The sequence below is a fragment of the Floricoccus penangensis genome (assembly GCF_001832885.1).
In the GTDB taxonomy this organism is placed as follows: domain Bacteria; phylum Bacillota; class Bacilli; order Lactobacillales; family Streptococcaceae; genus Floricoccus; species Floricoccus penangensis.
Genome location: NZ_MKIQ01000005.1, coordinates 57,672 through 101,881 on the forward strand (window position 1 = coordinate 57,672; position 44,210 = coordinate 101,881).

At 33.7% G+C, this 44,210-nt stretch carries 37 protein-coding genes and 1 pseudogene (1 of these 38 only partly in view); 6 read left to right on the top strand and 32 right to left on the bottom strand.

The features are described from left to right. A protein-coding gene (locus BG262_RS02550) for a sucrose-6-phosphate hydrolase (protein ID WP_083312875.1) crosses the window boundary here: on the top strand, window positions 1–1,325 show its 3' portion. The gene continues 100 nt to the left of window position 1, outside the view; 1,325 of the gene's 1,425 nt are visible here — the last part of the coding sequence; its start codon lies off the left edge, out of view; the stop codon is at window positions 1,323–1,325. Continuing rightward, window positions 1,325–2,263, top strand: coding sequence for a LacI family DNA-binding transcriptional regulator (locus BG262_RS02555; protein WP_070787334.1), 939 nt, complete (start codon window positions 1,325–1,327; stop codon window positions 2,261–2,263). The genes BG262_RS02550 and BG262_RS02555 overlap by 1 nt, the downstream gene beginning before the upstream one ends. Window positions 2,264–2,293: 30 nt before the next feature. Here BG262_RS02555 and leuD read toward each other — a convergent pair whose 3' ends face one another. Genes leuD through BG262_RS02575 form a run of 4 tightly spaced genes read right to left on the bottom strand, consistent with a single transcriptional unit; the run spans window position 2,294 to window position 6,876 of the window. Beyond that, window positions 2,294–2,896: a 3-isopropylmalate dehydratase small subunit gene (gene leuD, locus BG262_RS02560; protein WP_070787335.1), complete on the bottom strand. Its 603-nt coding sequence runs from the start codon at window positions 2,894–2,896 to the stop codon at window positions 2,294–2,296. Then, entirely contained in the window at window positions 2,896–4,266 is a 1,371-nt protein-coding gene (leuC, locus tag BG262_RS02565; protein ID WP_070787336.1) for a 3-isopropylmalate dehydratase large subunit, read from the bottom strand. Before leuC ends, leuD begins: the two co-directional genes overlap by 1 nt. 16 nt (window positions 4,267–4,282) lie before the next feature. Further along, complete coding sequence (gene leuB / locus BG262_RS02570) at window positions 4,283–5,320, bottom strand: 3-isopropylmalate dehydrogenase (protein WP_070787337.1); 1,038 nt, start codon at window positions 5,318–5,320, stop codon at window positions 4,283–4,285. A gap of 35 nt (window positions 5,321–5,355) precedes the next feature. Continuing rightward, the gene (locus BG262_RS02575; protein ID WP_070787338.1) at window positions 5,356–6,876 is read right to left on the bottom strand and encodes a 2-isopropylmalate synthase; all 1,521 of its coding nucleotides are present in this window, start codon (window positions 6,874–6,876) and stop codon (window positions 5,356–5,358) included. A gap of 376 nt (window positions 6,877–7,252) precedes the next feature. On the opposite strand from BG262_RS02575, the gene lysS reads away from it, so the two are divergent. Continuing rightward, on the top strand, window positions 7,253–8,746 hold the full coding sequence (gene lysS, locus BG262_RS02580; protein WP_267886981.1) for a lysine--tRNA ligase: 1,494 nt from the start codon (window positions 7,253–7,255) through the stop codon (window positions 8,744–8,746). A 140-nt stretch (window positions 8,747–8,886) separates the two neighbouring features. On the opposite strand, the gene pheT is transcribed toward lysS, so the two are convergent. From pheT to BG262_RS02620, 8 genes are all read right to left on the bottom strand, one after another. Beyond that, the gene (gene pheT, locus BG262_RS02585; RefSeq protein WP_070787339.1) at window positions 8,887–11,247 is read right to left on the bottom strand and encodes a phenylalanine--tRNA ligase subunit beta; all 2,361 of its coding nucleotides are present in this window, start codon (window positions 11,245–11,247) and stop codon (window positions 8,887–8,889) included. A 61-nt stretch (window positions 11,248–11,308) separates the two neighbouring features. Next, entirely contained in the window at window positions 11,309–12,346 is a 1,038-nt protein-coding gene (gene pheS / locus BG262_RS02590) for a phenylalanine--tRNA ligase subunit alpha (RefSeq protein WP_070787340.1), read from the bottom strand. A gap of 313 nt (window positions 12,347–12,659) precedes the next feature. Beyond that, window positions 12,660–13,637, bottom strand: a complete 978-nt coding sequence (locus BG262_RS02595; protein WP_070787341.1) for a LacI family DNA-binding transcriptional regulator — start codon at window positions 13,635–13,637, stop codon at window positions 12,660–12,662. A 39-nt stretch (window positions 13,638–13,676) separates the two neighbouring features. Continuing rightward, window positions 13,677–14,339: a beta-phosphoglucomutase gene (pgmB, locus tag BG262_RS02600; protein WP_070787342.1), complete on the bottom strand. Its 663-nt coding sequence runs from the start codon at window positions 14,337–14,339 to the stop codon at window positions 13,677–13,679. A 118-nt stretch (window positions 14,340–14,457) separates the two neighbouring features. Further along, entirely contained in the window at window positions 14,458–16,719 is a 2,262-nt protein-coding gene (locus tag BG262_RS02605; protein WP_070787343.1) for a glycoside hydrolase family 65 protein, read from the bottom strand. A 167-nt stretch (window positions 16,720–16,886) separates the two neighbouring features. Further along, a complete protein-coding gene (locus tag BG262_RS02610; protein WP_070787344.1) occupies window positions 16,887–18,530 on the bottom strand; it encodes a glycoside hydrolase family 13 protein in 1,644 nt (547 codons plus the stop codon). After that, a complete protein-coding gene (locus BG262_RS02615; protein ID WP_070787345.1) occupies window positions 18,514–19,125 on the bottom strand; it encodes a sugar O-acetyltransferase in 612 nt (203 codons plus the stop codon). Before BG262_RS02615 ends, BG262_RS02610 begins: the two co-directional genes overlap by 17 nt. After that, window positions 19,122–20,726 (bottom strand): glycoside hydrolase family 13 protein, encoded by a 1,605-nt coding sequence (locus BG262_RS02620; protein ID WP_070787346.1) that lies wholly within the window; start codon window positions 20,724–20,726, stop codon window positions 19,122–19,124. The genes BG262_RS02615 and BG262_RS02620 overlap by 4 nt, the downstream gene beginning before the upstream one ends. A gap of 227 nt (window positions 20,727–20,953) precedes the next feature. Here BG262_RS02620 and BG262_RS02625 point away from each other — a divergent pair, with 227 nt between their 5' ends. After that, window positions 20,954–21,280 (top strand): hypothetical protein, encoded by a 327-nt coding sequence (locus BG262_RS02625; protein ID WP_070787347.1) that lies wholly within the window; start codon window positions 20,954–20,956, stop codon window positions 21,278–21,280. Between the two features lie 556 nt (window positions 21,281–21,836). Here BG262_RS02625 and BG262_RS02630 read toward each other — a convergent pair. From BG262_RS02630 to BG262_RS02670, 9 genes and pseudogenes are all read right to left on the bottom strand, one after another. Continuing rightward, a complete protein-coding gene (locus tag BG262_RS02630) occupies window positions 21,837–22,388 on the bottom strand; it encodes a transposase (RefSeq protein WP_143602635.1) in 552 nt (183 codons plus the stop codon). A 43-nt stretch (window positions 22,389–22,431) separates the two neighbouring features. Next, a complete protein-coding gene (locus tag BG262_RS02635) occupies window positions 22,432–22,905 on the bottom strand; it encodes a transposase family protein (protein WP_070787349.1) in 474 nt (157 codons plus the stop codon). Between the two features lie 523 nt (window positions 22,906–23,428). Then, window positions 23,429–23,527: pseudogene (locus BG262_RS10340) on the bottom strand (IS200/IS605 family transposase); the annotation flags it as partial. Window positions 23,528–23,837: 310 nt separating this feature from the next. Continuing rightward, window positions 23,838–24,752: an ATP-binding cassette domain-containing protein gene (locus BG262_RS02645; protein ID WP_070787351.1), complete on the bottom strand. Its 915-nt coding sequence runs from the start codon at window positions 24,750–24,752 to the stop codon at window positions 23,838–23,840. After that, window positions 24,752–25,804, bottom strand: coding sequence for an ABC transporter ATP-binding protein (locus BG262_RS02650; protein ID WP_070787352.1), 1,053 nt, complete (start codon window positions 25,802–25,804; stop codon window positions 24,752–24,754). Before BG262_RS02650 ends, BG262_RS02645 begins: the two co-directional genes overlap by 1 nt. Window positions 25,805–25,822: 18 nt before the next feature. Continuing rightward, on the bottom strand, window positions 25,823–26,743 hold the full coding sequence (gene oppC / locus BG262_RS02655) for an oligopeptide ABC transporter permease OppC (RefSeq protein ID WP_070787353.1): 921 nt from the start codon (window positions 26,741–26,743) through the stop codon (window positions 25,823–25,825). Continuing rightward, window positions 26,743–28,242, bottom strand: coding sequence for an ABC transporter permease (locus BG262_RS02660; RefSeq protein WP_070787354.1), 1,500 nt, complete (start codon window positions 28,240–28,242; stop codon window positions 26,743–26,745). The genes oppC and BG262_RS02660 overlap by 1 nt, the downstream gene beginning before the upstream one ends. 105 nt (window positions 28,243–28,347) lie before the next feature. Next, window positions 28,348–30,327, bottom strand: a complete 1,980-nt coding sequence (locus BG262_RS02665; RefSeq protein WP_070787355.1) for a peptide ABC transporter substrate-binding protein — start codon at window positions 30,325–30,327, stop codon at window positions 28,348–28,350. Window positions 30,328–30,688: 361 nt separating this feature from the next. Then, complete coding sequence (locus tag BG262_RS02670; protein ID WP_070787356.1) at window positions 30,689–32,431, bottom strand: glycoside hydrolase family 13 protein; 1,743 nt, start codon at window positions 32,429–32,431, stop codon at window positions 30,689–30,691. A gap of 490 nt (window positions 32,432–32,921) precedes the next feature. Here BG262_RS02670 and BG262_RS02675 point away from each other — a divergent pair, with 490 nt between their 5' ends. Further along, complete coding sequence (locus tag BG262_RS02675) at window positions 32,922–33,221, top strand: YbaB/EbfC family nucleoid-associated protein (RefSeq protein ID WP_070787357.1); 300 nt, start codon at window positions 32,922–32,924, stop codon at window positions 33,219–33,221. Between the two features lie 56 nt (window positions 33,222–33,277). Here BG262_RS02675 and rsmI read toward each other — a convergent pair whose 3' ends face one another. From rsmI to BG262_RS11025, 11 genes are all read right to left on the bottom strand, one after another. Then, window positions 33,278–34,150, bottom strand: a complete 873-nt coding sequence (gene rsmI, locus BG262_RS02680; RefSeq protein WP_070787358.1) for a 16S rRNA (cytidine(1402)-2'-O)-methyltransferase — start codon at window positions 34,148–34,150, stop codon at window positions 33,278–33,280. Between the two features lie 9 nt (window positions 34,151–34,159). Beyond that, on the bottom strand, window positions 34,160–34,474 hold the full coding sequence (yabA, locus tag BG262_RS02685; protein WP_070787359.1) for a DNA replication initiation control protein YabA: 315 nt from the start codon (window positions 34,472–34,474) through the stop codon (window positions 34,160–34,162). Beyond that, a complete protein-coding gene (ricT, locus tag BG262_RS02690) occupies window positions 34,467–35,264 on the bottom strand; it encodes a regulatory iron-sulfur-containing complex subunit RicT (RefSeq protein ID WP_070787360.1) in 798 nt (265 codons plus the stop codon). The genes yabA and ricT overlap by 8 nt, the downstream gene beginning before the upstream one ends. After that, on the bottom strand, window positions 35,261–36,151 hold the full coding sequence (locus BG262_RS02695) for a DNA polymerase III subunit delta' (protein ID WP_070787361.1): 891 nt from the start codon (window positions 36,149–36,151) through the stop codon (window positions 35,261–35,263). Before BG262_RS02695 ends, ricT begins: the two co-directional genes overlap by 4 nt. 30 nt (window positions 36,152–36,181) lie before the next feature. Further along, window positions 36,182–36,826: a dTMP kinase gene (gene tmk, locus BG262_RS02700; protein ID WP_338061280.1), complete on the bottom strand. Its 645-nt coding sequence runs from the start codon at window positions 36,824–36,826 to the stop codon at window positions 36,182–36,184. Window positions 36,827–36,901: 75 nt separating this feature from the next. Continuing rightward, window positions 36,902–37,564: an ABC-2 transporter permease gene (locus BG262_RS02705; RefSeq protein ID WP_070787363.1), complete on the bottom strand. Its 663-nt coding sequence runs from the start codon at window positions 37,562–37,564 to the stop codon at window positions 36,902–36,904. A 10-nt stretch (window positions 37,565–37,574) separates the two neighbouring features. Continuing rightward, entirely contained in the window at window positions 37,575–38,432 is an 858-nt protein-coding gene (locus BG262_RS02710) for an ABC transporter ATP-binding protein (RefSeq protein WP_233278812.1), read from the bottom strand. Beyond that, window positions 38,422–38,808, bottom strand: coding sequence for a GntR family transcriptional regulator (locus BG262_RS02715; protein WP_070787364.1), 387 nt, complete (start codon window positions 38,806–38,808; stop codon window positions 38,422–38,424). Before BG262_RS02715 ends, BG262_RS02710 begins: the two co-directional genes overlap by 11 nt. A 177-nt stretch (window positions 38,809–38,985) precedes the next feature. After that, window positions 38,986–41,361: a DNA translocase FtsK gene (locus BG262_RS02720; RefSeq protein ID WP_070787365.1), complete on the bottom strand. Its 2,376-nt coding sequence runs from the start codon at window positions 41,359–41,361 to the stop codon at window positions 38,986–38,988. A 147-nt stretch (window positions 41,362–41,508) separates the two neighbouring features. Beyond that, window positions 41,509–43,443 carry an acyltransferase family protein gene (locus BG262_RS02725; RefSeq protein ID WP_083312876.1) on the bottom strand — a complete coding sequence of 645 codons (1,935 nt, stop codon included), beginning with the start codon at window positions 43,441–43,443 and terminating at the stop codon, window positions 41,509–41,511. Window positions 43,444–43,669: 226 nt separating this feature from the next. After that, on the bottom strand, window positions 43,670–43,738 hold the full coding sequence (locus tag BG262_RS11025) for a hypothetical protein (protein WP_353511599.1): 69 nt from the start codon (window positions 43,736–43,738) through the stop codon (window positions 43,670–43,672). On the opposite strand from BG262_RS11025, the gene BG262_RS10905 reads away from it, so the two are divergent. Next, a complete protein-coding gene (locus tag BG262_RS10905; protein WP_233278813.1) occupies window positions 43,710–44,210 on the top strand; it encodes a hypothetical protein in 501 nt (166 codons plus the stop codon). The genes BG262_RS11025 and BG262_RS10905 overlap by 29 nt on opposite strands.

Below are 44,210 nucleotides of genomic sequence, written 5' to 3' on the forward strand. Positions count from 1 at the left end.
ATAGTTTTCATATTGAACCCAAGTCTGGACTTTTAAATGATCCAAACGGATTTTCTTATTTCAATAGTAAATGGCATCTGTTTTATCAACATTTTCCATATGGTGCTTCTCATGGATTAAAATCTTGGTCACACGTAACATCTGACGACCTTATTAATTGGCAACTTGATGATATACAGGTTTTACCGGATACAAAATTTGATAGTCATGGTGCGTATTCAGGAAGTGCATATGAAATAGATGGTAAACTTTTTCTATTCTATACTGGAAATCATCGCGATCAAAATTGGACTCGTCATCCCTACCAAGTAGGGGCATTAATGGATTCTAATTGTGATATCAAAAAATTCGATCAACCACTTATAAATCCTGATGATAATTACACTGATCATTTTCGCGATCCAATGATTTTTGAATACGAAGACAAGCTCTACATGATCCTTGGTGCTCAAAGAAAAAATAAAACTGGCGCAGTTGTTCTTTATGAAGCTATCGATAATAACATTGAAAATTGGAAGAAAGTAGATGAATTAAAATTTACGAATCTCGACCTTGGCTACATGGTAGAATGTCCAAATCTCGTTTTTGTTGATGACAAACCAGTTCTCCTACTTTGTCCGCAAGGTATGGATAAGATAGATAGTAAAAATATTTATCCACAAACATATGTGATTGGCGAAACTTTCAATCCACAAACTGCTGAAATAATTAATTCACAAGATATGAAAATTCTTGATTATGGTTTTGATATTTATGCCAGCCAAGCATTCAATGCTCCAAATGGTATGGCACTTATGACATCATGGTTAGGATTGCCAGACATTAGCTATCCAACAGATGAATTAGGGCATCAAGGTGCTATGAGTCTAGTCAAAGAGTTAACTATTAAGGATGGTAATTTATATCAATATCCAGTTAAATCTGTGGAATCATTAAGAAAAAATACTTTTCAAGCTGAGAAATTTAAATTTGAAAAGAATGCCTATGAAACTGAAATTATCGTAGAAGCCCATTCAAATGCTGAAATCACTTTCTACGGTTCAGATGATAATAAACAAGGGTTAAAGCTGATTCTTGAAGATGGAAAAGCTATTCTTGATAGGTCTAAATGTGGTATTCAGTTTGCCCTTGAATATGATAATGTAAGAACATTCGAATATGATAATAGTAAAGACCTTAAAATTAATGCCTTCGTTGATGCAAGCGTTATTGAAATTTTCTTCAACGATGGTCAATATGCATCTTCAAGTCGTGTTTATCCAGAAGCTGGCAATACAATATTCCAAGCGAAAGGTACTGCTCCTGCAGTCTTACATGAATTCTAATGGCCAAACTAACTGATGTTGCAAAGCTTGCAGGCGTTAGTCCGACTACTGTCAGTCGGGTTATCAACAACTATGGATATCTGAGCCAAAAAACGATTGATAAGGTCCATGCTGCAATGCAAGAGCTCAATTACCAACCAAATAATCTTGCCAGAAGTCTACAAGGAAAGAAAACTCAATTAATTGGCTTAATCTTTCCCTCTCTAAAAAATCCATTTTATGCTGAGTTAATCGAATACCTCGAAAAAAAATTATTTGATAGAGAATACAAGGTTATCTTTTGTAATAGTGAAAATAATCCTGAGAAGGAAAAATATTACCTTCAAATGCTTGCTGCTAATCAGGTGGATGGAATTATCTCTAGTAGTCATAACTTGGGTATAGAGGAATATGAAAGACTGAATTTGCCAATCGTAAGTTTTGACAGATTGCTAAGCCCTAAAATCACTACTGTATCAAGCGACAACCTAGCAGGTGGTAAGTTATCAGCCCATGCTCTAATTGAACGTGGAGCAAAAAACTTAGCCATCATCTCCGGTGCTAGTCAGTCAGGTAGTCCCTCTGATTTTAGGACCCAAGGATTTATGGATGTGGCAACTGCTTATGACCTTCCTTGTAAACACTTAGAGATTCCATCTGGTACAATTATTAGTATCAAAAAAAATAAAATTAAGAAATTTATTGAAGAAAATGATTTTGATGGCATAGCCTGTACTGATGATTTAACAGCAATCTACTGTGAAGAATATACAGATTGCCCAATCATTGGTTATGACGGGACAGAATTAATTCAAGCTCTACATCCTGAACTTCTAACCATCGTTCAGCCGATTGAGGAGCTTGCACAAGTCCTAGTCGATGTTATTATTGATAAGATTAACGGTAAAGAAACTGAACTTGAAATAATATTACCCATTAAGCTTCAACAAAATATCTAAGAAAAAACAAGCCAATCGGCTTGTTTTTTCTTAGATTCCTACTTCTCTTAAGTAGCTTGGACGATTTCCCTCGTATCTACTAATTGAATCATCAAATTCCATTGTAAGTCCAATGTCATCTAGTCCATTAACTAACTTCCTTTTCCACTCTGCATCTATATCAAATGAATATGATTTTTCTGGTGTTTCAATAGTTTGATTTGGAAGATTTACAATGATTTCTTGCTCTGGTAAAAGATTAGTCAGTTCCTCACGACTATCCTCAGCAAGAACGATTGGCAAGAGACCATTTTTAAGAGCATTATTATAGAAAATATCTGAATAAGATCCTGCAATGATTACCTTAAATCCATAATCTTTGATAGCCCAAGCAGCATGTTCACGACTTGAACCCGATCCAAAGTTATCACCACTGATTAAGATAGTTGCACCACGGTACTGAGGCTTGTTAAGTACAAAATCAGGGTTTTCTTCCTTGCCATTTTCTAAATAGCGCCATTCAAAAAACATATTTTTCCCAAAACCAATTTTATCTGTGGCCTTTAAAAATTGCTTAGGGATAATTTGGTCAGTATCAATATTATCATTCATTAAAGGTACGGTTGTGCCTTCATAAACTGTAAACTTTTCCATTAGACTACCTCTCTTGCATCAACAAATTTTCCATTTATAGCAGCAAGTGCTGCCATAGCTGGACTACATAGATGTGTTCTTGCACCATGTCCTTGGCGCCCTTCAAAATTGCGATTACTTGTAGATGCACAGTGAACACCTTCTGGAACATGGTCTGGATTCATACCAAGACACATTGAGCAACCCGGTTCACGCCATTCAAATCCAGCATCAATAAATATTTTATCCAAACCCATTTTTTCTGCCGCTTTCTTAACAGGCCTACTTCCAGGAACAACAATTGCTGTTAGAGAAGGAGCAATTTTCTTTCCCTTTACAATATCTGCTGCAAGAATAAGATCAGAAAGGCGAGCATTAGTACAAGATCCGATAAACACATAACCTAGGTCAATATCACTCACCTTTTGACCTGGTTTTAGATCCATATATGAATAGGCTCTTTCATCATTGAAATCTTCAATCTGAGGAAATTCTTCTGTGAACTCAACTCCCATTTCTGGATTAGTTCCCCAAGTGACCATAGGTGCAAGTTTATCGACTTCAATCGTAATTATCTTATCGTACTGAGCATCCTCATCGCTTACAAGTGTTCCCCAGTCAGCAATAGCTGCTTCCATGTCACTTGGTGCCTTTTCGCGTCCACGAACATACTCATAGGTTTTACTATCCGGATTCATCAGTCCGATTTTTGCACCAAACTCAATAGCCATGTTACAAATACTCATACGCTCTTCCATTTCAAGCGCGTCAATAGCCTCTCCTGCAAATTCAACTGCATATCCAACTCCTGCATCAACTCCGTACTTAGAAATCAATGCAAGAATATAATCTTTGGCATAAATACCTTGAGGGGCAACACCTGTAAAATCAATCTTCATTTTTTTAGGTTTAACTTGCCAGATGGTTTGTGTAGCAAAAACATGTTCTACTTCACTTGTCCCAATACCAAATGCAATCGCCCCAAAAGCACCATGAGTCGCAGTATGCGAATCTCCACAGACAATAAGTTTGCCTGGTTGACTTCTTCCTGTCTCTGGTCCCACCATGTGGACAATTCCTTGCTTATCACTTCCATGAACTGCCGCATCAATACCAAATTCCTTTACATTAGCTGCAAAAGTTTCAATTTGATTTTTCGAAATCAAGTCTTGAATATTAAAAATATCCACAGTTGGTACATTATGGTCAGTAGTACCAAAAGTCAAATCTGGTCTTCTCACTTTACGTCCTGCTTCCCTAAGTCCTGAAAAAGCCTGTGGACTAGTCACTTCATGTATATAATGTTGATCGACATAAAGAAGCTGCGGCTCACCAATTTCTCCTTCAATCACATGTCTTTCCCAAAGTTTATCAAATATCGCTTGTCCCATGTCTTCTCCTTCTCACCTACAAATTACTAATTATCGCTTGAGTCATTTCCTTTGTCGTAGCTTGTCCACCTAAATCTTTGGTAAAAATACCATTTTCAAAAGTCTTTTCAACTGCATTCTCAATAATCTGAGCAGCTTCTGATAGATTAAATGATTCTTTAAACATCATGGCAACTGATAAAATCATGCTCACAGGATTTGCGATGCCTAAGCCAGCAATATCAGGTGCACTTCCATGAATTGGCTCATACATACTTGGACCAGTTTCTGAATGACTTGCTGAAGGCATTACTCCAAGAGTTCCTGGAAGTACACTTGCCTCATCCGATAAGATATCTCCAAAAAGATTTTCAGTTACTATGACATCAAATCTACTTGGATCAGTAATCATTAACATTGCACATGAATCAACAAGTTGATGTTCCAAAGTCACATCAGGATAGTCTAGTGCTACCTGATCAGCAACTCTTCGCCATAATTTACTTGTAGCTAGAACATTTTGCTTATCAACACTGGTAACCTTTTTCCCTCGTGTACGAGCTGTTTCAAAGGCAATTTTCATAATTCGAGTAATTTCTTCAACATTATAATCATTAACATCACGCGCTTTATCATCATCAAGTGTATGTTCACCAAAGTAAATACCACCGGTCAGTTCACGCACCATTACGAAATCAACTCCTTCAATAATCTCAGGCTTTAATGGTGACAATTTTTTTAACTGATTAAAGATTTTTACAGGACGAATATTGGCAAAAAGTCCTAATTCCTTGCGCAAGCGGAGAAGTCCTTGTTCTGGACGGACTGTTGCTTCATTATATTTCGGATGACCAATAGCTGCTAAGAGAATTGCATCTGAATCTTTAGCAGCATTTAATGTATCTTCTGGTAACGGATTTCCTTCTTTATCAATTGCCACTCCTCCAAAATCCTTTGCATCTATTTCGTATTCAAACCCAATTTTTTCAGCTGTTGTTGCAAGAACCTCAAGTCCTGCCTTCATAATTTCCGGACCAATTCCATCACCAGCCAAAGTAACTATTTTTTTTGCCATATTTATTTCCCTAACGTCCTCTATCTTAATTTATTTTATTTTTCGTTTTCTCTTTTTATAAAAGCATTTGCTCTTAGATAGGCTTGTGCACTTGCCTTTAAAACATCATAATCAATTCCTCGAGCTGAGAAGTGAGTACCTGTTTTTGGATTGGTAACATTAACTTGAACTTCTGCCTGTGCATCAATTCCTGAAGTTATTGCATCAATCTCATATGTTTCAAGTTCTATATCTTGATCAAAGTAATTGTCAATTGCATTGAAGATTGCTTCAACACTTCCTGAACCTTTTGCTTCAATTTCTTTAGATTCTTGAATAGCCTTATTAAATATTGAAACTCTTGCTTCTTGTTCATCGCTAGAGTTATAAGATAATCTTAGGTCTTCTAATGTAATTTCACTGTCAGCTGAGTTATGACCTAGAATCAATGCTCTGACATCTTCATCACTAATTTCTTTTTTCTTGTCGGCTAGCTTTTTAAAGTTAGCAAAATGTTGATTTAGTTCTTCATCCGTAAATTCAAATTCCAGTTCTTTCAGTTTTTCTTTGAAAGCGTGACGACCAGAGAGTTTTCCTAGAGGAAGGGAATTGAATTTTATTCCAACAAGCTCAGGAGTAATAATCTCGTAAGTTTCAGGATTTTTAAGTACACCATCTTGGTGAATACCACTTTCATGAGCAAAAGCATTTCCACCTGTAACTGCCTTATTTTTTGGAATTGATAGACCAGAATATCTTGAAATCATATCAGCAGTTGTTTTAGTTCTATTTAGGACAATATCACTTGTAGCCTGATAATAATCTTTTCGGATATGGAGAGCTACCGCTACCTCTTCAAGGGCTACGTTTCCTGCTCTTTCACCGATACCATTGACTGTTCCTTCCACACGACCGGCACCATTTTTAATTGCCGCAAGTGTATTAGCTGTAGCCATTCCAAGATCATCATGACAATGAGGGCTAAATATTATTTCACGATCCGTCTTAACATTTTCTATCAATAATTTAAAAATTTGACCAAATTCTTCTGGTGTAGTGTAGCCAACTGTATCAGGGATATTAATGTATGTAGCCCCGTTATCTACTGCTGTTTGAACTGCCTTTAAAAGAAAATCTTTATCAGTTCTAGTAGCATCTTCTGGTGAAAATTCTACAATCTCAAAGAGTGTTCTTGCATAGGTAACATGTTCTGCAATACTTGCAAGAACTTCATCAGGTGTCATCTTAAGTTTATACTCCATATGAACTGGACTTGTAGCAATAAATACGTGTACTTGCGGGTGCTTAGCATCTTTTAAAGCAAGAGAGGCCTTATCTATATCACCTTTAACACATCGACAAAGTCCGGTTACTGCTGTAGTAGTCATTACCTTTGCAATTTCTGAAACTGCTAAAAAACTGTCTGGACTTGCTGCTGGAAATCCTGCTTCTATTGCTGAAATTCCCCATTTTTCTAATTGTTTTGCGATATCAATCTTCTCTTGAACAGAGAAGTTTACTCCAGGAGTTTGTTCGCCATCCCTAAGACTTGTATCAAGAAACTCAATTTTTCGCATAAATGCCTCCATTTTTTATTAAAAGAAAAACGCCCACATGGGACGTTTTCTTCGTCCCATTTTGACTTACGCCAAACAGGACTCACAATATGAATACATCTAAGTATTCTGCGAGTCCTTATACAATAATAATAAATTGAATGTTTGGTTTGTCATTGGGAATTCTTCCTTTGTTTTAATTTTTATTAATAATATACCAAATATTTTTTATTGTCAACAATTTTTAGAAAATTATCAAATATTTTTAATTTTCTTCCTTTATTTTTTATTTTACTGAATTAAGGCACATTTAGAGTTCACTTGATTCTTAGACCTTTAAATTTTCTTACTTTCGTGATAAAATATAACGAATAACACTATATTTAGGAGAATTATTTTGGCTGAAAATATTAAAGAAGAATTAAATGACCAAATGCTTGTCCGTCGTGAAAAAATGGAAAATTTACGCGAACAAGGTATTGATCCTTTTGGTCACCGTTTTGACCGTACTCATAATTCTGGTGAACTACATGCAGAATATGATCAATTTACTAAAGAAGAATTAAACGAAAAATATTTAAAAGCTACTATTGCTGGACGTCTTATGACTAAGCGTGGTAAAGGTAAAGTTTCATTTGCCCACCTTCAAGACCGTGAAGGACAAATTCAAATTTATGTTCGTAAAGATGCTGTTGGTGATGAGCCATATGATATTTTCAAACATGCTGACCTTGGAGACTTCTTTGGAGTTACTGGTCAAATTATGAAAACTGACATGGGTGAGCTTTCTATCAAGGCTGAAGAAATCACTCTTCTTTCTAAATCACTTCGTCCTCTTCCTGAAAAGTATCATGGACTTAGCGATACTGAAACAATCTATCGTAAACGCTACTTAGATTTAATTTCTAACAAGGACAGTTTTGATCGTTTCGTAACTCGTAGTAAAATTGTTTCTGCAATTCGTCGTTACATGGATGGTCTAGGATTCCTAGAAGTTGAAACACCAATCCTTCACAATGAAGCTGGTGGAGCTGCTGCTCGTCCATTCGAAACTCACCATAATGCTCAAGATATGGATATGGTATTACGTATTGCAACTGAGCTTCACCTAAAACGTTTAATCGTTGGTGGTATGGAACGTGTTTATGAAATGGGACGTATCTTCCGTAATGAAGGTATGGATGCAACACATAACCCTGAGTTTACAACAATTGAAGCTTATCAAGCGTATGCTGACTTCCAAGATATTATGGACTTAGTTGAAGGTATTATTCAAGATGCTGCTAAAGTAGTAACTGATGAAGATACTATTAACTATCAAGGTCAAGAAATCAAGATTGGTCAACCATTTGCGCGTGTTCACATGATTGATGCGATTAAAGATATTACTGGCGTTGACTTCTGGCAACCAATGTCTTATGAAGATGCTGTTGCTCTTGCTAAAGAACACAATGTACCGTTAGAAAAACACTTCACACTAGGACACATCATTAATGCCTTCTTCGAAGAGTTTGTTGAAGATACTCTTGTTCAACCAACATTTATCTATGGACATCCAGTTGAAGTATCACCACTTGCTAAGAAAAATGCTGACGACCCAAGATTTACTGACCGTTTTGAATTATTCATTATCGGAAAAGAATTTGCAAATGCCTTCACTGAATTAAACGATCCAATTGACCAATTAGAACGTTTTGAAGACCAAGCAAAAGCTAAAGAGCTTGGTGATGATGAAGCTACTGGTATTGACTACGACTTCGTAGAAGCACTTGAATATGGTATGCCTCCTACAGGTGGACTTGGAATCGGTATTGACCGTCTAGTTATGTTATTAACAGATACAACAACTATTCGCGACGTATTACTATTCCCAACAATGAAAAATAACTAAGATAAACACGAAAATCACCTAGTATAAAATTTATACTAGGTGATTTTTTATTAAATCTATGTTATTGTACTTTGAAATAAATTTAAACCCTCACAAGGAATTTAATCCTTATGAGGGTTTTTAAATATGTAGTTGAATTACTATCTAACTTCAAATCCTGCTTCATTAAGTTTTTTAACGATTTTATTCATTGCTGAATTTATTTCTTCGTCAGTTAGTGTTTGTTCTGGGTTTTGGAATGTCAAACTGTAAGCTAATGATTTCTTGTCAGTTGGAACATTTTCACCTGTATAAACATCAAAGATAGAAACATTTTTAAGTAATTTTACTTTGGCAGAGTCAATGATATCAAGGACTTCTTGGTTTTCTGTATCACGATTAACTAGAAGTGCAAGGTCACGTTTAACTGCTGGGAATTTAGGAATTTCAGTAAATACTACTTGTTCTGGTTTATTTTCTAAGATGCCAGTTAGGTCAAGACTTGCTACATATGTTGTAGGAATATCATATGCTTTTGCTACCGCAGGGTGAACCTGACCAACAAAACCAATTTCTTTTCCACTTACAATAACGCGAGCTGTACGGCCTGGATGCATATCTTCAAGTTTAGTTTCTTTTTCAAAACGTAAATCCATGTCTTGCAAGAGAGTTTCAACAACACCTTTAGCTTGGTAAAAGTCTGTATTACCAGTGAAAGCCATAGCAACTTGAGGAAGTTCAGTCGGACGACCATCTTCTTCATTACCGAATTTGATGAATACATTTCCTACTTCATAGATAGCAAGCTCGCTGTTTCCACGTGCCATATTGTAGTTAACAATGTCAAGCATACCTGGAATAATCGAATTTCTTAAAGTTTGTCTTTCTTCACTCATCGGCATAGCAAGACTTACAAGCTCAGTAGAAACTTTCGTGAACTGGCTAGCCTTCTCAGGTGTTGTCAAAGCATAGCTGATAACTTCAGTAAGACCTGCTCCCTCAAGAACTGTGCGCGTGTCACGACGCAATTTTTGCATAGGTGTAAGCTCACCAATCGTGTTACCGGCATTTGGAAGAGTGCTTGGAAGATTATCATAACCATAAATACGGGCTACTTCTTCAACCAAATCAGCCTCAATAGTAATGTCCCAACGACGAGGTGGGATTGTAACCACAAGATTTTCACCATCAACACTTGTTTCAAATCCTAGTTGGTCAAAAATAGCTACCACTTGGTCGATTGTCAAATCAGTTCCCAGTGAAGAATTAATTTTAGTCAAAGTAATTGCTACATCAACACTTTGAGGTTTATAGTCATTACTTTCGACAACACCATTTAAAACTTTACCTCCAGCAAGTTCAGCAATCATAGCTGCCGCTGTGTCTAAAGCAAGAGTTACATCTGCTTCATTGATTCCTTTTTCAAAACGAGCACTTGATTCTGAACGAAGATTGAATTTTTGGCTTGTTTTACGAATTGATGCTCCATCAAATAGTGCTGCTTCGAGAACAACATTTGTTGATTTTTCAGTGATTTCTGTATCTAGTCCACCCATAACTCCTGCAAGAGCAACAGGTTTATCAGCAACAGTAATTACCAAATCATCAGAAGTTAAATCTCGTTCAACATCATCTAAAGTTGTAAGCTTTTCACCATCACGTGCATCACGAACAAGTATTTTTCTTTCTTTAAAAGTATCCAAGTCAAAAGCATGCATTGGTTGTCCAAAATACATAAGAATATAGTTGGTAACATCCACAACATTACTGATTGGACGAACTCCGATATTCATTAATAGATTTTGAAGCCATAGAGGACTTGGTCCTACTTTTACATCTTCAATAATACGAGATTTATATGTTTTAGATTTAGCACTGTCAACTTGAACAGCTATTTCATCACTTGTTTTTTTATCTTCTTCCTTAAGTTCAACACTTGGGAAATTTACTTTTTTATCATAGATAGCTGCTACTTCATGAGCAACTCCACGCATAGATAGAGCATCAGCACGGTTAGGAGTGATTGAAAGTTCAAGAACTTCATCATCCATACCAATGTATTTAAATACATCATCACCTACTTTTGCATCACTTGGCATGATATAGATTCCATCAGCATATTCTTTAGGTACTACTGAATCCGGGAAACCTAATTCTCCAAGAGAACAAATCATACCCAAGCTTTCATAGCCACGCATCTTACCTTTTTTAATTTTATAATTTCCTGCAATACGAGCTCCTGGAAGGGCAACAATTACTTTGATTCCTTCCTTAACGTTTGGTGCACCGCAAACTATTTGACGAGGCTCTGCATCACCAGTATTCACTTGGCAAAGATGTAGATGAGTTTCTGGAATATCCTCACATGATACAACTTCTCCAACTACAATACTTTTTAAACCATCTTGACGAGATTCAACTCCCTCAACTTCGATACCGCTAGTTGACATTTTCTCAGCTAGGTCAGCTGCTGGAACATCAATATCAACGTATTCTTTTAACCATTTATATGAAACTAACATTTGTTACTTACTCCTTTTGTAATGTCTGTCTATCTAAGTGTAGATATTATTATGTTCACTATTATTTGAATTGTTCAGTGAAACGTTGGTCTCCTAGATAGAAACCGCGGATATCATTGATTCCATAACGTAGCATTGCAATTCTTTCTTGTCCAAGACCAAAGGCAAATGCTGAATATTTATTAGAGTCAATACCACTCATTTCAAGTACACGTGGGTGAACCATACCGGCACCTAGAACTTCAATCCAACCTGTCTGTTTACAAACATTACATCCAACACCACCACATTTGAAGCATGATACGTCAACCTCAACAGATGGTTCAGTAAATGGGAAATAACTTGGACGAAGGCGAATTTTTCTATCTTCTCCAAACATTTTCTTGATAAGAGTTTCAAGAGTACCTTTCAAGTCACCCATTGAAATATTTTCATCAACAACAAGTCCTTCAATTTGATGGAATTGGTGTGAGTGAGTCGCATCATCTGTGTCACGACGGTAAACACGTCCAGGACTAATCATTTTAAGAGGTCCTTTAGTAAAATCATGTTTATCCATAGTTCTTGCTTGAACTGGGCTAGTATGAGTACGTAATAAAATTTCAGGAGTGATATAGAATGTATCTTGCATATCACGCGCCGGATGATCTTTTGGAAGATTCATACGTTCGAAGTTATAATAATCAGTTTCTACTTCATATCCATCAACAACTTGATAACCCATTCCTAAGAAAATATCTTCAATTTCTTCGGTTGTCTGAGTTAAGACATGACGCGTACCACGTTTAATTTCAGTACCTGGTAAGGTTACATCAATTTCTTCCTTCTCAAGAGCCACTTGCATTGCAATTTTTTCCAAGGCTTCTTTTCTTAATTCTAAAAGCTCAGTCACCTTATCTCGAAATTCATTAGCTAAAGCTCCTACTTTTGGACGTTCTTCAGCAGATAAGTCCTTCATTCCTTTAAGGATTTCAGTTAGTTCACCTTTTTTACCGAGTATGGCTACTCGAAGGTCATTTAATTCTTTGTCATCTTTAACAGTATCAAGGCTAGCAAGTGTTCTTGCTCTCAACTCTTCAATCTTTGCTTGTAAATTCATGATTCTCCTCTTTATATAAATAAAAAAACGGTCTATTCATCCCTTATACAAGGAACGAAAGACCGTGGTACCATCCTAATTTATGCACTAAAAAGCGCAACTCTTTTTTGATAAGGGAATTCTCCCTGTCTTATAAACTTGGGTGAACTTCATCTAACATCCAAACAGTATGCTTACAGTCGGTGACATACATTCCCTGATATTTTTCCACTAGATTACTCTTCCAAAAGACGATTATTAATTTAATGATAACAAAAAACCTTATAGAATTCAAGAACTATTCCTAAATATACTATAAGGTGTCAGCTCAAGTTTATTTTACACTTTCTCTTTCTTTTAAGTAGAAAGGTACAATTATTTTTTCGCTGAAAATTTTATTTTTTTCATCAGAATTTATTAACTCTGATAGTTTTTCTACTGCAACTTCTCCAAGACGAGCAACGTTTATATCAAAACTTGTGATATAGGGGTGGATAAGGCTTGCAAAAACCGAGTTATTAAAGCTAAGAACACTAATATCTTCAGGTACGTTAAGACCCTGTTTATTGATATTTTGAATTACCATCAATGCTAATGGATCGTCCATAACAATTACTGCACTTTCTCCATCAACCTTAAAATTATTTTCATCGAAATGAAGTAGCTTACCTACTAAGCCACGTTTCACTAACTCTTCATGAAAACCCATATAACGTTCTTCAAAAACAACTCCTTCCTCAGTATCAGTAACGAAGGAAATATGTTTATGCCCTTTATCTGAAAGATAAGTAACTGCTTCCTTACCTAGGAGTTTATTATCATTATCTACATAGGTTATTTCATTTTGCATTTCAATGGGAGTTCCTACAAGAACAAAGGGAATATTTTCATCAATTAAGTATTGGCGTACTGGATCTGATTGTCCAGCATAAAGGACTATGAAACCATCAACTCTTTTTTCAGAGTACATAAGTCTCACTTGTTTCTCTAATTCTTCGATACTGTGACCGGTTGCGATTGCTACCGTTATATCATTATTACGAGCCTCTTCATTAATTGAAGATAGAATCTTCATGAAGAATGGTCGACTTTGTTTATTTTCGATTGGTGGGAATATAACACCAATAGCACCACTTTTTCCACTTGCTAAAATTTTTGCTGCTGCATTTTGAGTATAACCCAAAGTTTCCATTGCTTTGCGAACTTTTATCTTAGTCTTGTCTGAAATTGATGGACTATCTTTTATAACCCTACTAACAGTTGAAGGATTTACTCCTGCAAATGCCGCAACATCTTTGATCGTAACTGCCATACATTTTACCTAAAAGAGCGAATAATCGCTCACTTCCACTTATTTGTTATTCCAAGTATCTTTCAAGAAATCTAATGTTAATTTACTTGTATCAGGAACAATACTAATATCAAATCCTAAATTTTCTGGACTACCCACTCCGATAGGATAGGCTCCAGAAGATTTAATAGCCTCAATTCCTGCCTGCGCATCTTCAATACCAATTGCATCTTCAATAGCTACATCAACACCATCAGCCGCTGCTAAAAAGATATCAGGAGCTGGTTTAGATTGAGCAACTTTTGCAGGGTCAGCAATTGCATCAAAATAGTCAAGAAGATCCATTTTTTCCAGTAAAAATGGACCATTTTTACTAGCAGATGCCAAAGCAATTTTAAAATCGTTATTTTTTAAATCTTTTAAAAGTTCTAAAATTCCTGGATATACGTCTTTTGGACTAACTTTGTCAATCATTTTAACATAATTATCGTTTTTTTGTCTAGCTAGATTTGCAAATTCTTCTGCTGTAAAGTCGTTCTCACGTCCATCTTTTTCAAGAATTCTTGTCAATGAATCCTCTCTTGACACACCTTTTAATTGTTCGTTAAATTCACGATCAATTTCAATTCCCAATTGATCTGCTAATTCTTTCCACGCTAAGTAATGGTACTCGGCTGTATCTGTGATTACTCCATCTAAATCAAATAAAACTGCTTTAAACATCTTATCTCCTTAATCTTCATTATTTCTTATTCTTTAAATATTATTTTTAAAAAAGGTGAACAAATCTAATCAGAGCATTTATAAAATATCTCTTACAAATAATTGTCCACCAATATTTCTATTTTAATTTAGTTGTGTATTCATCAACCAAATTTACTTTTTCGCCATATACTTCAAGATCAATTGGATCACCTTCAAGAAGTGATAGACTTACATTTTCAGCTACATCAACTTTAATTAAGCGTCCACGGTAAGTGATATGGAAAGCATAACCTGACCAGTCGTTTGGTAAGAATGGTGCAAATGAAAGTTTTCCATCCCAAGTCTTCATTTGAGCAAATCCTTGAACAATTGCTAGCCAAGAACCTGTCATTGAAGTAATATGTAGGCCATCTTCAGTATCATTATTGTAGTTATCAAGGTCGAGACGAGCAGTTCTTTGGTACATTTCAACCGCTTTTTCATCCATTCCTAATTCAGCGGCAAGAATTGAGTGAATTGAAGGACTTAGCGAACTTTCATGAACAGTCATTGGTTCATAGAAATCAAAGTTCTTTTGTTTTTGATCAATTGAATATTGATTACCAAAGAAGTAAATTCCTTGAAGAACATCAGCTTGCTTGATGAATGGACTACGAAGAATCTTATCCCATGACCAGTTTTGGTTAAGTGGAAGATCAGATTTATCAAGTGCTGAAACTGGACGAATATCTTTATCTAAGAATCCATCATGTTGAACAAATACATCAAGCTCCGCATCATATGGGTAGTACATATTTTCTACAATATCAGACCATTTAGCAAGTTCTTCTTGGCTCACTTCAAGATCTGGTCGTGGGTATTTAGCTAGGCTTTCTGCCGTGTACTCAAGAACCCAGGCAGCTAATTTATTTGTATACCAGTTATTATTGATATTATTTTCATATTCATTTGGTCCAGTTACACCATGAATCATGTATTTCTCATTGCGTTTAGAATAATGAACACGATCAGCCCAGAATCGAGCAATTTCTACTAAAACTTCAAGTCCTTCATGAGCAAGATAATCTTCATTACCTGTATAGTTAGTATAATTATAAATTGCATAGGCCATTGATCCATTTCTATGGATTTCTTCAAAAGTGATTTCCCACTCATTGTGGCATTCAATACCATTGAAGGTTACCATTGGATAAAGAGCACCTTTAAGTCCTTGTTGGCGTGCATTATGTTTAGCTTCCTCAAGTTGACGACGACGGTATTTAAGAAGATTTAAACTAACACTCTCATCAGTTAATGCTAAGTAAAGTGGAATTGCATATGCTTCTGTATCCCAATATGTAGCACCTCCATATTTTTCTCCAGTAAATCCTTTAGGTCCAATATTTAGACGGTCATCTTCACCGTAATATGTTGAGAAAAGTTGGAATAAGTTAAAACGAATACCTTGTTGAGCTTCATCATTACCAGAAATTACAACATCTGCAAGATCCCAACGTTTTGCCCATTCAGTTACTTGCCCTTTATATAAATCAGCGTAATTTTTTGTTGCAATACTCTTAGCTATCTCTTTATTTGCAGCATGATTTTCATCAAGTGTTGCATAGTCACGGCTAGTTGTAACAATTACACGTTTTTCAAAATATTTAGTTTGATCAGGTACTATGACTGTTTCAAAAATGTCAGTAACAGAAGTTTCATCTTTAGAATGACCTGATTTTTCAAAATCTCCAACATGATGTTGGCTTGCTAGAACTGTAAACTGTTCAACATCAAATGGGTTTTCTTTTGTTTCAGTCGCTACCCAAGAAACTTCTTCTGTATTTTCAGTTCCTAGAATATTCCAGAAATTTTCTTCATAGTTAGAATCTTCATTATGAACATCAGCATCAATAATACTTTCAATTTTAACATCATGATCTTTGCCATCTACATTTTCAAATGAAAAAGCATAGCTTGCAAATTCTTTTACTTCAAGTGAAAGGAAACGTTCTGCTGATACCTTAACTCCACTAGTTGTATATCCGTAAGATAAAATACCTTTTTGCATATCGAGATCAAGTGTAAAATCTGTAATTTCAGCTGTATATAAGTCTACTTCTTTTCCATCAATATAAAGTTTAATTTTACCGAAATTTAAAGCATTAATTGCTTTACCAAAGTATTCAGGATAACCATTTTTCCACCAACCAACGCGAGTTTTGTCAGGGAACCAAACGCCTGCAATGTAAGTACCTTGATGCATATCACCAGAATATGTTTCTGCAAAGTTTCCACGCATACCCATGTAACCATTACCGATAGAAGTTAGACTCTCTTGTAATCTACGATCTTCTTTTTCAATTTTTTTAGAAGTCAGATGCCATGGGCTCACTTCCATAATGCGTTTAATTTTCTTCATGATTTCTCCTATACTCTTATTGTTATCGTTTTCAAATACATTCTACCACGCAATCGTTTGCATTGTCAAGTGCGTTTGAAAACAATTTTAGTATCTTTATGAAATAAAATGTTTATAAAAAAACAAAGCATTCGAATCATATGCTTTGTTATAGCTTTCAATAAATTCTAGTTTTCATTTATATAAACGCGATATTCCCACGGATCTAAAATCATTTTCTCAGTAAGTTTTCTTTGTTTTTTTTGTCCAAGATCTAATTCCTTACATTCTTTAAAGTTTTTTTCCAATGCAAGCTCTTGCTTTTCAGGAGATAAATTCGCAATCACTAGTAATTTATCATCTCCTAGTTTACGACGATAAACAATTGTATTCTCGTCTTTTTCATTTAAGAACTTAACATCTCCGTTTATAATTACTTCATTGTTATGACGTAAATCTATCAATTTTTTATAGAGATTTGTAAGGGATGCTGGATCAGCCAGCATTGCTTCCGTATTACGTTCAAGGTAGCTTGGATTAACAGCAAGCCATGGTTTTCCTTCAGTAAAGCCTGCCTCTTTTTCATCATTCCACTGCATAGGGGTTCTTGAATTATCACGACTTGTTAAACCGGCTTTTTTAATAGCTTCTTCAGGAGTATCTCCTGCTTCAATTAACTTATTGTAAAAATGATGTGTATCTGGTACGTCAATCTGATTTATATCTGTAAATGGAAAATTCCCAATACCAATTTCTTGTCCTTGATAAATGAAAGGAGTTCCTCTTAAAAGCATGTACTGAACTGCTAAAGCTTTTGCTGAATCAATTGTTCCATCACCAAAAGTATCAATTGACCTTGGATTATCATGATTTTCAATGTAAAGAGCATTCCAACCACTTTCAAGCATATCTGTCTGCCAACGGATAATCGTATCCTTGTAGCCTTTAATATCAATTTTATTATTTGGATCATCTGGTATTTTACAGTTATGTTCCAATTCAAAAATCATGTTTATATATCCATTTTCATTAGTCCAATCCGGACCTTGATAGCTCTGAACTCCACTGGCCTCTCCTACTGTAAGAGCTCCATATTCATCAAAAATTGTCTTGATATCAGACATATATTCCTCAATACCAGACACATTCATAAATGGTTCCCATGGATCATTTCCATTCGGACTTTTAATTTCAAAATCCCAATTTTCTTTTTGAATATGGCTAATAGCATCTAATCTAAATCCATCAATTCCTAAATCAAGCCACCAACGAATCATCTTGTAGATATCTTCACGCATTTTAGGATTTTTCCAGTTTAAGTCTGGCTGTTCTTTAGCAAAGCAATGGAAGTAAGCTTGCTCAAGATTTTCATCATAAGTCCACGCACTACCTCCAAAAAATGATTGCCAATTATTAGGCATTTTTTCAGAAGATGCATCTACCCAGTGATAATAATCATGATACAGATTATCTTTTGATTTTTTACTCTCAATAAACCAAGGATGTTTATCAGACGTATGGTTAACAACTAGATCCATAATTAATTTAATATTGTACTCATGAGCCTTTTCGATTAATTTTTTCAAATCATCAAGACTACCAAACATCTCATCAATAGCATAAAAGTCTGAAATATCATATCCCCCATCAACTTGCGGACTCTGATAAACAGGGTTTAACCAAATAAAATCAATCCCCAAATCATTTAGATACGGAAGCTTTTCTATAATACCATTAATATCTCCAACTCCATTACCATCGGTATCCTTAAATGATTTAGGATAAATTTGATATCCTACTAATGATTTAAACTTTTCATCCCTTGTCTTCATAATACCTTCTCTCCTCAGCTTCCCAAAACTTTTTATCTTCTTCATTTAACTCACGCAAAATACGCGCAGGGTTACCTACGGCAATAACATTATCTGGTATATCTTTTACTACCACACTACCAGATCCAATTATTGAATTTCTACCAATTTTCACACCAGGATTAACAGTAACATTTGCCCCGAGCCAAGCACCATCGCCTATTTCAATTGAATAACCTAGTTCTAATCCGCGATTACGTACGCCCTCGTCAAGTGGGTGAGTAGCAGTAACTAAGCTTACACGTGGGCCAAACATTACATTATTCCCAATTCTTATTGGTGCTACATCCAAAAAAATACAATCCATATTTGCATAAAAATTTTCCCCAATATGTGTATTAAATCCATAGTCAACATATAGGGGTGGATTGACATAAATACTTTCTCCAGTTGAGCCAAAGAGCTCTTTCTCCATACTTACAATCGTATCACGTTCCAACAGAGAAACCTGTCCAATTTTTTGTGCAAGAGCACGCCCTGGTCTCGATGCATATTCAGGTTCAATCTTACCTGCGTCATAAAGCTTTCCAGATATCATTTTTTCATATTCTTTCACTCAGATACCTCCACTGCAAAAGCATCCCAAGGTTCTAACTCGAGGTGTTTCAAATCTTCAACAACAATTCCATTATCGATAATTCTTTGGACAATAACCTTGTCGCTTTCAAATATTTGCTTGTCATCAGAGAAATTAACAACCACTAAATATACATGACCATTATACTTTCTGAGGTAAGAAAAGACATTTTCATCTGTTTCAACTAATTCAAATGCTCCATATATAATCCATGGATTATTTTTACGAAGTTCTATCAGTTTTTTGTATGTATAAAAGATAGAATTACTGTCTTCAAGAGCATTTTTAACATTAATTTCCTTATAATTTCTATTTACTTCTATCCAAGGAGTTCCAGTTGTAAAACCTGCGTTTTTAGAATCGTCCCACTGCATAGGAGTACGAGCATTGTCACGACCAATTTTTCTAATGCTGCTCATGATATCTTCTTTGTCATACCCTTTTTCAAGACGTTCACTATACATATTTACACTTTCAATATCCTTAACTTGCTCTATATCTTGAAAATCGAAATTCGTCATTCCAATCTCTTCACCCTCATAAATATAAGGAGTTCCCTTAAGAAGATGTAGGAGAATTGCTAAAGCCTTTGCTGACTTAACACGATACTCTTCATCGTTACCCCAACGACTAACAATTCTAGGTAAATCATGATTATTCCAAAATAAAGAATTCCAGCCGTCATCTCCGAGCTCAACTTGCCATTTTGCAAATACTTCTTTTAAATCAGAGATATTTAATTTTTTAGTATCCCATTTTTCTTTGCCTTCTTGGTAATCAAGTAAAATATGTTCAAATTGGAAAACCATTGATAATTCGCCGCGTTCTACTCCACTGTATAATTTTGCATTTTCAGGATTTGCACCCCATGTTTCCCCTACAGTAAGTAAATCATGTTTTCCGAAAGTAGAACGATTCATTTCTTGTAGGTAATCATGCAATTTTGGACCATTTTCGAATATATCTTGATCTGGTTTTTTACCAATTAAGTCAATAACATCCATACGGAAACCACCAACACCTTTTTCAATCCAGAAATTCATCATATCGTAAACTTTTTCATGAACACGAGGATTTTCCCAATTCAAATCAGGTTGTTTTTTAGAGAAGAGATGCAAATAATATTTTCCTATATTTTCATCGTACTCCCAAGCAGATCCACCAAAGTTAGATCTCACATCAGTTGCTTGATCACGCCAAACGTAAAAATCATGATATGGATTGTGAATAGATTTTTTAGCTTCAATAAACCATCTATGTTCATCAGATGTATGATTGACAACTAAGTCCATGACGATTTTAATTCCACGTTTATCTGCTTCATCAATCAACTGATCCATATCATCCATGGTGCCAAATTCAGTCATTATGTCTTCATAATCGCTGATATCGTAGCCGTTATCGTCATTTGGACTTTTATACACCGGACTAAGCCAAATTGCTGAGATACCCAAATTTTCAAGGTAATCTAATCTACTAATTATTCCTTGTAAATCTCCTACACCATCACCATCAGAATCTTGAAAACTTCTAGGATAAATTTGATAAACTGTAGCCTTATGCCACCATTTTTCTTCCATATTTTCTCCTTACAATATCTATATTTTTATTTCATTTCATCACACTGTAATCGTATTCATTTTATCACGCAATCGTTTGCAATTCAACACTATATTAATTAATTTATTTTGAAATTTTCAGAATTATATTGTATTAAATTATAATAATTGAATATTAATATAATTTGCATACTATTGTTTACGTCATCACTACACTTGTACGTTTTCATTTAGAAAGAGGATTGTGTATGAAAAAAATGTCTCTTGTTTTATTAGCAGTCTTATTTTCAGTATTCTCGTATACTTCAACTGCAAATGCTGACCAAGTAACTCACAAAATGAATTTAAGTACTCCCCTCGCCATGGCGCCATCATCAATCTATTTTGATAATGTATCTAATAGAGGATCGAACGGTCCTGAATTCATTTTTTATCAAGTTAATTGGTATGGCACAAGTTATAGAGGATATCTAGCGAAGAGTATAAGACACAAAGTTAATGGAGTGGCTGGTAATAATACTGTATATGCTGGGTATGTTTATCGTATTGATTTACTATTACCGTTGCCTTATTAAAATTTATTATTAATTTGAAAGGAATCTACTTTATGAAAAAAATATAATTTTATTATTAATTTCTATTTCTTCTTCTATTTCAGTTCCATTTGTAAACGCAAATGAAGCTAGTCCCACAAACAATATTGAAAATCAAAAATCATATAATATAATTTCTCCGCTTGCATCTTCAAAGTATATAAACTACACAGTATACTTTTCTCCAACTACATATGCCCCACCTCAAAATTACTTCTATAACGATGGGACTTATAGGGGAACCTTAAGGATGACACAGCGGAAAGATATGCGTGAACATCCTAACGTTAAAGCACAAATGGTAGTTTATTCAGGATATGTATATATAAGAAGCGTTCCCGTAAATTATTAAAAATCACTAAATACTCTTGATCAATCTATGGGTTCATAAAATATATACTCAGTAAATTATACTTTAGATAGTACGGTAATTCGTGCTATTTTTTTGTTTACAATTTTGGTTCTTTGTCAAATTGTGTGGAGACTATTCCAACTACATTAATTTTTAAGAGTAAGAACTTAAATTCCCTTGCTCTTTTTAGTTGATATTAATTTCTTGGCAAAGCATAACTCTAGCAAATAGGTGTAAATTACGTCTGTATCCAAATACAGTTCTTTTAATCATTTTAATTTTATTATTAGTACCTTCAACACATGCGGAAGATGTCCTAATCTTAGAATAAAAAACATCGTTAGATAAATCATCATAATCTTTAAGTAAAAGTTTCCAAAACCACTTAAGCCTTTTATAGTGATTCTTCTCAATGTCATTATTTCGGTTAAACTTATTCATTCCTTTGACTCTAAGTACATTAAAAGCACGTGTAATCTGTTGCACGACGTGAAAACGATCCGTAATAATTTTAGCATTTGGAAATGCAACTTTAATTAATCTTTCATAGCTAGCATTCATATCCATAACCAAATACTTAACCTTGATTTTTTCACTATGAGGATATTGAAGGAAGTGATTAGTTAAGGAATAAATCCTTCTATCATCAATCAAGTTATGTAGTTGATGAGTAACTCCATCCATAGCTATGAAAGCCATATAGGAATTACAATAATTAGTTGCTTTAAATTCATTCAATTACTAAAACTTGTGTAAGAGGAGGAAGGGCTCTACGTTTGAATTATTTAGCAATTTTATCAAGAATACCATAAACAATACTATAACCCATATTTCTAATCTTGGCTATGTCTTTCATCGTTATTTTCTTCTTAAGATCAAACAATACTTGGTAATATAGTTTACGAGATATACTTTGTCCAAGTAGTAAAAATTTACTAGGTAGTTGAGAAGAAGAAGTTGACAAGCAATGGCGGCACATAAAACGAGGTATTGATAATTTAAGTACTATTTTCAAACCATTAATCTCAGTTAATTGAATTTTTCTTTTATTTGGAGTATTCCTGTGAGCATAAAAATCAGATGAATCTAACCATTCTACACCACAATTTTTACAATGAGAGGGAACTAGTTGGTAGCTTCCAGTGACTACATTACATTTAGCCCCATACTTATCATTTTCATAGGACAACCAGTTATCATTGAATTTTAAAAATTCATCTTGTAAATCTAATAATTCTCGTATAAACATATCCATGTAACAACTCCTTTAACTTGTTGGTTTTGACGCTTATCATTTTAAAGTAGTTGTTATTTTTTTCAAAAAATCATGTGGATTTATTACAATTCCACACGTTTTTTTATAGATCCACAATTTTAAAGGCGCTACATTAATCTCAGTCCAATATTTTAACATTTTTTCCATGCTTTTAATTCTATAGTCACTTAAAAATAGATTAATACATCGTTGATTCATCTCGATGAACGTTAGTTCTATCATCAATCCGTTGCCTTATCTTATTTCTATTTAATCAACTATACTATTGCTGTAAGGAAGCATTATTTAATTTTGAATATCATCGTTAAATCTTCTAAAAGTCCTAATTACAGTTCTAAATCTTGGATCAATATCATTTATCTGTTCCGATATTATCGTCTTCCAAAGATCTACATCACGTCTCTTTATAGCAACCAAAATATCTTGATAGATTTTATAATGCTTATGAAGTTTAGAAAAATTATAAAAACTGTACCTAGAATATGAGATTCAATAGTAAGTCCTTATTATATATTGATTTTCTTCGATATTTAGGTGTAAACACTATATGATATTTACACATCCATTTCGTATGTGATAAACTATAATTGGTTTTTGCCATTCTTATTCCTTTCTATAATTAGCCAGAACAACTTTATTATAGTAGTTTTTTTGAATGGCTAAAAGCCTTTATTTCCACCCACATAGCAGGTGGTTTTTTTGTTTACTACGTAGTAGTAAACAAAAAAAGTAGCACGATACTCGTGCTACTTTAAACTCTAATTAACTAAGCAGATATCTTTTTACACCCATAACAGTTGACAAAGAGCCGTATTATATAAATTAAACAATAGTTATTTTTAATCATCGCTTAATAATACTAAGAGAATTCTTTAATAATATAATAAGATATAGTCAACTAAATTTTTATATTATTTTTTAAGATTTGATTCTTCAGTATCATTACACCATACAAAATGACCAGGTGTAATTTCGCGGAATGAAGGTTTATCATTCTCATAATCATGATTTTGATCATATGTAATTAGTTTTTTCGATCTTTCCATTTGTGGATCTGGTATAGGAACTGCGGAAAGAAGACTCTTAGTATAAGGATGTAATGGGTTATTAAATAGCTCTTCTGTTTCAGCCATTTCAACTATTACACCGTGATGAATAACTGCGACTCTATCAGCTATAAAACGTACAACACTCAAATCATGAGCAATCATAAGATAAGTAAGATTCTTTTCTTTTTGTATTTTCTTCATTAAGTTAAGAACCTGTGCACGAATCGATACATCAAGAGCTGAAATCGGTTCATCTGCTACTACTAATTTTGGTTCCATGATTAGAGCACGTGCTATACCAATACGCTGTCTTTGTCCACCTGAAAATTCATGTGGATACCGAGACAAGTGTTCTGGAAGTAAACCTACTTCTTTAATCATATCTCTTACTTTTTCTTCACGTTCAGCTTCATCTTTATATAAATGAAAATTTTTGATACCTTCAGAAACAATGTAATCAACCGTAGCACGCTCATTTAAGCTTGCCGCTGGATCTTGAAAAATCATTTGAATATTTCTAATTACATTTTCTTCTTCTTGTTTTGAAAGTTTTTTATTAATTTGATTACCTTCAAACAAAATTTTACCAGATTCTACATTATTAAGGCCTAAGATTGCTCGTCCAATTGTTGTCTTACCACTACCAGACTCTCCAACAAGACCAAAAGTTTCGCCTTCATAGATATCAAAATTTGCATTTTTTACTGCGACATTTTTATTTTTACCTTCACCGAAAGAGATAGATAAATCTTTTATTTCTAATAACTTATCAGCCATTAAATTGTCTCCTTCTTATAAATATTTTTCATTTTTTCGTGTAAATTTTGTATTGTTTTTGGTTTATCCAACTTAGGTGCTCTTGGATCAAGTAGCCACGTCTTAGCCCAATGAGTATCACTTACATCGAATTTTGGAGGGGCTTGCTCAAAATCAATAGCCATTGGTTGTGGGTTACGAGGAGCAAAAGCATCACCTTTAATTTCATTATATAGTGATGGTGGTGTCCCTTTAATAGAATATAAATCCTTTGAAGTAGCTAATTGAGGTAAACTAGATAGAAGCGCCCAAGTATATGGATGACAACTATCATAAAATATATCTTCGACAGTTCCATATTCAATAATTTCACCAGAATACATAACAGCTACTTTATCAGCTATACTTGCGACTACACCCAAATCATGAGTAATAAAAATCATAGAAAAACCGTACTCTTCTTTAAGTTCTTTTAACAAATCAATAATCTGTGCTTGAATTGTTACATCAAGTGCAGTTGTCGGCTCATCACAAATCAAAATTTTAGGTTTACTTGCAAGAGCTATTGCAATAACTATACGCTGACGCATACCACCCGAGTATTGAAAAGGGTATTCATCATATCTTTTTTCAGCATCAGGAATCCCTACTCGATCCATTAAATCAATTGCAATTTTACGAGCTTCTTCTTTTGATTCACCTCTATGCTTAATAATAACTTCACTTATTTGGCTACCAATCGTTTTAATAGGGTTAAGACTTGTCATAGGATCTTGAAAGACGGTAGAAATTTGACCTCCACGGATTTTTTCCCAGTCCTTATTATTTTTTATTTGTGTCAAGTCTTGCCCATTATAAATAGCTTGACCTTCACTTATTTGTCCATTACTTTCTAACATGCCTGTAAAAACTTTTGTAAATACACTTTTACCACTACCTGATTCTCCAACTAGTGCCAGTGTTTCACCATCATGAAGATCTACCGAAATGTCCCTGATGGCTTTTAAAGTTCTGTCACGAACTTTAAATTCAATACTAATATTTTTTGCAGAAAGAACTACATCTTTAGTCATAATATTAAAATTTCCTTTCTACATATGTGTTCTAGGATCACTAGCATCTGCCAAAGCCTGTCCTACTATATATAAAGAAATAGTAACTAATCCTAGTATAGTAACTGGAATCCAGAACAGATATGCATGATCCGTAATATTACTTGTATAAAGGGCTATAAGCCTTCCTAATGAAGGGGTATCACTTGATAATCCGACTCCAAGATAACTTAGAAATACTTCATATGAAATAAAGGTTGGAAGACTTTGAGCCATATTTGTAACAATAATTGATACAAGGTAAGGTAGTATATTCTTGCTTATTGTAGTCCAGAGACCAGTACCTAGGGTACGACTTGCAATATTATATTCACGATCACGTAAACCAATTACATTTACCCTTATAAAGTAAGCTGTGCCAATCCAAGTAGTAATTGTCATAGCCAATAATAAATTCCAAAATCCTTGTCCAAAAGCGTATGAAAATACCATTAAAATTAATAGTGTTGGTACGTTAGAAATAACATTATAAACTTCTAACATGAATTTATCAATTTTAGGTGATACTCCCCAAATTGCTCCGACAATAACCCCAATAAAAGTTGTAATCAAAGTCGCAAGTATACTAATAGAAATTGAAGTTCGAGCACCAGCCCATACAGCATCAAAGAGACTTTGACCATTTGAGTCTGTCCCAAACCAATATTTTGCATTTGGATAGTTGTAACGAGCGCCAAAATCATCAATCTTACCAGCATCAATTACTGTGTAACCAGAGAATAGTGGTTGTATAAAACTCATCAAAAGTAAAATAACTAGTATAACCAACATCACCATGGCAGCTTTATTTGAAAAGAATTTTCTTGCTACACTCTTCCAATATGAGTACATTGGTGCTGAAATTTTTTCACTTTCATCACTTCTAGGAGGTACAAATTCAAATAATTCATTTTTATCCATTATTTTCTACCTCCCTTTCCTGAAAGATTAATTCGTGGATCAATTTTTTGCATTAGCAAATCACCAAGTAAGTTAGCTACAACAGCTAAAGTTGTAAAGATAAATGTGAGTCCAATTACCATAGAATTATTATGCGACTTAATTGCATCTGGTAACATTTTACCCATACCAGGTAAAAGGAAAATTGTTTCAGTCATAGTCGCACCAGAAATTGCTAAAATAACAGCTGTCGGTATTGCATTACTTAATGGAATCATAGCATTTTTAAGGATGTGTTTACTATAAATCTCTCTCTCATTAAGCCCTTTAGCACGTGCAAATTTCACATAATCACTTGAGGCTTGATCAAGCATAAAACGTCTAATCCAAAGAATATTATTTGGAATTTGTAGTAAAGCTAAAATTACTGTTGGCAGGATGTATGACTTAATATCCCCTGCTCCATATGTAGTAAAACTATCTGGCAGACCTAATAAGGAACTTCCTAAAAATCTATAAAAATAAATAGTTGCTAGAGAAGGTAATGCAATTAACGCAGTAGTCGCAAATAATCCAAATCTATCAATCCAACGTCCAGCTCTTTGGCTAAGATGAGTTGCAATTGGTATTGCAATTAAGTATCCAAGAATTACCGCAATTGCACCAATCATAAATGAATTTTTTATCATTGATGGGTCTTGATAATTACTTTTAACATCTGTGTAATCATCTTTAAACATTCTCTTAGCACGTTCATCTTGATTCTCTGGGCTTTGATACTCTGCTGTATGAAGGTTATATGATGTCATCATCTTATTTCCATCATCAAGCGTAATTTCTTGTGATTTAGTTTGTCCTTGACCACTAGTAAGAACATCCATAACTTCACGTCCACTAAAGGTTGGATATGAATCACCTAAATATAATTTAATGAAATTTTGATGTATGAAAGGAAATGCCCCATCAAAATAAAACAAATACTTATGTTGAGTTCCACTTCCGACAATAGCAGGTCCCATTCCTTTATTCCATTCAAATTTTATATAACGTTTTAAATTGGGATTTGATTTATCATGAATTTTCCAAGGGTGATCAAATTGAATCAAATTCTTATAAAAGTTTAAAACTCTTTCATAAATTGGAATTTCCCTTGTTGCAAAGATTTCTTTATTATTCTGAAATTGATCAACTTTCCATCCATGGCCTTTATCTTTAGCCCATTCTTGAGCAGCTTCAAGATTTTTTTTAGTTCCCTCAGGAGAAAAAGATTTATCAGTCTTTGAAATTTCATTTGACAGTTGCTTTGAGTTGTAATAGTCAATATATCCTTGTCTACGATATACAGTGTTTTCATAATTTAATTTTTTATCAGGATCACCAGCAACTTTTGAAATATTAGGATCACTTGTAAAAATCTGTCGACGGGGTATTAATGTAAATATAAGAGCGTAAACAATCGTAGTAACTACAATTATCGAAAAAATCGCTCGCAATAATCTTGTTAATATATATTTTTTCATAATTTTCTAACCATTCTATAAAACGCAAATTGAGACTGGAATATTCCAGTCTCTATTCTGATGATATCATTTGATAAAATCATAATTTACGAATAAGAGCTTGTCTTATTTTTGTGCTTCTTTAGCACGTTTTTCAACTTCTTCCTTCCAAGCTTTATCTGCTTTTTCATATTCTTCACTAGTTACGGTATCTTTACCTACTTTTCTAAATTTATAAGAATATGATGATGAACCAACGTTATTTGAATCAATTTCAGTATGTGGAATTGTACGTCTAACTGATGGTGAGCCCAAATCAGAATATAGTGGAACAATTATAGAATTATTCTCTAACCAAGCTTCCGCTTTTGCATAGGCAGTATATCGTTTATCATCATTGTCATTGATTGCAGAAGCATTGTCTAATAATGTTTGATATTCATCAAAGTTCAAAGCTTTCTTAGCTACTGCACCTTTATCTTCACCCTTAAGAGTTACTTGACTATCAAGACCTAGATTACGTAATACATCCCCTGACTTAGGTGAGAAGATATTCAAGTAGCTTGATGGATCTTGGTAGTCTGGTCCCCATCCAGTAACGGCAAAGTCATAATCAGCATCTGCAGCTGTCTTGAATGAGAATGTTGCTTTCGTGTATGGATCATCTGCTAAGGGAATTACATTAAAGATAACTTCTTTATTAAAAGTAGATTCAATTGAATTTTTAATAGAAGCATATACTTTCTTATTAATTTCTGATGTTTCAAGAACTGGAACATCTAAAATAACTGGATTACTTTCTGAAATTTCTACACCTTCTGCTTTAAGTGCTTCTTTTGCAGAATTGAATGCTGTAGTTGCTTTATCTTTATTATAGACACCATTCTTTTGTTGAGAGACATCTAAGTCTTTCCAAACATCAGAACCAGATTCAAGATCTTTTTGAACAGTATCACCAAATGGTTTTCCTTCAATTGTAACAAAGTCAGTAGGTACAATAGTAGATCTAATTATCTTATCTGCTCCTTCTTCACCATTGATTTGAGCAGTAGCTTTACTTTTATCAATTGAGAATGTAACAGCATTACGGAAGTCTTTATTTAAAACTGCCTTTTTAGTAACTTCTTTTTGTTTATCATCTTTTTTAGAATTACTATAGTTTTGACGATTATAGTTGAATGCTCCATAATAAGTTGATGAACCTTGGGCATTCCAAATGACATCTTTACTATCTACTTTAGAGTAGTAAGGCATTGTTGGATATAAACGAGCTAAGTCATATTTATTGTCCTTAAATCCATCGTACAATGAATCGGGTTTTGAACCATCATAATAAGATAGTTTGATTGAATCAATAAATACATTATCTTTATCCCAGTATGTAGGATTAGATTTATAAGTAATTTCAGATTTATTGGTCATACTAGCAAGAATATATGGTCCGTTATAAAGGATAGAATCCGCACTCAGACCACCAAACTTATCTCCTTTAGACTTAAGAAATTCTTCATTTACAGGATTCAATACACCATAAGTAGTTTTAGAGTTCCAGAATGATTCAGGTTGATTCAACTCATAAGTAACTGTTCCTGCCTCATCATCAGCCTTAATACCTACTTTAGAGAAATCTTTATCTTTACCAGAAGCGTAGTCTGATAATCCTTTAACAGAATCAGCTACAATATATAAGGCATCTGATTCAGAATCAGCCGCATGTTTCAAACCAGTTACCCAGTCAGATGGTTTAACTTCTGCATATTCATTACCATCAGAGTCAACCCATTTAACTCCCTTACGAATATGGTAAGTATATGTCTTTCCATCTTTTGATACATCCCATTTTTCGGCAAGTGCAGGAATTAATTGACGATACTGATCATATGATAATAATCCTTCTACAAAGTTTGCTGTATTTTCAGCAGTATATCGTTGCATAGAAGTAGTATAGTCGAGCGTTTCTGGATCCTGAACATAGTAATACTTAAATTCTTTTACTAAATTCTTATCATTAGAAGCTGATTTTTTATCTCCACCACTGCCACAAGCCACAAGCCCAAGTGCAGCAACTGATACGAGACCTATTCCTAAAAGTCTTGATTTGTTCATCCAATAATCTCCTTATATCTTTATAAATCTAGAAATTCTAGTACTTTCTTCTTTTAGTTCAGAATTCTGTTTTAGAAATTTCTGACAATTCAGTTGACTCTCTTAGTATACAATTTTTCAATATAGTTTGTAAAGACCTTTCTTACAAAAAAAGACATTTATTTTAAAAATCAAAATAATTAGATAAATTAAATTTAAGTGAACATTAAAACAAAAAGCACCTCTAAAAAGTGATGCTTTCCTTTATTTATACGCAGTTTTCTGAAACAAATTCAAAAATTTACTATTAAAAAATGAATTATAAATTTATCAATAATTGTAAAAACTATAAATAGTAATAGTAATTTGATATATACATTTTCTACTTCAATTCTATTACAAAACCTTTTGGTTCCACAATATTTTCATTTACAAGATTACTTAACAAAATATTTTTGTCTTTATTAAATTCAACTGCTTTCGCACCTGCATTGAAGAATGCTTTTAGATTTCCACGTTGTAATTCAATAACTCCATTTTCTTGATCAACTAATTCCCAGATTAAATCAGATTCACTAAGTTCCATATCGTTATCACGACGAATTTTGATTAGATTTTTAACAAAGGCATACATATCTTGATCCTGGTCTTCAATTCCCCAAGGCATGCAGCGGCGACAATCGGGATCCATTGAACCTGTAACACTATACTCGTCTCCATAATATAGACATGGTACTCCTGGTTGAATATATGTGAAGGCCATCGTTTGTTTAACTATATCTTTGTCATCTTGAGCTACTGTCAAAATTCTAGGAGTATCATGACTATCTAGGATATTGAACATCATTTGATTAGTCTGTCTACGATACTTCATTAGTTGGCTATTGATAACACTAACCATCTTATCTAATGTAATGTTTTTGTGTACAAAGTACCCGATGATTGCATCAGTATAAGAATAGTTCATTACAGCAGTAAATTCGTCTCCTTGCAACCAGCTTTGAGAACTATGCCATATTTCACCTAATATGTAGAAGTCTTTTTTCAAACGGTCACAACGACGACGGAATCTCTTCCAAAAGTGGTGATCAACTTCATTTGCAACGTCCAATCTCCACGCATCAATGTCAAATTCCTTAATCCAGTATTCAGCAATATTCAATAGAAAATCTTGAACCTCAGGATTAGCGGTGTTTAATTTTGGCATATGAGGGGTGAAGGCAAAAGTATCATATGTAGCATCGTTACTAAATTCGAAATCATTAGTTTCAGTATAACTTACTGGGAACTCATTAATTTGGAACCAATCTGCATAACGAGAATTTTTCCCGTTTTTCAAAACATCTTGCCATTGAGGACTCGTATCACCCATGTGGTTGAAAACAGCATCTAACATTACTTTAATACCACGACTATGACACTCATTCACTAGTTTTTTGAATATTTCTTTATCTCCAAAACTCGGATCGATATGAAGGTAGTCTTCAGTATCATATTTGTGGTTACTATTTGCCTTAAAAATTGGGCAAAAATAAATCCCATTAATCCCTAGGTCTTGTAAATGATCTAAATGGTCAATTACACCCTGTAAATCTCCACCATAAAAATCTTGTCTATCTGGTACTTCATTTGGATTCCAGTCCTTTACACCCTCTGGATCATTTGATTGATCTCCATTGGCGAAACGCTCTGGAAAAATTTGATACCAAACTGTCTGTTTAACCCAGTCTGGCGCCTTAAATCTATCTATCTCGTGAAAATATGGCATTCTGAAATAGTTATTAGGCATTAGGTAATATGTTTCTTCTGCCGGGAAAATCCCTTGATCAGTATAAAGAACTATACTTCCGTCAAAACCCGTAAGTTTAAACATATAGCTTAGTCTCTTATATTTTGCACTTATTTCTATATTATAGTAGTCAAAAAGTTCTGTTTGAAGTTTAAAATCCATTTCATAAGGTTGTTCAAACCAACGTTCAGTGTCTAATAAATACGGATCACCTGCTAATAGTTCAACTTTAGCTACGTCATTTTTTGCTACTTGTAACCTAATATGCATAGTCTCTTTAGTGTATAGATAACCAAATTCACTTTCAGGTCTATGGTAAATTGCACCTGTATTCAATTATAATTCCTCCAAATAAGATAAAATCTGAATAGCACATTTTATCCAACAAACATTAAAGATATCTTAAATTAATATTGCGGAGTTTAGTCTGGCTTTTCTTCAGTAATTTGGTACTGAAAAACAGTACTGAATTAGTTTATCATTTTAGATATTATTTGCAAGCGATTGCTCCAAATAAGTGCATCTTTAATTCATATTTCAAGCTAGTTAGAGCACAAACAAATTAAAACGTTTGCATTAGTGATTTTTGTCAAAAAATAATTATTTAAATTATCGTATTTATAATTTCCAAACAAAATTTTTATTCGTAGTCAAATATGAGTGATTAGTATGATTTAATTATTTTTTCTTGATAAAATCCTTATTCCACTCTATAATTAACTGTAGAATTCATAAGTATCCTATAAGTTAATTTGATTTGTACTGACTTATGCTTATGAACTAATAAAAATCAACATTGGTTGATATATAAGGAGAACAAACTATTATGATGAATATGCAAAAAATGATGAAGGAAGCTCAAAAACTTCAAAAACAAATGCAAGCTTCACAAGAAGAAATTGCTAACACAACTTTCACTGGGAAATCAGCTCAAGACTTAGTTGTTGTAGAATTTTCAGGTGATAAAGTATTGAAAAATATTACTATTAAAGAAGATATAGTTGATCCTGAAGATATCGAAACTCTTCAAGATATGGTAATTGATGCTGTGAACTCAGCACTTACAACTATTGATAAAGAAACAGAAAACAAAATGGGTAAATTCGCTAAGAACCTTCCATTTTAATTAATGTATTGATACCTGTGTTTACAGGTATTTTTTTATTAAAAAAGATTGAAGCTTTAATCTTCAATCTCATGGTATTCTTTATATACATCTTGTCTAGTTAACTGCCTTCTTTTGGCAGTTTTTTTGATGGCTACATTTGTTTTATCACCATCTTCAATATAAGAATCAATCTCTTCTTTTATTGATAGACTATCAAAATCTGATTCGGGCTTTTCTAACCCATCAGAACCTTCGACAATTATTAAACATTCTCCCTTAATAGGAAACTCTTCAATACTTGTCAATACTTCTGAGATAGTACCACGTCGATACTCTTCGTAAATTTTAGTCAATTCACGCACCAAATTAATTTGGCGATCTCCATAAACTTCTAACATATTTTCCAAAGTATCCGCGACCCTGAAAGGAGATTCATAAAAAATCTGGCTCTCTGGATAGTTCATCTTTTCTTGAAAAAAAGCGATTTGCTGATTTTTCTTTCGAGGTAGAAATCCATAAAAAATATGAGGCTGTGGACTAATTCCACTAGCGATTAAGGCTGTGATTCCCGCACTTGCTCCTGGTAATGCGACAACTGGAATACTTTCTTCAATTGCTACTTTTACCAAATCATGACCAGGATCACTAATTGAAGGGAGTCCAGCATCACTTACTTGAGCAATAGAAAGTCCATCGTGCAACTTTTCAATCATACCAGGAATTTTAACAGAAGCGTTATGTTCATGAAAACTTTCCTGTGGCTTATCAATTTCAAAGTAATTCAAGAGTTTCTTAGTATTTCTTGTATCTTCACTAGCAATTAAGTCCACATTTTTCAAGGTATCTACCGCCCTAAAGGTCATATCTTGCATATTTCCAATCGGAGTTGGGACAAGATACAAAGTACCATTTCCACTTGTATCTTTAAAAGATTTTTGTATTTGCATGAGAACCCTCTATCTATAAATTAATTCAGTACAGAAGGCACATGATTCATCTGGTCCACGTCTTTGTCCATAAAACATTGTACAAATATGAAAACCTTCATCATATATTTTTTCAAGATTCAATTGTGATTTTGAAATTGGTGTTTTTTCCTTATTATCAAGCTCTTCTAAGCGATCTCTCAAACGGCTGTTCTCAACTTTAAGGATAGCGTTCTCTTGGATTGTTTCTTGCAATTCTTTTTTAATCGCATTAACATCTGCCAAGGTTACCGATAAAACACGCTCTAAATCATCAAATTTATCGAATAAATCTCCCTTATCCATAAGCTACCTCCACATCTGATAAAGAGAAGTCTTTAATCACATTAATATTTTCGTTTTGAATACGAAGTTTCACAGTGCTATTGATAATATTCATTCCAATAACCTTGCCCTCTCCCTCCTCAGTCATGAGTACATCACCATAATCTGGGAAGTTCTTTTTTGCTTCTCTATAAAATTCATCTTCATAAGAAAGACAACAGAGAAGACGACCACAAAGACCTGACAATTTACTTTGATTAAGTGTTAAAGCCTGATTTTTGGCCATTTTTATTGAAACAACAGGAAAGTCTCCCACGAAATTCGTACAACAAAGCGGACGACCACAAGGTCCTAGACCACCAAAAATTTTGGCTGCGTCCCTTACTCCAATTTGTCTCAGCTCTATTCTGACACGAAACTCATCTGCCAAATCCTTTAGCAACGCTCTGAAATCTACACGATGTTCAGCGACAAAAGAAATAAAAAGCTGTTTACGGTCAAAAGTATAACTTACTTCTACGATTTTCATGCCTAATTCATGTTCAGCAACCATGTGCTTGACAATTTTTTTAGCTCTAAGAGAATCCTCTTCAATATTATCTAACTCATCATAATCAGCATCCGATAAATAGGAAATAATTTGGCCATCAAGAGGCAAATCTTCAATTCCATTTTCCAGTACACGAACAATCTTTCCGACAACTCTATTTGATTTGGTTTTTGCTATAACAAGTTCCTGACAACAATATTCATCATCAGAAGAAAAGAACATGTTTGATTGACCTTGATTGAATTTTAATTCATATATCATTTATTTACCATACCATCTAATATTATAAATTCTAAACTACTTTGAAAATTAACATTACTTGACCACATTCTCTGAGCCTTAAATGTTCTTTCTAAAAAGCTACTTGCTTTTTTATCAGATAGTTTATCTGAAAGGTATATTTGTAAGAGAGAAAAAGCAATTTTTTGTTGGCTCTTCTCCTTAAATCTACCGAGTAAATTAGGAATGAATAGATAAGAATCTGCAGGTTGTTCAAGAATCAACTGACTTAACTTTTTAATCAGTCTACAAGCATCTTCAAACCATGAATCTTGTGCCATATTTAGAGCATCTTCAGGACTTGTGGCTAATTTACTAACAATAGTTGCAACATTTGGTAGTATTCCTTGTCCAACAAGATATTCTTTTAAATATTCACTTTGACGAGGAAAATTAAAAATCTGACTTCGACTTTTTATAGTATCAAGAACTAAATTTTCATTTTCGGTCAAAAGAAAAATATAAATATCACTTTCAGGTTCTTCAATTGATTTTAAAAGAGCATTTGCCGCATTAACATGCATTTTTTCTGCTCCGTTAATAATAACTACCTGTCTAGCTGATTCGAATCCCGATTGGCTGAATGTTGTTTGAAGGGCTCGAATTTGGTCTGTCTTGATTGTTTGACCATCTGGCTCTACTAAATGCATATCAGCAAAATCATTTTCTGCTACCAAGCGGCAGGACCTACATATCCCACAAGGTAAGTTATTACTTGGATTATCGCAAAATAAGGCTTGCGTGAGCCAAATTGCCATTTCCAATGAACCAAATCCGCCTGAAAAAAGGTAAGCATGGCTAAGTTTATTCTTCTGCAAGATTATTTCAAAGCGATGATAAATTTCAGGTTGAATTTCTTTTATGTTCATTATATCTTTCCTTGTTGAACTATTTCAACGTTATTTCGTGAAGTTATCTGGGAAGCGCTCCTTGATAACATCAATTGCTGCTTGAGTTACGTCATCAATTGATTTAGAAGCATCTATCGTTACAAAACGGTCAGAATTTTCTGCTGCTATTTTCAAATAACCTTGGCGAACTTTTTGGTGCATTTCTTCTTTTTCAAGGTCAAGACGATTGATTTCACGATTAGCTCCTGTCATCACGCGCTTAAGACCAGTTTCTGTATCAACATCCAAATATAATGTTAAATCAGGCTTCAATCCATCAGTCGCAAAGTTATTTAACCAATCAACTGATTCAACATCAATACCACGGCCATATCCTTGATAAGCTACTGAAGAATCAATAAAACGGTCAACAAGTACAATATCACCTTGAGCAAGGGCTGGTTTAACTTTTTCATTCAAGTGTTGACGACGTGCCGCAATATAAAGAAGTAACTCAGTTTTACCATCGATAGCAGTATTTTCAGGTGCTAGGATTATTTCACGAATTTCCTCAGCTATCCTGCTTCCTCCTGGCTCACGAGTTGCAATAATATTTCTTTTTCCTTCTTCAAGTACAGGCATTATATTTTTTAAAACTGTTGTTTTTCCAGCTCCATCAGGGCCTTCCAACGAGATAAATATTCCATTCATAATACCTAATTCTACCCTAAATTTAGGCAAATTTCAATTTGAAAAAAGCACTGAATTCAATGCTTTTTAGGTAATTTATTAACTTTTATATACTTTCTTTGAAACAAAATATGATAGAGCAAAAATCGTCAATCCTATAGCCATCATAATCAACCCTGATTGAATTGGATTGTTGTTAATGTAATTCATTAATTCAGGAATCTTTGAAAATAATTTTGTGTTTTCTTGAATGTACGTTAACACTGGAGTCGCAATTGCAAAGATTATAAAAAATGGAGCAACTGTTATGATTTGTGATTTTGCGAAATTAAATTTAAAGTACAACGGTAGTTGAAGACTTAAAATAAATAAGTCTATAAATATACCAATAAATACTAAAAATATGATTTCTTTAGAATTCAAATTCCCCTTAAAAATTGATGCCGTAATTAAGCTCACTATTAATGTTATTAATGCCACAATTAATAGTAATGATAATGCATATATATATTTTCCAAAAATAATGTCTTTTTTCTTTAAAGGAAGAGATGCGTATAATTTATCAAAATTATACTGCTTGATTAGTTGATATGTTGTATCAATTAAAAAAACTGTAAAAGTTAAAATAAGCATAATGATTTGTGGGCTATTTCCAATTACCAAAAATAAGGGTAAGAGTACAAACAAGGCAGCTATAAGTAATTTAAATTGTGATTTCATTGAGTAAAATTCTAGACGCATCACATTTGTTAATTTATTCATTTCTATCCCCCTATTTATTGATATAAATTAATATATCATCGATTGTTGCTTTTTCAGTGATCATATTTGTTTTAAGTGCTGCAATATCTTTTATATTCATCAAGCAAGAAAAGCCTGTTGATGTTTTTCTAAGACCAATTACAAGATTTTCAAACTCTGGATAAATTTCACTAATCTTTCCTTGAACTACAAAGTAAGATTCTACTAAATCATCTTTTGGACCAGTATAAAAAACTTTTCCATCTTTCATTAAAGTAATGTAATCAGCAATTTTTTCAAGGTCATCAGTTATGTGAGTAGAAAATAATACACTTGCTTCTCCCGATTCCATATAATCAAGTAAGATGTCCATCAGCTCATCTCTAGCAACAGGATCAAGGCCACTTGTAGGTTCATCAAGAATTAATAATTTTGCATTATGAGAAAGTGCAACTGCAAGCATCATTTTCATTTTCATACCTTTTGAAAGTTCTTTGACTTTTTTCTTTGAAGAAAGAGAAAACTGTTTTAGGTAACTGTGGAATGTATTTGAATCCCATTTACTATAAAAAGGACCAATTGCTTTTTCTATATCTATAGCTGTCCAATCTGAACTAAAAAATGTATCGTCAAAGACTGTTGCTATCTCATCTTTAAATTCACTTTTTCCTTCAGTATTTTCATCAAAAACATTAATAACACCACTGTCCTTTTTTATAAGGTCAAGAATTAAATTGATGATTGTTGTTTTTCCTGCTCCGTTTTTACCGACAAGTCCCATAATATATCCTACTGGTAAATTAAAAGATACATCATCTAGTTGAAATTCATTAAATTTTTTTGATAGGTTTAATACTTGTAATGCATTCTCATAATTATTATTCATCATTATCTTCCATCTCCATAAACATTTTAAAGTGATTTAACACCTCTTCGTTTGAGAGGTCAACTAAGCGCGCAGCTCGAAGAATTTGAGAGAAATTATCTTCAATCTCTGAATAAATTCGTTCTTCAAGTATGGAATTATCAATGCTATTCACATAACATCCTTTACCTTGAACTATTGTTACATATCCGTCTTTTTCAAGCTCTGTATATGCTCTAGTAGTTGTGATTACGCTGACCTTCAATTCTTTAGAAAGCTTCCTAATTGATGGCAATAAGTCATCTTTTTTCAACTGACCTGATAAAATTTGGTCTTTGATTTGGTTGTACATCTGTTGATAAATTGGTTCATCAGATGAATTTTGTATGATTAGATCCATGGACGTCTCCTGTTTCTAGTGATTATAATATATATGAACAGTATAATCAATTTTCAAAATAATGCAAGCGAAAAACTTAAGTTTTTTTAAAAAATTTTTATTGTGCAATTTGTGAAGTCATAGTTATAAGAGCTTACAAAAAAGAACATCTATTTCTAGATGCTCTTAATTAATATTTTATGCTTCTATATCTTGTCCGTCTTTTCCAACAAGTACTTTCCGCGGTTTTGTACCTTCTGCTGGTCCAATTATACCTGCGGCTTCTAGCTCTTCCATTATCCTTGTTGCTCTGTTAAAGCCTGTAGATAATCTTCTTTGAAGCATTGAAGCGCTAGCCTTTTGCGTCTCTAAAACAAGGGCTTTGGCTTCTTCAAATAATGGATCACCTGACTCAGTTCCTCCACCATAAGATGAACCATTGTCGGTATCGGCTACTTCTCCTGGATCAAATGACTCATCATAATCAACTTCTTCTTGATCTTTTACAAAGTTAACTACTCGTTCAACGTCATCATCACTTAGGAAAGCACCTTGTAAGCGAAGTGGATGGTTCTCATCAATTGGTTTAAAGAGCATATCTCCTCGACCAAGGAGTTTTTCAGCACCGTTTGAATCAATGATTGTTCGTGAGTCAGTACCACTTGATACGGCAAATGCAACTCTCGATGGTACGTTTGCTTTTATCAGACCACTAATAACATCAACAGATGGTCTTTGAGTGGCTAAGATCATATGGATACCAGCTGCACGCGCTTTTTGTCCGAGACGGATGATTGCTTCCTCAACTTCTTTACTTGCTACCATCATAAGGTCAGCAAGTTCATCTACGATAACCACGATTAGAGGTAGAGTTTGATATTTGGTATCTGACTGAGCATTGTATTGTTCAACCTTATTATTATATCCCTCGATATTTCTAACACCAAACTGACTAAATAACTCATAACGGTTTTCCATCTCATCCACGACCTTCTGTAAGGCACGGCTAGCCTTACGTGGATTAGTTACTACTGGGATCAACAGATGGGGAATATCATTATAAACTGAAAGCTCAACCATTTTTGGATCGACCATCAAAAATTTAACTTCTGAGGGTCTTGCCTTCATTAAGATACTAGTAATTATTCCGTTTACTGCTACTGATTTACCAGAACCCGTAGAACCTGCCACAAGTAAATGTGGCATACGAGTCAAATCAAATGTCTTAATTGTTCCATCAACCGCCTTACCAAGAGGTATATCTAGTAATTTGTTAGGATCCGTCTTGCCATTATCCCACATTTCCCTAAATCCAACTGTCGCTACTTGGCTGTTAGGAACTTCAATACCGATAAGTGATTTACCAGGAATTGGAGCTTCAATTCGGACATCTTTAGCAGCAAGTGCGAGAGCCAAATCATCAGACAAATTAGCAATTCTGTTCACTCGAACACCTACAGCTGGTTTAATCTCATATTTGGTAACACTTGGACCAACAACTGCACTCTCTACACTTGCCTGTATTCCAAAACTTTTAAATGTATCTTCTAAAATCTTGATGTTATCACGAACAATCTTCTTCTCATTAGATTGATTTTTAACCGGTATCTTAGCTAATAAGTCAATTGTCGGAAGCTTATAATTATCATTTTTCTTAGGTGCTTCTTGGAAGACCATTTCAACCTCTTCACCATCGTCTTCTACTTCATCGAAAAACTGTGGTTGGTCATCGTAATAATCGTTATCATCATACTGGTAATCAGTTTCTTGATACTGATCCACTTCATATATCTCACCAGTTTCTTGATCAAATATTGGGAGCTGAATTTGCGGTTCAAAACTCTCTTCTTCTTGAACTTCATCATATTCTACTGGATTGGCTGCTTGAATTTTCTCTTCAAGTGTTCTAGCTTCTTCTTCAGCTTGTCGTATTTCACGTTTTTCTTTACGTTCTTGACTTCTATCTTGCATATGATCTTTAATATTGAAAAATAGATTTTCAAACTTAGCACCTATATTAATTATAAAGTTAGGAGCTAAAAGATAAAAAGCAGAAGCTTCAAGAATTGTAGCGATGATATAAACACCGATTTGTGAAAAAAGAAGTTTCGCAGGATCATAGAGCACGGCTCCCATCATCCCACCACCAACAAAGTTAGTAACACGTAACTCTTTAAAATCAGACGACAAAACATTCCAAACATTTGCACTTCCGTAGAGTACATCAAACCTTGCTTGAAAAAGCAGAAGAAGACCTATGAAACCTAAAATAATTCCAAATATTCCTCGTTTAGATGGCTTAATAAATTTTTGTCGTGTCATTGTAACGAACAATCCTAAAAGTATTAATGTCAAAAATAAATATGCTAAAGAACCCACAAAAATTCTTGTCAGATTATACAGCGTAACTCCAACAATTCCTAATTTTAGCATAGCAATGATACTTAAGAATAAGATAATAATAAATATTATCATTTTTCTTGTTGCTTTTCTTTTTGCTACTTCTGCCTTTGTAGGGCTTTTCTTTCTTTTTTTATTCTTATTTGTATTAGTATTTCTTCTCTGAGTTGCCATAATATTCCTACCTATTTATCTAAGTACTAATTATAACATATTAGTCAAATCTTATATTATTAAGTTATATTTCAGTTTTCTCAATATGCTAATTTTAGGAAATGAAAAATCTCACCTTCAGTTTCCTGTTGATGAGATAATTTTAACTTATTCTTTTTTTGCGGGTTTTTCAGCAGCTGCATTAAGGGTTTTTATTAATCCACTTGTATAAACTCGTTTTAGATTTTTCCCATAGATTAAATGAACTCCGTCTTCAAGCTCACTCACGTAGTTTTGAGCATCCGTAGGCCACTCGTACGCTGTTACAAAGTCATATTTTTTAGCTGCATCTCTTATGAATTCTTGCGTGTTCATGAGAGTATCAGTTGGGTTTTTAGCGTTATAAGGAACAATGAATATTAAGCGACTTCCAGCAGGTAACTCCTGAATCATTTTATTGATGTAATCAGCTTCAGCACCGCCCATTGGATTTGTTCCAAGTCCAATAACAACATATTTGCCAAGCTTACCTGTTTTGAGCAAGTTTTCGAAGGTTTCATATCCGGCTTGATAATTACGGCTAACTTTTGCATCAACCACTGCCCCTGGAATAGTATCTGCTAATTCCTGTGCAGCACCCAACATGACAGAGTCTCCTATCAAGGTAACCCCACCTTTTATATCACTGCTAGCAATCGTATAATTCGCATATTTAACATTTTTTTCAACAACTTCTTCGTCAGAAATTAGTCCACTTAATGGATTTTTGAAATCAGAACTAACATAAATACTGTTAAAGATAGTATTCATTTGTATGCCAGCTGTTCCAAGTTCTTTTATTTTATTAGATGTTTGCACTAATTCTCCGTTATAAACAGATGACTCTAAATCGGAAATTGGTTTAGCGGTTACTCCTATGGTAATATCACCAATTAAAAGGATAGCAAGTGCTCCTATCACACCATATCGGACCCTCTTATCCTGCCAATATTGTATTAAACGGTCTAGATTTTTACCATGGAACCATGGTTCAATTCCATAATAAACTACTGCCGAAATAACCGTAGTAAGTATTAAACTTAAAATTCCAGCTACTAGTACATTGTTTATGAAGTAAGAGATTACAATCCAAAGTGGCCAATGCCATAAATACATCGAATAAGATATATCAGCTAGGAATTCTAAAACTCTTGGCTCTTTCGATGTAGTTATGACACTTAAAATACGAGCATTAGCTATCATTACTGCTGTGACTATTGAAGTAGCAATCAAACCAATACGGAATGTTAAGGGATTATCAAATGTAAATAATCTAGCCATTATTACTAAAATAATTGTCAATACAACCATAGTAATAATTGGTATTAGTTTATCTTTTTTTTCAAAAGTTCTTTGTTGTGATTTAGTTAATTTTATACCACATAAAGTTGCCGTCAAGCTTCCAATAAAGAATGGATAAAAATGACTTGATGCACTGTAATAAGTAACACTTGGATTTACAGGATTAAATTTCAATTCAAGAATAACTATGCTTATCAGCGCACCAACTAAAGAAGCAATCATCACAATTAATTTAAATTGATTCTCCCCACTAAGATTATTTTTCCTTCTTTTACTTATGATTTTATAAAGAAGGAAGAAAAATAATCCTCCCAACAAATAAAAAAGAAATTCTAAAGATAGAGTCCAAGTATGTACATAAAAGTGAGGGAAAAACTGGCTTTCGTATGAAGAACCTGATCTTATTTCAAAAAGATTTGTAACAAATCCTAATGCTGCCATTGCTTGATTCCCAATATTTGCACGATAATCGCTAGGCAAGAGCATACTTAATGGTAATGTAAAAAGAACCATTATAAGTAAAGGCGGAAAAATTCTCAAAAATCTTCTCCGATAAAAATCAAGAAGAGAAAAACTATCTTTTTCCCCAATCTCTTTAATCACTAGTGATGTTATTAGGTAACCAGAAAATACAAAAAATATATCTACACCAATAAATCCACCAGGCAATACATTTTTGAAGAAATGATAGATAAGGACTAGTACCAATCCAAGTATCCTAATAAGTGAGAACCACTTTATCTTACTATTATTTTTATTCATATATTTAACCAATATTCTATTTATCTACTACGACTGAAAAGTTATAAATTAATTCTCTATCTTTTCACCTATTATATAAACTATTCAATACAGAATGACTGCATTATGTCTAATTATAGATTTTATAAAATGCCTTGTCAAATTCTCCTAGACAATAAAATAAAAAAGAAAAAGGAGAAAATATTTTAAATTTTCTCCTTTTTTAAGAACGTTTTAACATTAGTTCTTAATTTTTTCTTCTTCTTTCAGCATAGGCAATGCTAATTGTGAAACTTAAAATTACAAAGCCAATCATTATAAAATTATCATTTGATTCACCTGTTTTAGGTAGATGTTTTTTATCTGATGAGCTTGGTTTCGTAGCTGTAGTGCTAGTTGAAATATTTGGTTTGTTACTTGTACTTGTTGATCCACTTGTACTACTTGGTTCGCTACTTGTGGCAGTTGAACTTGACGACTCACTTGAAGTTGTTGGCTCATTACTTGTAGTAGTTGAACTTGGTGACTTACTTGAACTACTTGGTTTACTACTTGTTGTAGTTGAACTTGGTGACTCACTTGAACTACTTGGTTTACTACTTGTTGTAGTTGAACTTTGTGACTCACTTGAACTACTTGGTTTACTACCTGTGGTAGTTGAACTTGATGACTCACTTGAAGTGCTTGGTTTACTACCTGTGGTAGTTGAACTTGATGACTCACTTGAAGTACTTGGTTTACTACCTGTGGTAGTTGAACTTGGTTTATCACTTGTAGTACTTGGTTAA

Excerpts from the sequence above, each read along its gene's own strand:
- BG262_RS02555 (WP_070787334.1), top strand. The coding sequence starts at position 1,325 with ATGGCCAAACTAACTGATGTTGCAAAGCTTGCAGGCGTTAGTCCGACT.
- leuD (WP_070787335.1), bottom strand. The coding sequence starts at position 2,896 with ATGGAAAAGTTTACAGTTTATGAAGGCACAACCGTACCTTTAATGAAT.
- leuC (WP_070787336.1), bottom strand. The coding sequence starts at position 4,266 with ATGGGACAAGCGATATTTGATAAACTTTGGGAAAGACATGTGATTGAA.
- leuB (WP_070787337.1), bottom strand. The coding sequence starts at position 5,320 with ATGGCAAAAAAAATAGTTACTTTGGCTGGTGATGGAATTGGTCCGGAA.
- BG262_RS02575 (WP_070787338.1), bottom strand. The coding sequence starts at position 6,876 with ATGCGAAAAATTGAGTTTCTTGATACAAGTCTTAGGGATGGCGAACAA.
- pheT (WP_070787339.1), bottom strand. The coding sequence starts at position 11,247 with ATGTTAGTTTCATATAAATGGTTAAAAGAATACGTTGATATTGATGTT.
- pheS (WP_070787340.1), bottom strand. The coding sequence starts at position 12,346 with ATGAATTTACAAGCAAAGATTGAAGAGTTGAGAGCAAGAACACTTGCT.
- BG262_RS02595 (WP_070787341.1), bottom strand. The coding sequence starts at position 13,637 with ATGGCAGTTACGATCAAAGATGTTGCGGCATTTGCAGGAGTAAATCCT.
- pgmB (WP_070787342.1), bottom strand. The coding sequence starts at position 14,339 with ATGTTTAAAGCAGTTTTATTTGATTTAGATGGAGTAATCACAGATACA.
- BG262_RS02605 (WP_070787343.1), bottom strand. The coding sequence starts at position 16,719 with ATGAAGAAAATTAAACGCATTATGGAAGTGAGCCCATGGCATCTGACT.
- BG262_RS02610 (WP_070787344.1), bottom strand. The coding sequence starts at position 18,530 with ATGAAGACAAGGGATGAAAAGTTTAAATCATTAGTAGGATATCAAATT.
- BG262_RS02620 (WP_070787346.1), bottom strand. The coding sequence starts at position 20,726 with ATGGAAGAAAAATGGTGGCATAAGGCTACAGTTTATCAAATTTATCCT.
- BG262_RS02625 (WP_070787347.1), top strand. The coding sequence starts at position 20,954 with ATGAAAAAAATGTCTCTTGTTTTATTAGCAGTCTTATTTTCAGTATTC.
- BG262_RS02635 (WP_070787349.1), bottom strand. The coding sequence starts at position 22,905 with ATGGATATGTTTATACGAGAATTATTAGATTTACAAGATGAATTTTTA.
- BG262_RS02645 (WP_070787351.1), bottom strand. The coding sequence starts at position 24,752 with ATGGCTGATAAGTTATTAGAAATAAAAGATTTATCTATCTCTTTCGGT.
- BG262_RS02650 (WP_070787352.1), bottom strand. The coding sequence starts at position 25,804 with ATGACTAAAGATGTAGTTCTTTCTGCAAAAAATATTAGTATTGAATTT.
- oppC (WP_070787353.1), bottom strand. The coding sequence starts at position 26,743 with ATGGATAAAAATGAATTATTTGAATTTGTACCTCCTAGAAGTGATGAA.
- BG262_RS02660 (WP_070787354.1), bottom strand. The coding sequence starts at position 28,242 with ATGAAAAAATATATATTAACAAGATTATTGCGAGCGATTTTTTCGATA.
- BG262_RS02665 (WP_070787355.1), bottom strand. The coding sequence starts at position 30,327 with ATGAACAAATCAAGACTTTTAGGAATAGGTCTCGTATCAGTTGCTGCA.
- BG262_RS02675 (WP_070787357.1), top strand. The coding sequence starts at position 32,922 with ATGATGAATATGCAAAAAATGATGAAGGAAGCTCAAAAACTTCAAAAA.
- rsmI (WP_070787358.1), bottom strand. The coding sequence starts at position 34,150 with ATGCAAATACAAAAATCTTTTAAAGATACAAGTGGAAATGGTACTTTG.
- yabA (WP_070787359.1), bottom strand. The coding sequence starts at position 34,474 with ATGGATAAGGGAGATTTATTCGATAAATTTGATGATTTAGAGCGTGTT.
- ricT (WP_070787360.1), bottom strand. The coding sequence starts at position 35,264 with ATGATATATGAATTAAAATTCAATCAAGGTCAATCAAACATGTTCTTT.
- BG262_RS02695 (WP_070787361.1), bottom strand. The coding sequence starts at position 36,151 with ATGAACATAAAAGAAATTCAACCTGAAATTTATCATCGCTTTGAAATA.
- BG262_RS02705 (WP_070787363.1), bottom strand. The coding sequence starts at position 37,564 with ATGAATAAATTAACAAATGTGATGCGTCTAGAATTTTACTCAATGAAA.
- BG262_RS02710 (WP_233278812.1), bottom strand. The coding sequence starts at position 38,432 with ATGATGAATAATAATTATGAGAATGCATTACAAGTATTAAACCTATCA.
- BG262_RS02715 (WP_070787364.1), bottom strand. The coding sequence starts at position 38,808 with ATGGATCTAATCATACAAAATTCATCTGATGAACCAATTTATCAACAG.
- BG262_RS02720 (WP_070787365.1), bottom strand. The coding sequence starts at position 41,361 with ATGGCAACTCAGAGAAGAAATACTAATACAAATAAGAATAAAAAAAGA.
- BG262_RS02725 (WP_083312876.1), bottom strand. The coding sequence starts at position 43,443 with ATGAATAAAAATAATAGTAAGATAAAGTGGTTCTCACTTATTAGGATA.